Origin of the sequence: Cryptosporangium phraense, from assembly GCF_006912135.1 — a bacterium.
Lineage (GTDB): Bacteria > Actinomycetota > Actinomycetes > Mycobacteriales > Cryptosporangiaceae > Cryptosporangium > Cryptosporangium phraense.
Map to the genome: position 1 here is coordinate 168981 of NZ_VIRS01000007.1, position 56461 is coordinate 225441.

57 protein-coding genes (2 of these 57 only partly in view) are annotated in these 56461 nt (G+C 71.7%); 41 read left to right on the top strand and 16 right to left on the bottom strand.

From position 1 onward, the window contains the following. The 7 genes in view from FL583_RS12520 to FL583_RS12550 are tightly spaced (at most 4 nt apart) and all read left to right on the top strand, a layout consistent with a single transcriptional unit that may run on beyond the window. On the top strand, positions 1 to 424 hold the 3' end of the coding sequence (locus FL583_RS12520) for a M24 family metallopeptidase (protein ID WP_205752070.1). Its footprint begins 833 nt before the window's first position; 424 of the gene's 1257 nt are visible here — the last part of the coding sequence; the start codon falls outside the window, past its left edge; the stop codon is at positions 422 to 424. Next, complete coding sequence (locus FL583_RS12525; RefSeq protein ID WP_142704862.1) at positions 421 to 1524, top strand: ABC transporter ATP-binding protein; 1104 nt, start codon at positions 421 to 423, stop codon at positions 1522 to 1524. Before FL583_RS12520 ends, FL583_RS12525 begins: the two co-directional genes overlap by 4 nt. After that, positions 1517 to 2656: a polyamine ABC transporter substrate-binding protein gene (locus FL583_RS12530; RefSeq protein ID WP_142704764.1), complete on the top strand. Its 1140-nt coding sequence runs from the start codon at positions 1517 to 1519 to the stop codon at positions 2654 to 2656. The genes FL583_RS12525 and FL583_RS12530 overlap by 8 nt, the downstream gene beginning before the upstream one ends. 4 nt (positions 2657 to 2660) lie before the next feature. Continuing rightward, on the top strand, positions 2661 to 3506 hold the full coding sequence (locus FL583_RS12535; protein WP_142704765.1) for an ABC transporter permease: 846 nt from the start codon (positions 2661 to 2663) through the stop codon (positions 3504 to 3506). Further along, positions 3499 to 4344 carry an ABC transporter permease gene (locus FL583_RS12540; protein ID WP_205752072.1) on the top strand — a complete coding sequence of 282 codons (846 nt, stop codon included), beginning with the start codon at positions 3499 to 3501 and terminating at the stop codon, positions 4342 to 4344. The genes FL583_RS12535 and FL583_RS12540 overlap by 8 nt, the downstream gene beginning before the upstream one ends. After that, on the top strand, positions 4341 to 5951 hold the full coding sequence (locus tag FL583_RS12545; protein WP_142704766.1) for an amidohydrolase: 1611 nt from the start codon (positions 4341 to 4343) through the stop codon (positions 5949 to 5951). Before FL583_RS12540 ends, FL583_RS12545 begins: the two co-directional genes overlap by 4 nt. After that, the gene (locus FL583_RS12550) at positions 5952 to 7370 is read left to right on the top strand and encodes an NAD(P)/FAD-dependent oxidoreductase (RefSeq protein WP_142704767.1); all 1419 of its coding nucleotides are present in this window, start codon (positions 5952 to 5954) and stop codon (positions 7368 to 7370) included. A 67-nt stretch (positions 7371 to 7437) separates the two neighbouring features. Here the strand turns inward: FL583_RS12550 and FL583_RS12555 are convergent, their stop codons facing one another. Beyond that, entirely contained in the window at positions 7438 to 8160 is a 723-nt protein-coding gene (locus FL583_RS12555; RefSeq protein ID WP_142704768.1) for an alpha/beta fold hydrolase, read from the bottom strand. A 54-nt stretch (positions 8161 to 8214) separates the two neighbouring features. Between FL583_RS12555 and FL583_RS12560 the strand changes: the two genes are divergently transcribed. Continuing rightward, entirely contained in the window at positions 8215 to 8634 is a 420-nt protein-coding gene (locus FL583_RS12560; protein ID WP_142704769.1) for a MarR family winged helix-turn-helix transcriptional regulator, read from the top strand. A 3-nt stretch (positions 8635 to 8637) separates the two neighbouring features. Here the strand turns inward: FL583_RS12560 and FL583_RS40880 are convergent, their stop codons facing one another. After that, a complete protein-coding gene (locus FL583_RS40880; RefSeq protein ID WP_205752073.1) occupies positions 8638 to 11169 on the bottom strand; it encodes an MMPL family transporter in 2532 nt (843 codons plus the stop codon). Positions 11170 to 11832: 663 nt separating this feature from the next. Beyond that, positions 11833 to 12714 carry a helix-turn-helix domain-containing protein gene (locus FL583_RS12570; RefSeq protein WP_142704770.1) on the bottom strand — a complete coding sequence of 294 codons (882 nt, stop codon included), beginning with the start codon at positions 12712 to 12714 and terminating at the stop codon, positions 11833 to 11835. Between the two features lie 104 nt (positions 12715 to 12818). On the opposite strand from FL583_RS12570, the gene FL583_RS12575 reads away from it, so the two are divergent. From FL583_RS12575 to FL583_RS12585, 3 genes are all read left to right on the top strand, one after another. Next, a complete protein-coding gene (locus FL583_RS12575; RefSeq protein ID WP_142704771.1) occupies positions 12819 to 13613 on the top strand; it encodes an SAM-dependent methyltransferase in 795 nt (264 codons plus the stop codon). A 97-nt stretch (positions 13614 to 13710) separates the two neighbouring features. Then, entirely contained in the window at positions 13711 to 14097 is a 387-nt protein-coding gene (locus FL583_RS12580; protein WP_142704772.1) for a hypothetical protein, read from the top strand. A 45-nt stretch (positions 14098 to 14142) separates the two neighbouring features. Beyond that, positions 14143 to 15225 (top strand): aldo/keto reductase, encoded by a 1083-nt coding sequence (locus FL583_RS12585; protein WP_142704773.1) that lies wholly within the window; start codon positions 14143 to 14145, stop codon positions 15223 to 15225. On the opposite strand, the gene FL583_RS12590 is transcribed toward FL583_RS12585, so the two are convergent. From FL583_RS12590 to FL583_RS12625, 7 genes are all read right to left on the bottom strand, one after another. Then, on the bottom strand, positions 15219 to 16445 hold the full coding sequence (locus tag FL583_RS12590; RefSeq protein WP_142704774.1) for an ABC transporter substrate-binding protein: 1227 nt from the start codon (positions 16443 to 16445) through the stop codon (positions 15219 to 15221). The two genes, FL583_RS12585 and FL583_RS12590, sit on opposite strands and share 7 nt — an antisense overlap. After that, on the bottom strand, positions 16442 to 17584 hold the full coding sequence (locus FL583_RS12595) for a branched-chain amino acid ABC transporter permease (RefSeq protein ID WP_142704775.1): 1143 nt from the start codon (positions 17582 to 17584) through the stop codon (positions 16442 to 16444). The genes FL583_RS12590 and FL583_RS12595 overlap by 4 nt, the downstream gene beginning before the upstream one ends. Beyond that, positions 17577 to 18467, bottom strand: a complete 891-nt coding sequence (locus tag FL583_RS12600) for a branched-chain amino acid ABC transporter permease (protein WP_142704776.1) — start codon at positions 18465 to 18467, stop codon at positions 17577 to 17579. Before FL583_RS12600 ends, FL583_RS12595 begins: the two co-directional genes overlap by 8 nt. Beyond that, positions 18464 to 19327, bottom strand: coding sequence for an ABC transporter ATP-binding protein (locus FL583_RS12605; protein ID WP_142704866.1), 864 nt, complete (start codon positions 19325 to 19327; stop codon positions 18464 to 18466). Before FL583_RS12605 ends, FL583_RS12600 begins: the two co-directional genes overlap by 4 nt. Then, on the bottom strand, positions 19324 to 20163 hold the full coding sequence (locus FL583_RS12610) for an ABC transporter ATP-binding protein (protein ID WP_142704777.1): 840 nt from the start codon (positions 20161 to 20163) through the stop codon (positions 19324 to 19326). Before FL583_RS12610 ends, FL583_RS12605 begins: the two co-directional genes overlap by 4 nt. Before the next feature lie 570 nt (positions 20164 to 20733). Continuing rightward, complete coding sequence (locus tag FL583_RS12620; RefSeq protein WP_142704778.1) at positions 20734 to 21168, bottom strand: ferritin-like domain-containing protein; 435 nt, start codon at positions 21166 to 21168, stop codon at positions 20734 to 20736. Continuing rightward, a complete protein-coding gene (locus tag FL583_RS12625; RefSeq protein ID WP_142704779.1) occupies positions 21165 to 21680 on the bottom strand; it encodes a hypothetical protein in 516 nt (171 codons plus the stop codon). The genes FL583_RS12620 and FL583_RS12625 overlap by 4 nt, the downstream gene beginning before the upstream one ends. A 223-nt stretch (positions 21681 to 21903) precedes the next feature. Here FL583_RS12625 and rimP point away from each other — a divergent pair, with 223 nt between their 5' ends. The 15 genes from rimP (at position 21904) to FL583_RS12700 (ending at position 36762) form a co-directional block, all read left to right on the top strand. Beyond that, on the top strand, positions 21904 to 22404 hold the full coding sequence (gene rimP / locus FL583_RS12630) for a ribosome maturation factor RimP (RefSeq protein WP_205752077.1): 501 nt from the start codon (positions 21904 to 21906) through the stop codon (positions 22402 to 22404). Beyond that, positions 22401 to 23465, top strand: a complete 1065-nt coding sequence (gene nusA / locus FL583_RS12635) for a transcription termination factor NusA (RefSeq protein WP_142704780.1) — start codon at positions 22401 to 22403, stop codon at positions 23463 to 23465. Before rimP ends, nusA begins: the two co-directional genes overlap by 4 nt. Before the next feature lie 20 nt (positions 23466 to 23485). Beyond that, a complete protein-coding gene (locus FL583_RS12640) occupies positions 23486 to 23812 on the top strand; it encodes a YlxR family protein (protein ID WP_170323627.1) in 327 nt (108 codons plus the stop codon). Positions 23813 to 24164: 352 nt separating this feature from the next. After that, entirely contained in the window at positions 24165 to 27035 is a 2871-nt protein-coding gene (gene infB, locus FL583_RS12645) for a translation initiation factor IF-2 (RefSeq protein ID WP_420843135.1), read from the top strand. Positions 27036 to 27095: 60 nt separating this feature from the next. Next, positions 27096 to 27389, top strand: a complete 294-nt coding sequence (locus tag FL583_RS12650) for a DUF503 domain-containing protein (protein WP_142704783.1) — start codon at positions 27096 to 27098, stop codon at positions 27387 to 27389. Positions 27390 to 27404: 15 nt separating this feature from the next. Then, positions 27405 to 27869, top strand: a complete 465-nt coding sequence (gene rbfA, locus FL583_RS12655) for a 30S ribosome-binding factor RbfA (RefSeq protein ID WP_142704784.1) — start codon at positions 27405 to 27407, stop codon at positions 27867 to 27869. A 140-nt stretch (positions 27870 to 28009) separates the two neighbouring features. Beyond that, a complete protein-coding gene (locus FL583_RS40885) occupies positions 28010 to 29002 on the top strand; it encodes a DHH family phosphoesterase (RefSeq protein ID WP_420843136.1) in 993 nt (330 codons plus the stop codon). Further along, positions 28999 to 29880, top strand: coding sequence for a tRNA pseudouridine(55) synthase TruB (gene truB, locus FL583_RS12665; protein WP_240746665.1), 882 nt, complete (start codon positions 28999 to 29001; stop codon positions 29878 to 29880). Before FL583_RS40885 ends, truB begins: the two co-directional genes overlap by 4 nt. 69 nt (positions 29881 to 29949) lie before the next feature. Then, on the top strand, positions 29950 to 30960 hold the full coding sequence (locus tag FL583_RS12670; protein ID WP_142704787.1) for a bifunctional riboflavin kinase/FAD synthetase: 1011 nt from the start codon (positions 29950 to 29952) through the stop codon (positions 30958 to 30960). Between the two features lie 117 nt (positions 30961 to 31077). Continuing rightward, positions 31078 to 31347, top strand: a complete 270-nt coding sequence (gene rpsO / locus FL583_RS12675) for a 30S ribosomal protein S15 (protein WP_073251069.1) — start codon at positions 31078 to 31080, stop codon at positions 31345 to 31347. A gap of 205 nt (positions 31348 to 31552) precedes the next feature. Then, on the top strand, positions 31553 to 33778 hold the full coding sequence (locus FL583_RS12680; RefSeq protein WP_142704788.1) for a polyribonucleotide nucleotidyltransferase: 2226 nt from the start codon (positions 31553 to 31555) through the stop codon (positions 33776 to 33778). Continuing rightward, positions 33775 to 35133 carry a M16 family metallopeptidase gene (locus FL583_RS12685; RefSeq protein ID WP_142704789.1) on the top strand — a complete coding sequence of 453 codons (1359 nt, stop codon included), beginning with the start codon at positions 33775 to 33777 and terminating at the stop codon, positions 35131 to 35133. The genes FL583_RS12680 and FL583_RS12685 overlap by 4 nt, the downstream gene beginning before the upstream one ends. Before the next feature lie 2 nt (positions 35134 to 35135). Beyond that, the gene (gene dapB, locus FL583_RS12690; RefSeq protein ID WP_142704790.1) at positions 35136 to 35885 is read left to right on the top strand and encodes a 4-hydroxy-tetrahydrodipicolinate reductase; all 750 of its coding nucleotides are present in this window, start codon (positions 35136 to 35138) and stop codon (positions 35883 to 35885) included. Continuing rightward, complete coding sequence (locus FL583_RS12695) at positions 35882 to 36340, top strand: tetratricopeptide repeat protein (RefSeq protein ID WP_142704791.1); 459 nt, start codon at positions 35882 to 35884, stop codon at positions 36338 to 36340. Before dapB ends, FL583_RS12695 begins: the two co-directional genes overlap by 4 nt. 59 nt (positions 36341 to 36399) lie before the next feature. Further along, entirely contained in the window at positions 36400 to 36762 is a 363-nt protein-coding gene (locus tag FL583_RS12700) for a TFIIB-type zinc ribbon-containing protein (protein WP_142704868.1), read from the top strand. On the opposite strand, the gene FL583_RS12705 is transcribed toward FL583_RS12700, so the two are convergent. After that, positions 36759 to 37328: a GNAT family N-acetyltransferase gene (locus tag FL583_RS12705; RefSeq protein ID WP_142704792.1), complete on the bottom strand. Its 570-nt coding sequence runs from the start codon at positions 37326 to 37328 to the stop codon at positions 36759 to 36761. The two genes, FL583_RS12700 and FL583_RS12705, sit on opposite strands and share 4 nt — an antisense overlap. Positions 37329 to 37384: 56 nt before the next feature. On the opposite strand from FL583_RS12705, the gene FL583_RS12710 reads away from it, so the two are divergent. The 5 genes from FL583_RS12710 (at position 37385) to FL583_RS12730 (ending at position 43240) form a co-directional block, all read left to right on the top strand. Beyond that, complete coding sequence (locus FL583_RS12710) at positions 37385 to 38623, top strand: winged helix-turn-helix domain-containing protein (RefSeq protein WP_142704869.1); 1239 nt, start codon at positions 37385 to 37387, stop codon at positions 38621 to 38623. Between the two features lie 581 nt (positions 38624 to 39204). Beyond that, positions 39205 to 39783, top strand: a complete 579-nt coding sequence (locus FL583_RS12715; protein ID WP_142704793.1) for a DUF2752 domain-containing protein — start codon at positions 39205 to 39207, stop codon at positions 39781 to 39783. A gap of 51 nt (positions 39784 to 39834) precedes the next feature. Continuing rightward, a complete protein-coding gene (thyX, locus tag FL583_RS12720; protein WP_142704794.1) occupies positions 39835 to 40593 on the top strand; it encodes an FAD-dependent thymidylate synthase in 759 nt (252 codons plus the stop codon). A gap of 44 nt (positions 40594 to 40637) precedes the next feature. Continuing rightward, positions 40638 to 41552, top strand: a complete 915-nt coding sequence (dapA, locus tag FL583_RS12725; RefSeq protein WP_142704795.1) for a 4-hydroxy-tetrahydrodipicolinate synthase — start codon at positions 40638 to 40640, stop codon at positions 41550 to 41552. Beyond that, positions 41549 to 43240, top strand: coding sequence for a ribonuclease J (locus tag FL583_RS12730; protein WP_142704796.1), 1692 nt, complete (start codon positions 41549 to 41551; stop codon positions 43238 to 43240). The genes dapA and FL583_RS12730 overlap by 4 nt, the downstream gene beginning before the upstream one ends. Here the strand turns inward: FL583_RS12730 and FL583_RS40070 are convergent. Then, complete coding sequence (locus tag FL583_RS40070; protein WP_170323618.1) at positions 43237 to 43386, bottom strand: hypothetical protein; 150 nt, start codon at positions 43384 to 43386, stop codon at positions 43237 to 43239. The two genes, FL583_RS12730 and FL583_RS40070, sit on opposite strands and share 4 nt — an antisense overlap. A 124-nt stretch (positions 43387 to 43510) precedes the next feature. Between FL583_RS40070 and FL583_RS12735 the strand changes: the two genes are divergently transcribed. Then, positions 43511 to 46069 carry a DNA translocase FtsK gene (locus FL583_RS12735; protein ID WP_142704797.1) on the top strand — a complete coding sequence of 853 codons (2559 nt, stop codon included), beginning with the start codon at positions 43511 to 43513 and terminating at the stop codon, positions 46067 to 46069. Between the two features lie 3 nt (positions 46070 to 46072). Here the strand turns inward: FL583_RS12735 and FL583_RS12740 are convergent, their stop codons facing one another. Then, positions 46073 to 46606: a hypothetical protein gene (locus tag FL583_RS12740; protein WP_142704798.1), complete on the bottom strand. Its 534-nt coding sequence runs from the start codon at positions 46604 to 46606 to the stop codon at positions 46073 to 46075. Between the two features lie 573 nt (positions 46607 to 47179). On the opposite strand from FL583_RS12740, the gene FL583_RS40075 reads away from it, so the two are divergent. After that, positions 47180 to 47959 (top strand): nucleoside-diphosphate kinase, encoded by a 780-nt coding sequence (locus tag FL583_RS40075; protein WP_170323619.1) that lies wholly within the window; start codon positions 47180 to 47182, stop codon positions 47957 to 47959. On the opposite strand, the gene FL583_RS12750 is transcribed toward FL583_RS40075, so the two are convergent. Continuing rightward, a complete protein-coding gene (locus FL583_RS12750; protein WP_142704800.1) occupies positions 47910 to 48449 on the bottom strand; it encodes a peptide deformylase in 540 nt (179 codons plus the stop codon). The two genes, FL583_RS40075 and FL583_RS12750, sit on opposite strands and share 50 nt — an antisense overlap. A gap of 287 nt (positions 48450 to 48736) precedes the next feature. Here FL583_RS12750 and FL583_RS12755 point away from each other — a divergent pair, with 287 nt between their 5' ends. Then, entirely contained in the window at positions 48737 to 49384 is a 648-nt protein-coding gene (locus FL583_RS12755) for an HAD family hydrolase (RefSeq protein ID WP_420843131.1), read from the top strand. Here the strand turns inward: FL583_RS12755 and FL583_RS12760 are convergent. After that, positions 49346 to 50389 (bottom strand): helix-turn-helix domain-containing protein, encoded by a 1044-nt coding sequence (locus FL583_RS12760; protein ID WP_142704802.1) that lies wholly within the window; start codon positions 50387 to 50389, stop codon positions 49346 to 49348. The genes FL583_RS12755 and FL583_RS12760 overlap by 39 nt on opposite strands. Before the next feature lie 218 nt (positions 50390 to 50607). Here FL583_RS12760 and rimO point away from each other — a divergent pair, with 218 nt between their 5' ends. The 7 genes from rimO to pspM all read left to right on the top strand — a co-directional run bounded on the left by rimO (position 50608) and on the right by pspM (position 56241). After that, a complete protein-coding gene (gene rimO / locus FL583_RS12765; RefSeq protein ID WP_142704803.1) occupies positions 50608 to 52092 on the top strand; it encodes a 30S ribosomal protein S12 methylthiotransferase RimO in 1485 nt (494 codons plus the stop codon). Next, on the top strand, positions 52089 to 52721 hold the full coding sequence (pgsA, locus tag FL583_RS12770) for a CDP-diacylglycerol--glycerol-3-phosphate 3-phosphatidyltransferase (RefSeq protein ID WP_142704804.1): 633 nt from the start codon (positions 52089 to 52091) through the stop codon (positions 52719 to 52721). Before rimO ends, pgsA begins: the two co-directional genes overlap by 4 nt. Then, on the top strand, positions 52714 to 53217 hold the full coding sequence (locus FL583_RS12775; protein WP_205752082.1) for a CinA family protein: 504 nt from the start codon (positions 52714 to 52716) through the stop codon (positions 53215 to 53217). Before pgsA ends, FL583_RS12775 begins: the two co-directional genes overlap by 8 nt. Before the next feature lie 165 nt (positions 53218 to 53382). After that, the gene (locus tag FL583_RS42420; RefSeq protein ID WP_205752083.1) at positions 53383 to 53838 is read left to right on the top strand and encodes a helix-turn-helix domain-containing protein; all 456 of its coding nucleotides are present in this window, start codon (positions 53383 to 53385) and stop codon (positions 53836 to 53838) included. Then, positions 53835 to 54407: a TetR/AcrR family transcriptional regulator gene (locus tag FL583_RS12785; RefSeq protein ID WP_142704806.1), complete on the top strand. Its 573-nt coding sequence runs from the start codon at positions 53835 to 53837 to the stop codon at positions 54405 to 54407. The genes FL583_RS42420 and FL583_RS12785 overlap by 4 nt, the downstream gene beginning before the upstream one ends. Positions 54408 to 54591: 184 nt before the next feature. Further along, positions 54592 to 55470: a PspA/IM30 family protein gene (locus tag FL583_RS12790; RefSeq protein WP_142704807.1), complete on the top strand. Its 879-nt coding sequence runs from the start codon at positions 54592 to 54594 to the stop codon at positions 55468 to 55470. Between the two features lie 3 nt (positions 55471 to 55473). Then, positions 55474 to 56241 carry a phage shock envelope stress response protein PspM gene (gene pspM / locus FL583_RS12795; RefSeq protein WP_142704808.1) on the top strand — a complete coding sequence of 256 codons (768 nt, stop codon included), beginning with the start codon at positions 55474 to 55476 and terminating at the stop codon, positions 56239 to 56241. Here pspM and FL583_RS12800 read toward each other — a convergent pair. Further along, positions 56219 to 56461, bottom strand: the 3' end of a protein-coding gene (locus FL583_RS12800; RefSeq protein WP_142704809.1) for an Fpg/Nei family DNA glycosylase. The gene runs 555 nt beyond the window's last position; the window shows 243 of its 798 coding nt (coding positions 556-798); its start codon lies off the right edge, out of view; it ends in the stop codon at positions 56219 to 56221. The two genes, pspM and FL583_RS12800, sit on opposite strands and share 23 nt — an antisense overlap.

The window sequence follows — 56461 nt, forward strand, 5'->3', positions numbered from 1 at the left end:
CCACTACCACGCGAACCGGAACGCGTTCTATTACCTGGGTGAGCCGCCGGAGATCGCGGTCGAGCTGATGACGTTCCTCGGCGGCGCGTACGACGTCCTCACCGGCACCGCGAAGGTCGGGACGCCGGTGCGTGAGGTGGCCCGGGCGCTGCGCGAGTACTACCAGGACGCCGGGGTCTGGGAGCTGAACAGCCAGTACTGGGTCGGCGGCTACGAGCTCGGGATCAGCTTCCCGCCCGACTGGGTCGGCGAGTGGCTGTTCACGGTGAACTCCGACGAGGACCAGGGCGTCATCGAGGACGGCCTGGTGACGAACTACGAGAGCATCATCGGGCTCGGGCTGCTCGACACGATCGTCTACCAGACGTCGGGCACGCGGACGCTCTCGACGATCCCTTACGAGATCCTCAGCGTGCCGTGCTGAGTCCGGCCATCGAGCTCGTGGGCGTCGAGAAATCGTTCGGGAAGACCGACGCGGTGGCCGCCGTCCGGGGCGTCGACCTGACGATCGCCGACGGCGAGTTCTTCTCGCTGCTCGGGCCGTCGGGCTGCGGGAAGTCGACGACGCTGCGGATGATCGCCGGGTTCGAGGACCCGACCGCCGGGCAGATCCGCCTGCACGGCGCCGACGTCACCGACGTGCCGCCGCACAAGCGGGACGTCAACATGGTCTTCCAGAACTACGCGCTGTTCCCGCACCTCAACGTGCGCGACAACATCGCGTTCGGGCTCCGTCGCAAGAAGGTACGGCGGGCCGAGCTCGACCGCCGGGTCGGCGAGATCATCGACGTCGTCCAGCTGACGGGGCGGGAGCGGCGGATGCCGCGGGAGCTCTCCGGCGGGCAGCAGCAGCGGGTCGCGCTGGCCCGCGCGCTGGTCAACCGGCCCCGGGCGCTGCTGCTGGACGAGCCGCTCGGCGCGCTCGACCTGCAGCTGCGCCAGAACATGCAGATCGAGCTCAAGCGCATCCAGCGCGAGGTCGGGGTGACGTTCGTCTACGTCACCCACGACCAGTCCGAGGCGCTGACGATGTCCGACCGGGTCGCGGTGATGAACAACGGGCTGGTCGAGCAGTGCGCCGACCCGAAGTCGGTGTACGAGAGCCCGGACACGCCGTTCGTCGCGCAGTTCATCGGGACGTCGAACCTCTTCTCGGCGCCCTCGACGGCGCTGGCCGGTGACGAGCTCGTGCTCGACCTGAACGCCGACGAGCGGCTGCTGGTGCCGGCCCCGGCCGGTCACGCGGTCGGCTCTCCGGTGACGTTCACCGTGCGGCCGGAGAAGATCACGGTCCTCAAGGACGCGCCGGTCGTCGGGTCGCGGCTGCGCGGAACCGTCGAGGAGATCGTCTACCTCGGGGTCTCGACCAGCTATGTCGTGCGCACTGCCCTTCTCGAGAACGTCGTCGTGTTCGAGAAGAACGGACCTGACTCCTCTCTCCTGAGCCGCGGTGACGCGGTCTGGCTGACCTGGCCCACCGAGAACGCCCACACGTTCAACCCCCCGGAGACCCGCCATGCGTAAGACACTCAGACCCGGACCCACCGGTTTCATCGACCGCCGCGCGTTTCTCGGCGGCTCGCTCAGCCTGGCCGCGCTCGCCGCGCTGGCCGCTTGCGGCGACGACTCGTCGTCCTCGTCGACCAAGGCCGCTCCGGCCCTGAAGGCGGCCAAGGACGGCGACACGCTCAACCTCTACGCCTGGGACGGGTACTTCGCTCCCGAGGTCATCGACGGGTTCGAGAAGAAGTACGGGATCACGGTCAAGCAGACCGCGACTGCCTCGATGAACGACATGATCCAGAAGATCACCGCGAAGCAGCCGTTCGACATCGCGATCCAGAACTCGACGTTCCTGCAGCAGGTGACGTCGGTCGGGCTGCTGCACCAGATCAACCATGACGCCCTGACCAACTGGGGCGAGGTCATCGAGTACTTCAACGACCCGTACTTCGACCCGGGCGCGAAGTACTCGGTCGGCTACGCGATGGCCCCGGTCGGCCTGGCCTACCGGAAGAGCAAGTACACGAACCTGACGAAGTCCTGGAAGGACCTCTGGACCAACGTCGACACCGACCCGAAGCACGTCTACCTGATCGACGACTACCAGATCAGCCTGTCGGTCGCGCTGATGTACCTGGGCCTGGACGCCAACTCCGACAAGCAGGACGACCTCGATAAGGCCGTCGACGCGATCCGGAGCATCAAGGGCAAGCTCGGCGGCTTCAACTCGACGAACACCGTGCAGGCGCTCTCGTCCGGCCAGGCCACGCTGCTGCCGTCGTACACCGGCAACGTCTACACCGCGCTCAGCCAGGCCAAGGACGCCGCCGACCTGGACTTCCAGCTGTGCAAAGAGGGCCAGCTGTTCAACGACGACGTGATGACGATCCCGATCAACGCGCCGCACACCGGCAACGCGATGCTGTTCCTCGACTGGGTGCTGGCCCCGGAGCAGATGGCCGCGAACGTCAAGTACATCGGCTACCCGGTGCCCACCAAGACCGGCATGGCGACGTACGACACGCTGGTCAAGGGGCACGACTTCCTCACGTTCGGCACGTCGCTGCTCAGCGACACGAAGGCCTGGCAGAAGGGCCTCACCGCCACCCAGCGGACGATGTGGAACGCGGCCTGGCTGAAGGTCCAGGCCTGATCCGGTGAAGCAGAAGACCCTCGCGCGGCTCTCGCTGCTGCCGGGGTCGGCCTGGCTGATCGCGCTGTTCGTCGCCCCGTTCGGGGTGGTGCTCGCCGTTTCCCTGGCGACGACGGACATCATCGGCCGGCCGATCTACGGCTGGCACACCGACGCGTACCGGCTGGTGGTCGACGGCGGGTTCCTCACCGTCTTCGCCCGCTCGCTCGGCTACGCGGCGGCGACGACCGCGATCTGCCTGGTGTTCGGGTACCTGGCCGCCTACACCGTCGCCCGGTACGGCGGCCGGTACCGCAACGCGCTGCTGCTCCTGGTGCTGGTGCCGTGGTTCGTCGACTACCTGATCCGGATCTACTCGTGGATCCAGCTGGTCGGCAACGGCGGGGTGCTCTCGTCGGTGCTGGGACGCAACGCCGATCTGCTCGGGCACTCGTACACGGTGATCGGCGGGCTGGTCTACAACTTCCTGCCGTACATGATCCTGGCCCTGTACGTGTCGATCGACCAGCTCGACGCGTCGGTCATCGAGGCCGGCCGGGATCTGTACGGCGGGCCGGTGGCGACGATGTTCCGGGTGACGATCCCGTGCACGCTGCCGGGCATCGGCTCCGGCTGCCTGCTGGTGTTCCTGCCGGCGATGGGCGACTTCGCGACGTCGCAGCTGCTCGGGTCACCGGACCAGTACATGATCGGCAACATCATTGCCGGGCAGGCCCAGACCGCGGGCGCGTTGCCGGTCGGGGCGGCGCTGACCGTGCTGCTGGTCGGGCTGCTGGCGCTGATCGCGCTGCTCGGGGCCGCGGTCTCGATCCCGTGGCGGCGGCGTCTGCTCGGGGGTGCCCGTGGCTGACGTCCTGACCCGGCCCGCGCCGGTCCCCCGGCGGCGCCGTCGGCGGTTTCCGGCCGGCAAGACCGCGCTGTGGGCGGTCACCGCGCTCGTCGGGGTCTTCCTGCTGCTGCCGATCGCCGTCGTCGTGCTGTTCTCGTTCAACTCGAAGAAGTCGCTGAACTCGTTCGAGCAACCGAGCCTGCACTGGTACGCGGCCCTGTTCGACAACTCCGACCTGCTCGCCTCGGTGCGGGTGAGCCTGGAGATCGCGGCGGTCACGTCGGTCGTCGCGACCGTGCTCGGCACGATCTTCGCGTTCGGCCTGGCCCGCTCGCGGACGCGATGGTCGCGACCGCCGCAGACCGTGCTGATCGCGACGCTGGTGACCCCGGAGATCGCGACCGCGGTCGCGCTGTTCCTGGTCTTCACCAGCGGCCTGCACTGGAACCTCTCCACGACGACCGTGATCCTCGGCCACATCACGTTCTCGCTGGTGTACGTGACGCTCGTCGTCCGGACCCGGCTGGCCGGCCTGCGGCCGGAGGTCGAGGAGGCGGCCAAGGACCTCGGCTGCACCGAGTGGCAGGCGATCCGGCTCGTCATGCTCCCCCAGCTCGCCCCGGCGATCGTCGGCGCGGCCCTGCTGGTGTTCGTGCTCTCGTTCGACGACTTCGTCACCTCGACGTTCACCACCGGGGCGGGCACCTCGCCGCTCCCGGTCTACATCTACGGCGCGATCAAGTTCGGGCTGTCCCCAGAGATCAATGCGGTGGGTTCGCTCATGCTCCTCGTCACCCTCGTTCTCGGCACGGCCGGGATCGTCCTCACCCGCGCCTCGTCGCGCCGGAGTCGCTCATGACCACCCTTCTGGTCAACGGCCAGTTCTACCTGGATGACGGCGACGCGAACTGGGCGTCGGCCGTCGCCGTCACCGGAACCACGATCAGCGCGGTCGGGGACGCGGCGGTCGCCGGCTCGCACACCCGGGTCGTGGACCTCGACGGTGCGACCGTGCTGCCCGGGTTCGTCGACGCCCACGTGCACCCGATCATGGGCGGCGCCGAGCTGCTCGAGTGCGCGCTGGCCGACTACACCGAACGGTCGGAGTACCTCGCGGCGGTCGCCGCCTACGGGGGCAGCGGCTGGATCACCGGCGGGGGCTGGTCGATGACCGCGTTCCCCGGCGGCGTGCCGGACGCGGCCTCGCTGGACACCGTCACCGACGGCCGCCCGGCGTTCCTCTACAACCGGGACCACCACTCGGCCTGGGTGAACACCGCCGCGCTGCGGGCCGCGGGCATCGACGAGTCGACCCCCGATCCGGAGGGCGGCCGGATCGAGCGGGACGCGTCCGGTGCGCCGACCGGCGCCTTGCACGAGTCGGCGATGGACCTGGTCACCCGTCTGCTGCCCGCGCCGGGGCCGTCGCACACGGTCGACGCCCTGCGGGCCGGGCTGCGGTACCTCAACTCGCTCGGCATCACCGGCTGGCAGGACGCGAAGGTGCGCGTCGACCCCGACGACATCTCCGCCTACCTGGCGCTGCAGTCGGCCGGTGAGCTGACCGCGCGGGTGGTCGGGGCCTACTGGCTCGATCCGCAGCTGGACGTCTCGCAGGTCGACACGATCGTCGCGGCCCGGGCCGCGCTGCCGCCCGGCCTGTTCACGCTGGGCGCGGTCAAGATCATGCTCGACGGGGTGTGCGAGACCCACACCGCGTCGATGTCGTCGCCGTACCTGGACGGGCACGGCCACTCGACCGGCAACACCGGGATCTCGTTCTTCGAGCGGGACATGCTCCTGGAGTGCGCCCGCCGGCTGGACCGGGCCGGGTTCCAGCTGCACTTCCACGCGGTCGGCGACGCCGCGGTGACCGAGGCGCTCGACGTCGTCGAGGCGATCGGGGCCCGGCACCGGCCGCACGTCGCGCACGTCCAGGTCGTGCACCCGCGGGACGTCCACCGGTTCCGGGCGCTGGGCGTCTCGGTGAACGCGCAGCCGCTCTGGGCCCGGCTGGAGCCGCAGATGACCGAGCTCACGCTGCCGTTCCTGGGGACTGAGCGCGGCGGCTGGCAGTACCCGTTCGGCGAGTTCGAGAACGCCGGGGCGACGCTCGCGTTCGGCAGCGACTGGCCCGTGTCGACGCCCGATCCGATCCGTCAGCTGCACGTGGCCGTCAACCGGACCCCGGTGCCGGACAAGACCCGGTGGACCCCGCAGGACGGTGCGTTCCTGCCCGATCAGCGGCTCTCGCTGCCGGTCGCGCTGCGCGCGTTCACCCGCGGCAGCGCCTGGATCAACCACCAGGAGGACGTCGCCGGAGCGATCGCCGTCGGTCGGTCCGCGGACTTCGCGATTCTCGACGCGAACCCGTTCGACCGTCCGCGTTCGGAGATCTGGCGGACGAAGGTCGTCGGGACGTGGTTCCGGGGACAGAGCGTGCACTCGACCGTCGGGGTGGCCTGAATGGCGGGCGACCGGAGGGGCCGAGCGGGCGGCCACCGGGGCCGGGTGGGCGACCGCAGGGCGCACAAAGCCTGGCAGGACGCGTCGCACACGCCGTTCTGGCTGGACAACCCGGACCGGCCGGCCCCCCGGGCGGCGCTGGCCGGCGCGGACACCGCCGACCTGGCCGTCGTCGGGGCCGGGTTCGCCGGGCTCTGGACCGCGCTGCTGGCCAAGGAGCGCGACCCGGCCCGGGACGTCGTCGTGCTGGAGGGCGCGCGCGTCGGCTGGGCCGCGTCCGGACGCAACGGCGGGTTCTGCTCGGCCAGCCTCACCCACGGCCGCGAGAACGGCCTGCGTCACTTCCCGGACGAGATCGACGAGCTCACCGCGATGGGCCTGGAGAACCTCGACGAGATCGAGGCGGCGATCGCCCGGTACGGCATCGACTGCGGCTGGGAACGGAACGGGACGCTGTCGGTCGCGACCGAGCCGTGGCAGCTCGGCCCGCATTCCGGGGACGGCGTGCTGCTCGACCGGGACGGGGTCCGGGCCGAGATCGACTCGCCGCGCTACGTCGGCGGGGTCTGGGAGAAGCACGGTTCGGCCACGCTCGACCCGGCCGCCCTGGCCTGGGGTCTGGCCCGGGCCTGCGAGGCGGCCGGGGTGCGGATCTACGAGCGCTCGCCGGTCACCGGCCTGCACCGCCTGGCTGACGGGGTGCGCCTGACCACCGCCCGGGGTGTCGTGCGGGCCGGCCAGGTCGCGCTGGCCACGAACGCGTTCCCGGCCCTGCTTCGCCGGGTTCGGCTCTACACCGTGCCGGTCTACGACTACGTGCTGGTCACCGAGCCGCTCAGCGACGGCCAGCTCGCGGCGATCGGCTGGGCCAACCGGCAGGGTTTGTCGGAACGGGCCAACCAGTTCCACTACAGCCGCCTGACCCGCGACAACCGCATCCTCTGGGGCGGCTACGACGCGATCTACCACTACGGCCGCGCGCTGCGCCGGTCGTACGACACCCGCCCGGAGACGTTCGACCGGCTCGCCGAGCAGTTCTTCGACACGTTCCCGCAGCTCGACGGGCTCCGCTTCACCCACGCCTGGGGCGGCGCGATCGACACCTGCACCCGGTTCTTCGCGCTCTACGGCACGGCCTGGGACCGGCGGGTCACGTACGCGCTGGGCTTCACCGGCCTGGGCGTCGCCGCAACCCGCTTCGCCGGCAACGTGATGCTCGACCTCCTCGACGATGCCGACACCGAGCGGACCCGGCTCGGCCTGGTGCGCCACAAACCGATCCCGTTCCCCCCGGAGCCGCTGGCCTACGCGGGCATCCAGGCGACCCGCGCGTCGCTGATCCGGGCCGACGAGACCGCCGGCCGCCGGAACCTCTGGCTACGCTCCCTGGACCGCCTGGGCCTGGGCTTCGACAGCTGACCCGCCACTCCGGACGGAGGGCCGAACCTCGTAGCGAGGCCCGAAGTCCCGGATCGCGGCGACGGGCTCAGCTTGCGAGGAGGGCCGTGAGCAGGTCGGGGCTCTCGAGCTGGGGCAGGTGGCCGGTCTTCGGCAGCAACTCGAACCGCGCGCCGGGGATCGCGTCGGCGTAGGCCCGGCCGTACTCCGGGGTGACGATCCGGTCGGAGTCACCCCACACCACCAGCGTCGGGCGGTCGATCGCCGCCAGCCGGTCCCGCAGCGTCGGGTCCTCCATCGGAGCGGCGTAGACCGCCAGCGCCTCGCGGTTACCGGCCAGCGCGGCCCGGGCCGCGGGCGGCAGGGCGTCCGGGTCGATGCGGAACGCGTCCGGATCGTAGTAGCTCAATTCCGCCACCTGCGGAAACGTCAGATTGAAGAAGTCGGCCACCGGCCGGCCGGGCACCTGCAGACCGACCGCGTCGACGAGGACCAGCCGGTCGACGCGGGGTGAGCGCCGCAGGCCGATCTCGGCGGCGATCCAGCCGCCGATCGAATTCCCGACGACCGTCACGCCGGTCAGGTCGAGCGCGTCGAGGAAGTCGACGTACACGTCGGCGAGCCCGCCGATCGTCGTCAGGTCGTCCGGGCGCGGGGTCCCGTCGAATCCCGGGTGGGTCGGGGTGATCACCCGGGCCGGCAGCTCGGCCGCGAGCCGCTCGGCGTACCCGGTCACCGAGAACGGCCCGGCTCCGCCGTGCAGCAGCAGGATCGGGCGCCCGGCGCCCCGTTCGGTGTAGTGAGGAGTCATATCAGGGAGCTTAGATAAGCATGTTGATATAAGCAACCTGATACGCTGCCGACCATGACTCGTTCGCTGGCCGAGATCGGACTGTCGGTGAAGCGGCTGCAGATGGCCCACCATCGCGCGGCCAACGTCGCGCTGGCGCCGCTGGGCCTCTCGATCGTGCAGTGGGACGCCCTGCGCCACCTGCGCCAGAACCCGGACGCGTCGCTGCACGACCTGGCCGTGCTGACGTTCCAGACCGATCAGTCGTTCGGCACGCTGGCCGCCCGCCTGATCGACCGCGGCCTGATCGAGCGCGTCCCCGGACCGGGCCGGGCGGTGAAGCACCGCTTGACCCCGCACGGCCTGGCCGTCCAGGAGGAGGGCCAGGCCGTGCTGAACGACGTGCTGGGCCGCACGTTCGGCGCGCTCGCCCCGGACGAGCTGGCCGCCTTCGACGGCCTGCTCACCCGGCTGCTCGCGAGCGCGTCCGGCTGACCCTCAGACCGAGACCGTCTCCCGCTCCGCGGGTTCCTGCTCGAGCTGCCGGTGCAGCTTCTCACCTTCGATGTCGACGTTCGGCAGCGCGCGATCCAGCCACCGCGGGAGCCACCAGGCCGCCCGCCCGAACAGCGAGATCACCGCGGGCACGATCGTCATCCGGACGACGAACGCGTCCACGGCGACGCCGAGCGCCAGCGCGAAGCCGACCGCCTTGATCGTCGCGTCGTCGATCAGCACGAAGCCGGCGAACACGCTGGTCATGATCAGCGCCGCGGCCGTGACGACCCGGGCGCCGTGGCCCATGCCGGAGACGACCGCCTGTTGGGCGTCGGCGCCGTGGACGAAGTCCTCCCGCATGCGGGAGACCAGGAAGACCTCGTAGTCCATCGCCAGACCGAACAGGATGCCGATCAGGATGATCGGCAGGAAGCTCACCAGCGGGCCCGGCGTCTGCACGCCGACCAGCCCGGCCAGGTGGCCCTCCTGGAAGATCCAGACCGTGATGCCGAACGTCGTCCCGACCGTGAGCAGGAAGCCGAGCGCGGCCTTGAGCGGCACCAGGATCGACCGGAACACGAGCATCAGCAGCAGGACCGACAGCCCGACGACCAGCGCGAGGTAGATCGGCAGCGCGTCGGACAGCCGCTCCGAGACGTCGATGCCGACGGCGGTCTGGCCGGTCAGCGAGACGTCGGCGTCGCGGATGCCGGCCACCTTGTCGCGCACGTCGTGCACCAGGGTCTCGGTGCTCGGCGCGGTCGGTCCGTCCTTCGGGATGATCGCCAGCAGCGCGGTGCGCTTGTCCTGGCTGAAGTTCGGCGGGGTGATCGAGACCAGGTTCGGGGTGCCGGTCAGGCGCTGGGTCGCCTCCTGGACGGCGGCCGCGGTCTGCTGCGGCGAGTCGCTGGAGACGACCATCGCCAGGCGTCCGTTGGCGCCCTGACCGAAGCCCTCGGTGATCAGGTCGGCGGCCGCGCGCTCCGGGGTGCCCGGGGAGGCGTGGGTGGCGTCCGGGAGGGAGAGGCGCATGTTCGCGGCGGGCAGGGCCAGGAGGCCCAGGCCGAGGATGCCGACGATGAGGACCGGGATCCGGGCCTTGATGATCCAGCGGGCCCAGCGGAACCCGAAGGGTTCCTTGCCGCTGCCGAACAGCCCGCCGACGAGGGGCGCGTCGGCCGTCGCGGCTTCGGTTTCGCGGCCGGCCGAGGCGGCTACGGTCTCGCGGCCGGCCGAGGCGGCTACGGTCTCGCGGCCGGCCGCGGCGGCGCTGTGGCCGGCCGTGGGGGCGGCGTTGCGGTTGTTCGCGGCGGCGGGGGCGGCGTTGCGGCCGTTCGCGGCGGCGGCGGTGGGGTCGCCGATGGTGCTATCGGCGGCGGCGGGGTCGGCGGCGGCGGGGTCGGCGGCGGCGGGCGAGCCGGTCGGGAGCGGGGCCTCGTGCTTGCCCGGACCGGCGCTGTCGGACGCCGCCACCACGGACGACGCGTGCTTGGGAGCGGCCCCGCGGGCGGCCGCGACCGCACGGCGCGCCTTCCGCGGGAGCACCCGCAGGCCGGCGAAGCCGAGCAACGCGGGCAGCAGCGTGATCGCGACCAGCACCGCGACCGCGACCGTCCCGGCCGCGGCCAGCCCCATCGCCGACAGGAACGGAATGTCGACGACCGTGAGCCCGGCCAGCGCGATGATCACCGTGATCCCGGCGAACAACACCGCCGAACCCGCGGTGCCGACCGACCGCGCGGCCGACTCCTCCGGGTCGAGCCCCTCGGCCAGGTGCTGCCGGTGCCGCGAGGTGATGAACAGCGAGTAGTCGATGCCGACAGCCAGGCCGAGCATCAGCGCCAGGATCGGCGCCGTGCTGTTCAGCGAGATGACCCCGGACAGCGCGTACAGACCCGCCATCCCGGCCCCGACGCCGATCAGCGCGTTGAGCATCGTCATGCCCGCGGCGACCAGCGACCCGAACGTCACCAGCAGGACGACCAGCGCCACCGCGACGCCGATCCCCTCCTGACCACCGATCTCCGGCGGCGACGTCATGACCTCGCCGCCGTGCTCCACCTGCAGGACGTCCCGCTGCGACTCACCGGCCTGCTCGTAGGCCTCGCGCTGCGCGTCGGTGATGTCGTCGACCGGGTCGCGGAACTGGACCTGGATCAGCGCGTACCGCCCGTCGCGGGAGAGCGACTTCGCGATGAACGGGTCGACCGCCCCGAGGACGCCCGGCACCTGCGAGGCTTCCTGGACGACCTGCTTCACGGCGGCCGCCATGTTCGGATCGGCCAGCGTGTCCCCGTCCGGGGCCGCGACGACGATCGTCCCGGTGGCGCCGCTGGCCTCCGGGAACTCCTGTTTCAACGCGTCGAGGGCGCGCTGGGATTCGGTGCCCGGTAACTTGAAGTCGCTGGTCGTCGGGCCCTTGAAGGCCACTGCCGCGCTGCCGAGTGCGACCAGGAGTATCAGCCAGAGGATCACGACCAGCCGTCGGCGGCGGAACGAGCCGCGGCCGAGGCGGTAGAGCAGCGTTGCCAATGTCTGTCCTTGTGCAGATGAGCATTGTGCGCGCTCGGGATCTCCGGACACGCTCCCGTCCACCGCTCATCCTGCCTTGCCGATCGGCAAGCAGCTAGCCGGGCGGCTAGTGGGATGCCTTACAGCATTCAGTCTTTCGTTCCCGCCCCCGGCGCCCGCACCCGACCGCCCCGGCCCGCCCGGCCCCTGGCGGATCCGGGACCGCCGGGCCGAGTCCCGCGATCCGGAGCCGCCAGGCGGAGGCCGCCCGGCGGAGCCGGGCTCGCTGAGGCCGCGTGGCTCAGCCCAGCCCACGAAGGCCGCGTGGCTGAGGTCGGCCCGCTGAGGCCAGCGGGTTGGATCCCGCTGGGTGACGCAGGTCGGGGATGCCTGGCGGAGGCCGGCGGGCGCAGGCCGGGGGTGAGGCCTGAGGCCGGCTCGCTGAAGCTGGCGGGCTGGGGCCAGCCAGCAGAAGCAGACCGGCAACGGCCGGGTGCGGAGGCCGGCTTGCTGAGGTGGCACGCCGAGCAGGACACGTCTCGCTTCACCCAGCTTCACCCCGGGGATGGCACGCCGGCGGTTGCACCCCGGCCGCGACAGCCCGCCCCCGGTGCCCCACTCACTGCGCCACCAGTCGCTCCAGCCCCAATCGCGGCCGCTCCCGGGCAGAACCGGCCCCCGCGCCTACTCGTCCAACGCCCGCAACGCCTCACGCAAGATGTCAGGAGTCCTCTGCGGCTGCTCCGCCTCGATGAACAACTGCGACACCATCGCCGAATAGAAGTCGATATCGTCCTGCTTATCCAGATACTGCGCGTTGATCAAATGCTCCAGATACACCACATCCGGCAGATCCTGGTCCGGAAACCGCAAAATGCTGAAAGCCCCACCAGCCGCCGTATGCCCCCCAGCCCCGAACGGGATCACCTGGAGCTGAACATTCGGCAGATCGGTCGCGGCCAGCAGCGCCTCGATCTGCTCGCGCAGCGCGGCCCGCCCACCGATCGGCCGGTGCAGCACCGCCTCGTCGATCACCGCCCAGAGCTTCGGCGGGTTCGGCCGGTGCAGGATCCGCGCCCGGGCGAGCCGCAGGTTCACCCGGCGCTCGATGTCGGCCGGCGGCGTCGACCCGTGAGCGAGCGTGATCACCGCCCGGGCGTAGTCGGCGGTCTGCAGCAGGCCCGGTGCGAACTGCACCTCGTACGTCCGGATCAGCTCGGCGGCCTGCTCCAGGTCGAGGTACTGCACGAACCACGGGGCGATGACGTCGCTGTACTCGTGCCACCAGCCGTGCGCGTTGGCCTCGCGCATCAGCGCGAGCAGGTCCTCGCGCTCCCGGCCGTCGATCTCGTAGAGGCTGAGCAGGTCGGTGACGTCCCGCTCCTTGAAGCCGACGCGGCCGAGCTCGAGGCGGCTGATCTTCGACTCCGAGCTCCGGATCGCCTCACCGGCCTGGGCCCGGGTGAGACCGCGAGCCTCACGGAGCGCCCGCAGCCGAGCACCGAGCTGCAACCTGCGTGCAGTCGGGCCGCCTATTGGTACCGATGAGCTCACCGGCGCGAGCATAGACCCCCGCCCAGGTAGGAACATCGTTCCCCCACTGTGGACAGCGGTGTTGCGTCCCGGTCCATAATCTCTGAAGAACGCACCGCGAAGCAGAAGGCGTCCTGATGACCGAGGAACCGACCGACAGCAAGATCGACGTCAGCGTCCCGCAGTCCGCCCGCATCTGGAACTACTGGCTCGGCGGCAAGGACAACTTCGCGATCGACCGGGCCGCCGGCGACGAGGTGCTGGCGAAGATCCCCGACATCGCGCTGGGCGCCCGCGGCGAGCGCGCGTTCCTCAAACGGGTCGTGCGCTACCTGGTGCGGGACGCCGGCATCACCCAGTTCCTCGACGTCGGCACCGGGCTGCCGACCGCCGACAACACGCACGAGGTCGCGCAGGCCCTCGACCCCCGCAGCCGGGTGGTCTACGTCGACAACGACCCGCTGGTCATGGTGCACGCCCGGGCGTTGCTGGTCAGCACCCCGGAGGGCGCCAGCGACTACGTCGAGGCCGACCTCCGCGACACGAAGGCGGTCCTCGCCGCGGCCCACGAGACCCTCGACTTCGGACGTCCGATCGGCCTGATGCTCCTCGGCGTCGTCAACCACCTGATGGACGACGACGAGGCCCACGCCGCCGTCGCACGCCTGGTCGCCGCGCTGCCGCCGGGTAGCCACCTGGTGCTCACCCACTCCACCGCGGAGCTCCACGGGGAGCCGATGCTGCAGGTCATGCGCGAGACGACCGAGCGCGGCGGTACCCCTATCCGGGCCCGCACCCGGGACGAGCTCACCCGGTTCTTCGACGGTACCGAGCTGCTCGAGCCGGGCGTCGTCACCTGTTCCCGCTGGCGCCCGGACGTCGACGGCGAGCCCGACGTCTACCTGTTCGGCGGCGTGGGCCGCATCGGTTGAGCCGATGGCCCGACGTCGCGGTCGTCCGTCCGCGGGTGCGCGGACCGCGGCCGCAGTGCTTCTCGCCGCGGCCGGCTGCACCTCCGGACCTCAGCCCGTGCCGACGCCGACGGCCGTCGCGGACCGGTGCCCGCCCGACGCCCGGATCGACGGCCTGCAGCAGCGCACCGGGGCCGGCGACGGAGCGGCGCTGGCCGCGATGTTCTTCCCCACCGCTCCGGAGCTGCACGCGGGCACCGAGATCAAGATCGTCTGGCGGATGACCGGCCGGGGCGCGCTGACGATGTCGGCCACCGGCCCGGATCAGGGTCGCACCACCCCGGCCTGGGGCCCGGAACCGCACGGCGGCAGCAACTTCGACGCGCCGGGCGACGAGTGGGGCACCGGCTGGGTCTTCCCGACGCCCGGCTGCTGGACCGTCCACGCCCGCCGCACCGAGGGAACGGCCCGCCTCACCGTCCGGGTGGCGCCCCGCGCCCGGTGAAAACTGTACTTGCGGGTCCATTTCTGCCGAGACACCGTCGCCCCTATGAACGACTACTACCTGCTCGGCCGGTCCGGGCTCCGGGTCAGCCGGCTCGCGCTCGGCACGATGAACTTCGGCCTCGACGGGTTCCACGCCCCCTACGGCAAGACCGAGGACGAGTCCGCCGCGATCTTCCACCGCTACCTCGAGTCCGGCGGCAACTTCGTCGACACCGCCGACTTCTACACGGCCGGCGAGAGCGAACGGATCCTCGGCCGCCTGATCGCCAAGGCCGGCGTCCGCGACCGGATCGTCCTGACCAGCAAGTTCACCAACACCACCGACCCGGGCAACCCCAACGCCGGCGGCAACGGACGCAAGCACCTCATCCGCGCGCTCGACGACACCCTGCGCCGCCTCGACACCGACTACCTCGACCTGTACCTGCTGCACACCTGGGACCGGATCACCCCGGCCGAGGAGGTCGTGCAGACCCTCGACGAGCTCGTCCGCAAGGGCACGATCCGCTACGCCGGGCTCTCGGACGTCCCGGCCTGGTACGCGGCCCGCGCCCAGAGCTACGCCGAGGCGCACGGGCTGGCCCCGATGGTCACCGTCCAGCTGCCGTACTCACTCGTCGACCGGGGCATCGAGGCCGAGTTCCCGGCGATGGCCCAGTCGCTCGGGATGGGCCTCACCGCCTGGAGCCCGATCGGCGGCGGCCTCCTCACCGGCAAGTACCGGCGCGGGGCCGATGGCGCCGAGGGCGAGGGCCGGTTCAGTACGTCCGCCGGCGCCCGGCCGGTGTCCGACCGGCAGTGGGCGGTCGTCGACGCGCTCCGGGACGTCGCCGCCGGCCTCGACCGGAGCATGGCCCAGGTGGCGGTCAACTGGGTCGCGACCCGACCGGCGGTGGCCTCGGTGATCGTCGGTGCGAGCAGCCCGGCGCAGCTCGATACGACGCTCGCCTCGCTCGACTTCGTCCTCCCGGACGACGCCCGGCAGCGCCTGGACGAGGCCGGCGCGCCCGATCACGGCGGCCCGTACGCGATGTTCACCCCGCGGTACCAGTCGTGGATCGTCAGCCCGGGTCTGAAGGTCGGCGACAAGCCCGCGAGCTACTCGCCGCCGACCCTCAACTACTGACCCGCCAGTTCCTTGGCGAACTCGCCCTCGAAGGCGTCCTGGACGACCTCGGCCCCGCCCTTCACGTCGGCCGGGCGGAAGATGTAGCTCTGCGTGCTCGGCGACCGGTGCAGCGTGAACCCGTCGATCGGGACGATCAGCCCGTCCGTGTCGACGGACTTGAGCGCGTTGAACGCGTCCAGGACGCCCTGGCGGGTCAGGTCGCCCTTCTGGCAGGCCGCGTCCAGGACCTGGCGCATGATCTCGGAGATGCCGTAGCCGAGGATCACGCCCGCGCTCGGGTTCTTGGCGTCCGGATAGGTCTTCGTGTAGGCGTCGTAGACGTCCGGGTGCTTGTCGAACGTCGAGACCGGCGCGGCCACGTACAGGTGGGCCTTGAGCCAGGCGCCGCTCGGGCCCTGCAGCAGGGCCGGGGCGAACACCGGGTTGCTGCCGAGGATCGGGACGTCGAGCCCGAGGGCCTGCGCGGCGGCGGCGACCGACGCGGTCTGTCCCGGCGCCACCGTGAGCACGATCGCGTCGACGCCCCGCGCCTTGAACTGGCTCACCTGGGCACTCATGTCCTGGTCGGTGGCCTTGATCTGGGCCTCGACGACCTTCAGGCCCTTCTTCTGGGCGACGAACTTCGTGCCGGCCAGGCCGGTCTCGCCGTACTCGCCCTCGAAGTAGATGTGGCCCACGGTGGCGCCCGGCTTGAGCAGGCCCTTCTTGAACAGGTAGTCGTAGCCGTTGGAGATCTCGACGTCGTAGGTCGCGCCCGGGACGCCGGTGCCCGGGATGTCGGTGAGCGACTCGCCCCAGGCCGACGGGAAGTTCACGATCTTGTCGTTCTCGTAGTCCTTGGCCAGCGCGGCGTTGATCGGGGAGCCGATCGTCTGCTGCATGGCCAGCACGTCGGACTTGATCGAGCTGTAGAGCTGGACGCCCTGCTGGGGGACGTACCCGGTGTCCTGGACGTCGAGCTTGACCGCGTATTTGTCGCAGACCTTGTGGCTCTTCCAGTAGAGCGAGTTCGCGTTCGTGATGTCCTTGCCGAGCGCGGCGAAGACGCCGGTCAGGTCGGTGAGGACGCCGAGCGTGATCGTATTCCCGGAGACGCCGACGTCGGTGGAGACACCACCGTCGCCGGACCCGTTCCCGGCCTTGCTGCTGCAGGCCGCGGCGCCGAGGACGAGCGCGGTCACGGCCGCGGTGACCCGGAGGAGGGCGGAGCGCTTCATCGGGCGGTACCCCCTTGCATAGGACTGTCGGCGGATTCGGTGCGGACGTCTGGATCGGTGCCGGCCGCCGGGACCTCCGGCGACGGCGCGCCGCGGGAGCGGGTCAGCCGCCCGGCCAGGCCGGCCAGCCCGGTGGGCTGGAACAGGACGACCAGGACGATGGCCAGGCCGTACAGGTACCGGGCGGCCTCACCGGCGGCCAGCCCGTCGCCGCCGGCGTCCGACACGAGCGGGAGCCCGTCGGCGTACCGCTGCAGCACCAGCGGCAACGCGGTCACGAACGCGGCCCCGGCGATCGCGCCGCCGAGCGATCCGAGCCCGCCGAGCACGATCATCGCCAGGTACTGGATCGACACGAACAACCCGAACGACTCCGGCGCGATGCTCCCGATCGACAGCGCGTACATCACGCCCGACAACCCGGCGTAGGCCGAGCTGAGCAGGAAGATCCCGGCCTTGTACCGCTGCACGTCGACGCCCGCGACCGAGGCCGCCACCTCCGAGTCGCGCAGCGTCTGCAACGCGAACCCGGGACGGCTCCGCAGCAGGTTGCGCCCGAACAGATACGCGCCGACCAGCAGCAACAACCCGAGGTACCAGAGCTTCTCGGCCTCCCGGAACGGGATCCCGAGCACGTTCAGCGCGGGCGTGTCGGAGAACGACAGCCCGAACACCGCGAAGTCCGGCACCGACCGCCCGTTGAATCCCCCGGTCACCGACGTCCAGCTGTTCAGCACGTGCTGCCCGATGAACACCAGCGCCAGCGACGCCACCCCGAGGTAGATCCCGCGCAGCCGCGCCGCGATCGGGCTGAACGCCAGCCCGGCCACCCCGGCCAGCGCCACCCCGACCACCAGGCCCAGCAGCGGCGGCCAGTGCAGCCCCGTCAGTTCCCCGGCCCGCACGGTGCTCCGCGAGTCGGTCACCACGGTGTACCCGATCGCCCCGACGGCCAGGAAGAACGAGTGCGCCAGCGACAGCTGCCCGGCCGTCCCGACCAGCAGCGTCAGCCCGAGCGCCCCGATCGCCGCGCCGAAGATCGCGAACCCGGTACGCAGCCAGAACTCGTCCACGTAGAACGGCAGGATCAGCAGGACCAGTAACCCGGCCGCGAGGAGGAGAGCCCGGGCCCTAGACACGGGACAGCTCCCGGGTGCCGAACAGCCCCGACGGCCGGACCAGCAGCACGACGATCATCACCAGGTACGGCACGACCGCGCCGAACCCGCGCCCGAGGAACAGCAGCTGGTCCTGGTACCCGGCCGCGAGCGCCTCGGCCACGCCGATCAGCAGGCCCCCGACCAGCGCGCCGCCGGTGGAGTCCAGACCGCCGAGGATCGCCGCCGGGATCGCGCCCAGCGCCACCCCGTACACGGCCGGGCTCACGCCCGGCGTCGGCGCGCCCACCAGGAACAGCGCCGCGACCGCGGCCAGCACCCCGGCGATCAGCCAGGCGATCAGCGAGACCCGCCCCTGCCGGATCCCCATCAGCGCGGCCGCCTCGCCGTCCTCGGCCGCCGCGCGCATCGCGACGCCCCAGTCCGACCAGGTGAACGCCACGAAGAACAGACTCAGGAGGACGACGGCCACCGCGATGGCCAGGGCCCGGTTCAAGCTGATTCCGACGTCACCGAGCCGCACCACTCTCGCGCCCCAGGGGTGCGGCACGTTGAGGATGTCCGAGCCGATCCGGCGCACCATGTCGGTGAGCAGGATGATGTCGACGCCGATCGTCACGACCGCGAGGCTGATGTCGGCCGCCCCGCGCAGCCGGTTGATGATCAGCCGTTCGATCAGCACCGCGACCAGCCCGGTGGCCGCGATCCCGGCCAGCGTGCCGAGCCAGAACCCCAGCGGGTCGCAGAACCGGACGATCGCGTACGCGCCGAGCAGCAGCAGCGAGCCGTGGGTGAAGCTGACGACGCCGCTGGCCTTGAAGATGATCACGAAACCCAGCGCGATCAGCCCGTACATCGTGCCGAGGGAGATCCCGTTGAGGACGAGCGAGAGGAACTGGCTCATGTCCCTGCCCCCAGGTAGGCCTTGATGACGTCCGGATCGGACTGGACCTCCGCCGGGGTGCCGTCGGCGATACGCCGGCCGAAGTCGAGCACGGTGACCCGGTCGGCCAGCGACATCACCATCCCCATGTCGTGCTCGACCAGCACGATCGAGATACCGAGCGCGGCCCGGATGTCACCGATCGTCTGGGCCATCCGGCGGGTCTCATCGGCGTTCATGCCCGCCACCGGTTCGTCGAGCAGCAGGATCTTCGGTTCGGTGCACAGCGCCCGGGCCGTCTCGACGCGTTTGCGGTCGCCGTAGGAGAGGCCCTCGACCGGGCGGTGGAGCTGGTCGCCGAGGTCGAGGAACTCGGCGATCTCGGCGACCCGGGCGGCGTGCCGCCGGTACTCCCGGGTGGCCGAGGGGAGCCGGAGACCGGCCGACACGAACCCGGTGCGGGTGAGGTGGTGGCGGCCGATCATCAGGTTGTCGGCGACCGACTGGCGGCCGGAGAGCGCGAGGTTCTGGAACGTCCGGGCCACGCCGACGCCGGCGATCCGGAACGGGCGCATCCGGTCGAGCCGGACGTCGCCGAACCGGACCTCGCCCGCGGCCGCCCGGTACACCCCGGACAGCACGTTGAAGAGCGTCGACTTGCCGGCGCCGTTGGGGCCGATCACCGCGTGCAGGGATCCCGGCGCGACCGTGAACGACACGTCCGACAGAGCGGTCACCGCCCCGAACCGCACGGTCACCCCGTCGACCTCGAGCGGCGGGATGTCGCGGCGGACCCCGTCGGGCTCGGCGGGACCGGCGTCGTCGTCCGGCGCGCGGTGCGCACCCGCGCCCCGGCCGCCCTCCGCTCCGGCCGCGGTCATCCCGCCCACCGCGAGAGTGTGCGCCGAGGGCGGGCCGCCGGTGCGCCGTCGCGCTCTTCCGGCCGCCCGCTCCCGGCGGCGTGGCGGCCGGCCGGGTCGGCGGCGGCACCGCTGGCGCCGCCGAGGTACAGGTGCCGGACCTCGTCGGTGCGGGCCAGCGCGGCGGCCTCGCCGTCGAGCGACACCTTCCCGACGTCGAGGACGTACGCCCGGTCGGCGACCTGCAGGGCCATCGTCGCGTTCTGCTCGATCAGCAGCACCGACGTCCCCTGCCGGTTGATCTCGGTGATCACCTCGCCGATCTGCCCGATCACCTTCGGCGCCAGCCCGAGCGACGGCTCGTCGAGCAGCAGCACCTTCGGTGCCGCCATCAGCGCCCGTCCGATCGCGAGCATCTGCTGCTCCCCGCCCGAGAGCAGCGCGCCGCGCTGCGTCCGCCTCTCCTCGAGGACCGGGAACAGGTCGTGCACCCGCTCGCGCGCCGCCGCCTTCGCGGCGCGGTTCTTGTTACCGAGGCCTCCGGCCCGGAGGTTCTCGTCGACGGTGAGCCGTCCGAAGATTCGTCGGCCTTCGGGCACGTGGACGACGCCGAGCCGGACGATCGCGGCCGGGTCGGCGCCGCCGATGTCGCGGTCGTCGAGTCGAACGCGACCGGCGTCGATCCGGCCGTGCTGGCGGCGCAGCGTGCCGGAGATCGCGCGGAGCAGCGTCGTCTTGCCGGCGCCGTTGCTGCCGAGGACCGCCACCACGGCGCCGTCCGGGACTTCGATCGACACACCGCGGAGGGCCTGGACCGCACCGCCGTAGGACACCTGCACGTCGTCGACGGTCAACAAGAGCGGTCCTCCCTGCACTGGAAGGTGGAGCTCAGCGTGAGCGGGGCCAGTGTGTGCGGGTCCGACTCCCGCGGTCGGCGAATGCGTCGCAATCGGTGTCAACAGCACCCTTTGGTCCCGTACCGGGTGTGCGGACTGCACACCGCGAGCCCGGTGTGACCGAGGGGAAGCTCGGTTTCACTGAGTGGAGCCGGGAGCTGGGCCGAACCGGGACGATCCCGTACGCTCCGCCGTCATGGCCGCCGCTGACCTGCCGCCCGGGCCGGGCGCGCCGCCCTGGCCGGGCGGGCCGGCCGGGGCTGGGGTGCCGCCCGGGCCGGGCGGGCCGGGGGGGCCGGGGGCCGGCGGGGCCGGGGGCCGGCGGGGCCGGGGGCCGGGGCGGGCCGGTGGCGCGGGTGGGTAGTTGGGAAGCATTGGCGGGCGGGCGGGCGGGCGGGCGCGCTCGCTAGTGGTGGGTTGAGGTCGTGCCGCTCGCTTAGGTCGTGCCTGGCTGGGGTCGTGTCGTTCGATTCGGGGGTACCGGGCCTTAGCGCAACCAGCGAGCGGGCGCCGAGCCCCGGCGGAGCCGGGCTACTTCGAGCCGCCCGGCCACGGGACGGTCGGCGGACTGTCCGGTGTGGCCACGGTGCGCCACTGGGCGGCCCGGACCGCGGCTCCGGTCAGAGCGGCCAGCGCCACCCCCCTCGCGTCACCGGTGAGCGACCCCAAAGCCGAGCGCCAGACCGCGGCGCTGCGTGTCTCCACCTCCACGGCCAGCGTCAGGGCGCCGGCCCGATCCGTCACGGGTTTCGGGAGCTGATAGGCAGGCGCCGCCACGGCCGGCGTCGCGTTCTCGGCGGTGATCAGGTCGGCGGTGGCGTCCCGCTGCTGACGGTGAGCCAGGTCAGCGTCGTGCGCCCACACCAGTTCGTCGTCCTCCAGGTGGGAGCCGATCACGCCGTAGGCGTAGATCGCGGCGTGCTCGGCGGCGAGCGCGACCTGTAGCCGATCGCCGGCCGCGCTCACGCGAGCGCCACCGCGAGCGCCACTGCGTGGGAGGCCTCGGCGGCGCTGATGCAGCCGAGGACCGTCACGCGCTCGGGGGCGCCGGCCGAGTCGCCGGTGCCGGTGGTGGCGGCGAGGCAGGCCGTCCGGGAGCGGGCCGTCGCGGTCTTCTCGGCCGCGCGCAGAGCGACCAGCGCTCCGTCCGGGTCCTGACTGACCGCGGGTGGCTTCGCCGGTTTCTCCGGGCCCGGCACCGGCGACGCCGCCCGGGCCAGCGCGCCGCGCCGCCGGGCGTCCAAGAGTTCGAGCAGGGCGTCGCGGTGTTCGCGGTGGGCGTCGCGGAGGGGACCGAGCCGGTCGGCCAGGTCGGTGTGGGTCGTCAGCGTCGCCTGGTACAGGTCCAGCAGGGCCTGCTTCTGCGTCACCAGGGTCTCCAGCGGATCGGCCGCGACGGCCGGCACGGCCGGGCCGGGATCGACGATCCCGCACGCGCTCACCGACCCGGCCGCGCCCGCAGCCAACAGTCCCAACACACCCCGCCGGCTCCAGGGCCGTCTCGCCGCGTCCGGCAGGAGATCAGCGGAGGACCGTGAGGGACGGCGCGCGGCGGTGGGCACACGGACAGTTTCCCAGTCCGCCCGGCGCGTGCCGGATGGAGGGCCGCTCGTCGCGAACCGTTAGGCTGTGAACAGGTTCGTCGGCGCGTCGTTGCAGCGCGCCCACAACTGCACAGTGACCACCGTTCGGAGGTGTCGGATGCCAGCCCCGCAGGCGATGCGCTCCCGGATCGTCGCGTTGGTCGAACCCGTGGTCAACGCGGCCGGCTACGACCTCGAGGAAGTGTCGGTCAACCAGGCCGGCCGCCGCACCGTGGTGCGGGTGGTGGTCGACGCCGACGGCGGCATCACGCTGGACGACATCGCCGAGGTCTCGCGGAGCGTCTCGGCCGCGCTGGATGACGACGACGACTCGTTCGGGTCCAGCCCGTACACGCTCGAGGTGACGTCACCCGGCGTCGACCGGCCGCTGACCGAGCCGCGGCACTGGCGGCGGAACGTCGGCCGGCTCGTCAAGGTGAGCCTGGGCGGGCGCAGCCTGACCGCGCGCATCACCGCGGTCGACGAGAACGGCGTTCACCTCACCGACGACAAGGGCGTGCAGACCGCCTCCTTCGCGGAGGTCGGCCCGGGCAAGGTCCAGGTCGAGTTCGCCCGCCCCAAGGAAGACCAACCAGAGACAAAAGGAGGAGACCAGTGAATATCGACATCGCAGCCCTGCGCGCGGTCGAGCGGGAGCGTGAGATCTCCTTCGACACGATCATCGAAGCGATCGAGACCGCGCTGCTCACCGCGTACAAGCACACCGGCCACACGCACGCCGACGCGCGGGTCGAGGTCAACCGCAAGACCGGCGCCGCCACCGTCTGGGCGGCCGAGCGCGACGACGAGGGCACGATCCTCCGCGAGTACGACGACACCCCCGACGACTTCGGCCGGATCGCGACGATGACCGCGAAGCAGGTCATCCTGCAGCGGCTCCGCGACGCCCAGGACGAGATGACGTTCGGCGAGTTCGCCAGCCGCGAGGGCGAGGTCGTCGCCGGCGTGATCCAGGCCCACGAGTCCCGGGCCGAGCGCGGCATCGTGTCGGTGAGCCTGGGCAAGATCGAGGCGACGCTTCCGCCGGCCGAGCAGGTCCCGGGCGAGAACTACCAGCACGGCGCCCGCATCAAGGCGCTCGTCGTCCACGTCGCCAAGGGCATGCGCGGGCCGCAGGTCACGCTGAGCCGCACCCACCCCAACCTGGTCCGGAAGCTCTTCGCTCTCGAGGTGCCCGAGATCGCCGACGGCACGGTCGAGATTGCCGCGGTCGCCCGCGAGGCCGGGCACCGCTCGAAGATCGCCGTGCGCGCGACGATCCCCGGCGTCAACCCGAAGGGCGCCTGCATCGGGCCGCTCGGGGCCCGCGTCCGGGCGGTGATGAGCGAGCTGCACGGCGAGAAGATCGACATCGTCGACTGGGCCGACGACCCGGCCCGGTTCGTCGCCAACGCGCTCTCGCCCGCCCAGGTGAAGTCGGTCGAGGTCGTCGACCTCGAGAACCGGTCGGCGCGGGTGACGGTGCCCGACTTCCAGCTGTCGCTGGCGATCGGCAAGGAAGGGCAGAACGCCCGGCTCGCCGCCCGGCTCACCGGCTGGCGCATCGACATCCACAGCGACGCCGAAGGAGCCGCGCCGGCGGTGACCGGTGAGCCCGATGAGGCTCCTGCGTCAACAGTGGGGGAACCGGACGCTTCGGTCCCAGGCAGCGCGGGGTAGACTGGCCTGTGGTTCGCCGCATCCGTCCGGCGCCGTCCCCGCATGACCGCCAACCGACGCGGACGTGCGTGGGATGTCGACAGCGAGCGGCGGCCGCCGAGTTGTTGCGCGTCGTCGCGGTCCAGCGTGGGGAGTCCCGCGTCACGGTCCCCGATCCGGCGCGGCGGCTCCCGGGCCGGGGAGCGTGGCTGCATCCCGACCCAGCTTGTTTTGTGCTAGCGGAACGGCGTCGCGCCTTCGGGCGTGCGCTCCGGGTCCCCGGCGTCCTCGACGCCGAGGAGGTCCGCGAGTATGTGGCAAGAACCGAAGGACCGGGCAACCCGCCTGGATCCACGGACGAAAAGTAGGTCTCCCGGTATGAGCGTGCGATGAAGTCTCTGCGATGAGCAAGCTTCGTGAGTAACTAGTAGGTCGAGCGGGTGTGCCGCCCGGCCTCGGAAGAGGAGAGCAGTGGCAGGCAAGGCCCGCGTACACGAACTCGCCAAGGAACTGGGCATCCCCAGCAAAGATGTGCTGAACAAGCTCAAAGAGCTCGGGGAGTTCGTGAAGTCAGCCTCATCCACGATCGAGGCGCCGGTGGCGCGTCGGTTGCGGGAGGCGTACACGTCGCCGTCCTCCGGCGGTAGCAACGGCGGAGGTCGCAAGCCGGGTCCCCCGAGTGGACCCCGGCCGCCCCGGAACATTCCGTCCCCGGCGTCGATGGCCCGCCCGCAGGGCACGGCCAGCGCCCAGGACATCGAGGTCAAGGCCGAGCAGGCCCGTGCGGCCGAGCTCCAGGCGCAGCAGCAGGCGCAGGCCGCGGCCGCGCGTGCGGCGGCGGCCACCGGACGACCGACCCCGGGCCCGCGCCCCGGTCCGCGTCCGGCTCCGGCGGCTCCCGCCGCGTCGGCCGCTCCGGCGCCCGCGCCCACCCAGCAGCCGAGCCCCGGCCAGTCCGGTCCGCGTCCGGGTCCTGGTGGCCCGCGTCCGGGTGGCCCCGGCCAGCAGCGGTCGGCGCCGCGTCCCGGCAACAACCCGTTCGGTGTCGGCCCCGGCACGCCCACCCAGCCGTCCCCGCGTCCCGGCCCCCGGCCGGCTCCGGCGGCCGGTCAGGGTGGTCAGGCTCCGGCCGGCCCCGGCCAGTCCGGTCCCCGTCCGGGCCCCGGCGGCCCGCGTCCGGGTCCGCGTCCCGGCCCGCAGCAGGGTGGCGACCGTCCCGGTGGCCCGCGTCCGGGTCCTGGCGGCCCGCGTCCCGGCCCGGGTGGTGCCCGTCCCGAGCGTTCTGACCGTGGCCCCGGTGGCCCGCGTCCGGGCGGCTCGTCCGGCGGTGGGCCCGGTGGCCCCCGTCCCAACCCCGGCATGATGCCGCCGCGGCCGAACCCGGGCATGATGCCCGGTCGTCCGTCCGGTGGTGGCCCCGGCCGTGGTGGCCCCGGTGGCGGTCGTCCGGCCGGCCCCGGTGGCGGCGGTCGTCCCGGTGGTGGCGGCGGCTTCGGCGGTCGTCCCGGCGGCGGCGGTGGCGGCGGTGGCCGTCCCGGTGGTGGCGGCGGCTTCGGCGGTCGTCCCGGTGGTGGCGGTGGCGGCACCGGCGCGCCCGGTGGCGGTTTCCGTCCCGGTGGCGGCGGCGGTGGCGGTCGTCCCGGTGGTGGCGGTCGTGGCCGCGGCGGTGCCGCGGGTGCGTTCGGACGTCCCGGTGGCCGTGGCCCGGTTCGCGGACGGAAGTCCAAGAAGCAGAGGCGTCAGGAGTTCGACAACCTCTCCGCGCCGACGATGGGCTCGGGTGCCCCGCGCGGTAACGGCGAGGTCATCCGGCTCCCGCGCGGTGCGTCGCTGTCCGACTTCGCCGACCGCATCAACGCGAACCCCGGTTCGCTGGTGCAGGAGGCCTTCGGTCTCGGCGAGATGGTGACCGCGACCCAGTCGTGCACCGACGAGACGCTGCAGCTGCTCGGCGTCCACCTCGGCTACGACGTGCAGATCGTCAGCCCCGAGGACGAGGACCGCGCGCTGCTGGCCCGGTTCGACATCGACCTGGACCAGGAGTACGAAGACGAGGCGCTGGTCACGCGGCCGCCGGTGGTCACCGTCATGGGCCACGTCGACCACGGTAAGACGAAGCTCCTCGACGCCATCCGGCACACGAAGGTGGCCGAGGGCGAGGCCGGTGGCATCACCCAGCACATCGGTGCCTACCAGGTCGACGCCACGGTCAACGGCGAAGACCGGCTGATCACCTTCATCGACACCCCGGGTCACGAGGCGTTCACCGCCATGCGTGCTCGCGGTGCGAAGTCGACGGACATCGCGATCCTCGTGGTCGCGGCGGACGACGGCGTGAAGCCGCAGACGATCGAGGCGCTGAACCACGCCCAGGCGGCCGAGGTGCCGATCGTGGTCGCGGTGAACAAGATCGACAAGGAAGGCGCGAACCCGGCGAAGGTGCGTCAGCAGCTCACCGAGTACGGCCTGGTCGCCGAGGAGTACGGCGGCGACACGATGTTCGTCGACATCTCGGCCAAGGCCCGGATCAACATCGACGGGCTGCTCGAGGCCGTCTGCCTGACCGCGGACGCGTCGCTGGACCTGCGGGCTCCGGTCGACGTGCCGGCCCAGGGTGTCGCGATCGAGGGTCACCTCGACCGTGGCCGCGGTCCGATCGCGACCGTCCTGGTCCAGCGGGGCACGCTCCGCGTCGGTGACTCGATCGTCGCCGGTGAGGCGCACGGTCGCGTCCGGGCGATGCTCGACGACAGCGGGGCCCAGGTCGCCGAGGCGGGTCCGTCCCGTCCGGTGCAGGTGCTCGGCTTCACCGCGGTCCCCGGCGCCGGCGACACGTTCCTGGAGGTCGCGGAAGACCGGGTGGCCCGGCAGATCGCCGAGCAGCGGCAGGCGCGCGAGCGCAATGCTCAGCTCGCGGCGAGCCGTGGACGCCCGACGCTGGAGACGCTGCTCGAGCGGATGAAGGAGGGCGAGAAGACCCAGCTCAACCTCATCCTCAAGGGCGATGGCTCCGGTGCGGTCGAGGCCCTGGAAGACGCGCTGGCGAAGATCGAGGTCGCCGACGAGGTGTCCCTGCGGATCATCGACCGCGGTGTCGGTGCGATCACCGAGACCAACGTCATGCTGGCGTCGGCCTCCGACGCGGTCATCATCGGCTTCAACGTCCGGCCCCAGGGCAAGGCGAGCGAGCTGGCCGACCGCGAAGGCGTCGACATCCGCTACTACTCGGTCATCTACGCGGCGATCGAGGACATCGAGAATGCCCTCAAGGGCATGCTCAAGCCGGAGTACGAAGAGGTCCAGCTGGGCACGGCGGAGATCCGCGAGGTCTTCCGCTCCAGCAAGTTCGGCAACATCGCCGGTGTGCTCGTCCGCAGTGGCGACATCCGGCGCAACTCCAAGGCCCGCCTCATCCGCGACGGCGCCGTGGTGGCCGACAACCTCCAGGTCCACTCGCTCAAGAGGTTCAAGGACGACGTCACCGAGGTCCGCGAGGGCTACGAGGCCGGTATCGGTCTCGGCTCCTTCAACGACATCAAGATCGACGACGTCATCGAGACCTTCGAGATGCGCGAGAAGCCTCGGGCGTAGTTGATACAGGCGGTCGGCCGGGCACAGTCCCGGCCGATCGTCTGTTTCGGGAGGATCTACTTGTTCACCGGCACGCTCGAGTTCGACGTCGTGCTGCCCGGCGACAGCCGCAGCCTCAAAGCCAAGCGGGCCTACGTCCGCCCGGTGGTGGCTGCGCTGCGCCGGCTCGAAGTGTCCGCGGCCGAGGTGGGTCTGCAGGACCTGCACGGGCGTGCGGCGATCGGCGTGGCGGCGGTGGCCGGGACCGCCTCGCACGTCGGCGAGGTACTGGACGCCTGCGAGCGGTTGGTCGCCGGGCGTCCGGAATTGGAACTGCTCTCGGTGCGCCGTCGGCTGCACGGCGACGATGATTGACCCTGGAGTCTCACAATGGCTGACGCAGCACGGGCGAGGAAGCTCGCCGTCCGGATCCGCGAGATCGTCGCGGAGACGCTCCGGACGCAGGTGAAGGACCCCCGGCTGGGCATGGTGACGGTCACCGACGCGAAGGTCACCGCCGACCTGCACGACGCGACGGTCTTCTACACCGTCTACGGCGACGACACGGAGCGTGCCGCCACCGCGGAGGCGCTGGAGAGCGCCCGCGGGGTGCTGCGCAGCGCGGTCGGCCGGCAGACCGGGGTGAAGTTCACCCCGACGCTGGCGTTCAGCCTCGACGAGGTCCCGGACACCGCCAAGCACATCGACGACCTGCTGGCCGAGGCCCGCGCGGCCGACGCCGAGGTGCAGCGGAAGGCCGCGGCGGCCGAATACGCCGGCGAGGCCGACCCCTACAAGCACGAGGACGAGTCGGACGACACGGAAGAGGCGTCGCCGGTCGAGGGCAGCCGATGACCGTCCTGTCGCCCGCCCGAAGTCGGCGAGGGACGCCGGGGCCTCGCCCGGTGTACGGTCCGGACGTGCACGGAAGCCGTGGTTCGGCCGGAGAGTCCGGTCCGCCGGCAGCCCGAACGGGCTCGCCGGAGGGCGGGGCGATCTCCGAGGAAGCCTGGTCGGACGCGCTGTCGCTGCTCCGCGGCGGCTCCGGCGGGATCGTGCTGGCCTGCCACATCAACCCCGACGGGGACGCGCTGGGCAGCATGCTGGCGGCCGGGCTGGGCCTGCGTCAGCTGGGCATCAGCGTGCAGGCGTCGTTCAGCAACCCGTTCCGGCTGGCCCAGTCGCTGACCGCGATCGCCGGTCGTGAGCTGCTGGTGCCGCCGGAGGAGGTCAACGCCCGGCCGGACGTGCTGGTCACGTTCGACACCGGCAGCGTCGACCGGCTCGGCGATCTGGCCCCGCTGGTCTCGGCAGCCCGCGAGGTGATCGTCGTCGACCACCACGTCACGAACGCCGGGTTCGGCACCCGCAACCTGATCGACCCGCGGGCCGCGGCCACCGCGGTCGTCGTCGACGAGCTGCTCCGGCGGCTGGGCGTCACGCTCGACGCGGAGATGGCCGAGTGCCTGTACATCGGGCTCTCCACCGACACCGCGTCGTTCCGGGGCTCGGCCACGACCCCGTCGACGCACGAGCTCGCGGCCCGGCTGCTGGAGACCGGCATCCGCCCGGACGAGATCAGCCGCCGCCTCTACGACGCCCGCCCGATGCGGTCGCTGCACCTGCTGGCCGACGTCCTGGCCCGGGTGACGCTCGACCCGGCGGCGGCCGGCGGCGAGGGGCTGAGCTGGACCTACGTCCGCCAGGACGACCTGGCCCGGCACGGGCTCGGGATGGAGTGGGTCGAGGCCGTCGCGGACATGGTGCGCGGGTCCGAAGAGAGCACGGTCGCGATGGTCGTCAAGGAGATCGGCCCGGACGAGTGGTCGGTCTCGCTGCGCTCCCGCGGCCCGGTCGACGTCGGGGCGCTGTCGGTCCGGCTCGGCGGGGGCGGGCACCGGCTGGCCGCCGGGTTCACCGGCCACGGCCCGCTGGAGAGCGTCGTCGCCGAGGTCGTCGCCGCGCTGGCTCCGGTGCCGGTGACGTGACCAGCGGACTGGTCGTCGTCGACAAGCCGTCCGGAATGACCTCGCACGACGTCGTCAGCAAGGCGCGCAAGATCTTCCGCACGCGCAAGATCGGGCACGCGGGGACGCTCGACCCGATGGCGACCGGCGTCCTCGTGCTGGGCGTCGAACGCGCGACGAAGCTGCTCGGGCACCTGACGCTGACCGACAAGACCTACGTCGCCACGATCCGCCTCGGGTACGCGACGGTGACCGACGACGCGGAGGGCTCCCGCCTCGAGGGACCGGGCGCCTCGAACATCGGTCCGGACGACGTCCGGACCGCGATGAAGGACCTGACCGGGACGATCGACCAGGTGCCGTCCGCGGTCTCGGCGGTCAAGGTCGCCGGACGCCGGGCCTACGACCGGGTGCGGTCCGGCGAGGAGGTCGAGCTGGCCGCCCGCACGGTCACCGTCACCCGCTTCGACCTGCTGGCCGACCGGCGGCCGGAACCGGACCTGCTCGACCTCGACGTGATCGTCGAGTGCTCGTCCGGCACCTACGTCCGGGCGCTCGCCCGCGACCTCGGCCGGGCTCTGGGCACCGGCGGGCACCTCACCGCGCTGCGGCGCACCCGCGTCGGCCCGTTCACGATCGCCGAGGCCCGGACGCTGGAGCAACTGGCCGAGGCCGAGGAACCGGTCACACTCGACCTGGACGCGGCGGTGGCCACCGCGTTCCCGCGCCGGGACGTCGACGAGGGCGAAGCCACCGTGCTGGGCCACGGCGGCCGGCTCCCGACCACCGGCCTGACCGGCGTCTACGGCGTCTTCGGGCCGGACGGCCGGGTCGTCGCGCTGGTGCGCGAACGCGACGGCGCGACCCGTTCCGAGGTGGTGCTGCGCCCCTCCGGGTGAGCGCAGGCCGTTCCTATCGACGAACTAGGCTGGACGCAGACCGGGCTGGGCTAGGGAAGGCGGGCAAGCGTGCTGCGGTGGCGCGGGCTGGCGGAAAGCGCGCCGGACTGGAACCGGACCGTCGTGACGATCGGCGTCTTCGACGGGGTGCACCGGGGCCATCGGGCCCTGATCGAGGCGACCGTGCACGAGGCGGCCGCGCTCCTGCCGGTACCCCGGCCGGCCGGCGGTGAGCCCGCCGAGGCTCCGCCGGTCGTCGTCGTGACGTTCGACCCGCACCCGGAGGCGGTGCTCCACCCGGGCAAGGCGCCCGACCGGCTCACCACGCTCGACCACCGGGCCGTGCTGATCGAGGGCCTGGCCGCCGACGGGCTGGTCGTCGACGGGCTCTGCACGCTGCCGTTCACCGAGGAGCTGGCCGCGCTGGCCCCGGCCGACTTCGTCCGCACGGTTCTCGTCGAGCACCTGCGCGCGGCCGCGGTCGTCGTCGGGGAGGGCTTCCGGTTCGGGTACCGGGCGGCCGGCGACGTCGATCTGCTGCGCTCGCTCGGGGCCGAGTTCGGCTTCACGGTGCGTGCGGTCCCGCTGCTCACCGACGCCGAGGGCGTCGTCTCGAGCACCCGGATCCGCGCCGACGTGGAGACCGGCGACGTCGACCGGGCCGCCGCCGCGCTCGGCCGTCCGCATCGCGTCGAAGGGGTCGTCGTCCGCGGCGACCAGCGCGGACGGGAGCTCGGCTTCCCGACCGCGAACCTCTCGTCGCCGGCCTTCACCTCGGTGCCGGCCGACGGCGTCTACGCCGGCTGGCTGATCCGGGACCCGGCCCGGAGGGCCGGAGACCGGGAGACGCCGCTGCCCGCGGCGATCAGCATCGGGACGAACCCGACGTTCGCCGGCGAGCGGGCCCGCCGGGTCGAGGCCTACATCCTCGACTTCGACGAGGACATCTACGATGAGGCCGTCGCGGTCGACTTCGCGGCCAACCTCCGGCCGACGATCGCGTTCTCGTCCGTCGACGCGCTGATCACCCAGATGAACGCCGACGTCTCCCGAGTGCGTGAACTCCTGCTGGGTGCCTGATTCGTCGCTGAACATCATGGCTGGTAGCGTGGAGCTAACGCCGGGTGTACCCGGCGGTGTGCAGGCTGCCTCCGTGACAACGACCGGAGGCCACACCGAAGAGATTCAGGAGAGTCAGTGGCGCTCGCCGCAGACGTGAAGAAGCAGATCATCGCCGAGTACTCGACGGTGGACAACGACACCGGCTCCCCCGAGGTCCAGGTTGCGCTGCTGTCCCGGCGCATCAACGACCTGACCGAGCACATGAAGGCGCACAAGCACGACCACCACAGCCGCCGTGGGCTGCTGCTGCTGGTCGGCCGTCGTCGCCGGCTGTTGAACTACCTCGCCAAGACCGACATCAACCGCTACCGGTCGCTGATCGAGCGACTCGGCCTGCGTCGCTGACGTCAGAACGGGGAGCGACCCACCAGGGTCGCTCCCCGAAGCCGTACTAGGAGTACCGGACGAGTCGCGGATTCCCGCGCGTGCCGGCCGGTCCTCGGTAGTGCTTGCTTGTGACTCACGAGCCAGCTCGATCGAAGACCGGCACAGATGATGCCGCTCGGGTCCTCCGTATCGCCTGGTACGCAAACCAGGAGGATCCAACTACATGTCAGAACACACCGTGACCGAGGTCGTCGCGACCATCGACAACGGAAACCACCCGTCGCGCGAGATCCGGTTCAGCACCGGCCGTCTCGCCCGGCAGGCCGCCGGCTCGGCGACCGCGCAGCTCGGCGACACGCTCGTGCTGTCCGCGACGACCGCCTCGAAGAGCCCGAAGGAGCACTTCGACTTCTTCCCGCTCACGGTCGACGTCGAGGAGCGGATGTACGCCGCGGGCCGCATCCCCGGCTCGTTCTTCCGCCGCGAGGGTCGTCCCAGCGAGGACGCCATCCTCACCTGCCGTCTGATCGACCGCCCGCTGCGCCCGACGTTCGTCAAGGGCCTCCGCAACGAGGTCCAGGTCGTCGTGACGGTCATGTCGCTCGACCCGACGACGCTCTACGACGTCGTCGCGATCAACGCGGCCTCGCTCTCCACCCAGCTCGCCGGGCTGCCGTTCAACGGCCCGATCGGCGCTACCCGGGTGGCGTTCGTCGGCGGTGACTGGATCGCGTTCCCGACCCACGAGGAGCTCGCGACCGCGACCTTCGACATGGTCGTCGCCGGTCGGGTCACCGACGCCGGTGAGGTCGCGATCATGATGGTCGAGGCCGAGGCCACCGAGGGCACGATCGCGCTGGTCGCCGGCGGTGCTCCGGCGCCGACCGAGGACGTCGTCGCGGCCGGCCTCGAGGCCGCCAAGCCGGCCATCCGCAGCCTCGTCGAGGCCCAGGCCGAGCTCGCGGCCAAGGCCGCGAAGCCGACCGCGGACTACCCGGTCTTCCTCGACTACCAGGACGACGTCTACGACGCCGTCTCGGCCGCCGTCACCTCCGAGCTGGACGCCGCCCTGCGGATCGCCGGCAAGCAGGAGCGCGAGGCCGAGCTCGACCGGGTCAAGCTGGTCGCGGTCGAGCGGGTCGGCTCGCAGTTCGAGGGTCGCGAGAAGGAGATCGGCGGCGCGCTCAAGGCGCTCACCAAGAAGCTGATCCGCCAGCGCGTCCTGCGCGACAAGGTCCGCATCGACGGCCGTGGCCTCACCGACATCCGGACGCTGTCCGCCGAGGTCGAGGTCCTGCCGCGGGTGCACGGCTCGGCGCTGTTCGAGCGGGGCGAGACCCAGATCCTGGGCGTCACCACGCTGAACATGCTCCGGATGGAGCAGCAGCTCGACACGCTCTCGCCGGAGACGCGCAAGCGGTACATGCACAACTACAACTTCCCGCCGTACTCGACCGGTGAGACCGGCCGGGTGGGCTCGCCGAAGCGTCGCGAGATCGGTCACGGCGCGCTGGCCGAGCGGGCGCTGGTGCCGGTGCTGCCCTCGCGTGAGGAGTTCCCCTACGCGATCCGGCAGGTCTCCGAGGCGCTGGGCTCCAACGGCTCGACGTCGATGGGGTCGGTCTGCGCCTCAACCATGTCGCTGCTCAACGCGGGCGTGCCGCTGAAGGCGCCGGTCGCGGGCATCGCGATGGGCCTGATCAGCGACACCGTCGACGGCAAGACCGAGTACGTCGCGCTGACCGACATCCTCGGGGCGGAAGACGCCTACGGCGACATGGACTTCAAGGTCGCCGGCACCAAGGACTTCGTGACCGCGCTGCAGCTCGACACGAAGCTCGACGGCATCCCGTCCGAGGTGCTCGCGGGCGCGCTCACCCAGGCCAAGGAAGCCCGGCTGACGATCCTCGAGGTCATGGCCGAGGCGATCGACGGCCCGGACGAGATGAGCCCGTACGCGCCGCGCGTCACCACGGTGACGATCCCGGTCGACAAGATCGGCGCGGTCATCGGCCCCAAGGGCCAGATGATCAACTCGATCCAGGACGACACCGGCGCCGACATCACGATCGAGGACGACGGCACGATCTACGTCGGTGCCTCCGACGGTCCGTCGGCCCAGGCCGCGGTCGACCGCATCAACGCGATCGCCAACCCGACCATGCCGAAGATCGGCGAGCGCTACCTGGGCACGGTCGTGAAGACCGCGGCTTTCGGAGCTTTCGTCTCGTTGGTACCTGGCAAGGACGGCCTGGTCCACATCTCGAAGCTCGGCAACGGGAAGCGGATCGGCAAGGTGGAAGACGTCGTCAAGGTCGGCGACAAGATCCAGGTCGAGATCACCGACATCGACGCCCGCGGCAAGATCAGCCTGGTGCCGGTGAAGGACGAAGCGGCCGCGCCGGCTGCTCCGGCCGCGGACGCCGCGCCCGCTGAGACGCCTGCGTGACGTCTGGCTCCGGCGACGAACGGTACGGCGGCACCGTCCGCCGTACCGTCCTGCCGAACGGCCTGCGGGTCGTGACCGAGGCGCTGCCCACCGTGCGCAGCGTCTCGTTCGGCATCTGGGTGGGCATCGGCAGCCGGGACGAGACGCCCCGGCTGGCCGGTGCCTCGCACTTTCTCGAACACCTGCTGTTCAAGGGGACGCGCCGGCGAAGCGCCTGGGACATCTCGGCCGAGATCGAGGCCGTCGGCGGGGACACCAACGCGTTCACCGCGAAGGAATACACCTGCTACTACGCCCGGGTGCTCGACACCGACCTCCCGCTGGCCGTGGACGTCGTCTGCGACATGCTCTCGTCGTCGATCGTGAGCGGAGCGGACCTCGAGGTCGAGCGGCAGGTGATCCTCGAAGAGATCGCCATGCACGACGACGAGCCGTCCGACGTGGTGCACGACCTGTTCACGACCGCGCTCTACGGCGACCATCCGCTCGGGCGGCCGGTGATCGGCACGACCGAGTCGATCACCGCGATGAACCGCGACCAGGTGGCCGGGTTCTACCGGCGCCGGTACACGCCGCCGCAGCTGGTGGTGTCGGTGGCGGGCAACCTCGATCACGACGAGGTCGTGCGTCTGGTCTCGGCCGCGTTCCCCGACGGGCCTTCCTCGTCGCCGGCTCCACCGCGGCGGGGGCCGGCCGTGCGGCCGGCCGGAGGGACGCTGGCTGTGCGTCCCAAGGACACCGAGCAGGCCCACCTCGTGCTCGGCGTCCCCGCGCTCGACCGGCACGACGACCGCCGGTTCGCGCTCGGCGTGCTCGACCAGGCGCTCGGCGGCGGGATGAGCAGCCGGCTGTTCCAGGAGATCCGGGAGCGGCGCGGGCTCGCGTACTCGGTCGGCTCGTACGACACCCAGTACGCCGACGCCGGCCTGTTCGGCATCTACGCCGGGTGCACGCCGGCGCGGGCCCAGGACGTCCTCGAACTGATGCGGATCGAACTCGACAAGGTGGCCGCGGACGGCCTCACCGACGAGGAGATCCGGCGTGGTAAGGGCATGTGGCGCGGCGGGACCGTGCTGGGCCTGGAAGACACGTACTCGCGGATGAGCCGCAACGGCAAGGCCCAGCTCGTCTACGGCGACGTCCTGCCGATCGACGACGTGCTGGCCCGGATCGACGCGGTGACCGCCGCCGAGGTGCACGAGATCGCGGCCGAGCTGTTCTCGGGCCCGGCCACGCTGAGCGTCGTCGGGCCGTTCGGCGAGGGCGACTTCGCCGGGTTCGATCTGCGCGGCCCGGGCGGTAGCGTGGCCGAGGCCGCGCGGCGGGTGCAGCCACCCTCGGAAGGACGGTCGTAGACGTGGGAGCGACACGGGTCGGCGTGATCGGGGCGCAGGGGCGGATGGGCGCCGAGACGGTGCGCGCACTGTCCGAGGCGACCGACCTCGAGCTGGTGGCCGCGGTCGGGTCGGGAGATTCGCTGTCGCTGCTGGCCGAGTCCCAGGCCCAGGTGGCCGTCGAGTTCACCCGGCCGGACGTCGTGATGGACAACATCCGCTGGTGCGTCGAGCACGGCGTCCACGTGGTGACCGGCACGACGGGGTTCACGGCCGAGCGTCTGGACACCGTGCGCGGCTGGCTGGCGACGGCGCCGTCGGTGGGCGTCGCCGTCGTGCCGAACTTCGCGCTCGGCGCGGTGCTCATGATGCGGTTCGCGGAGATGGCGGCCCGCTACTTCGAGTCCGTCGAGATCGTCGAGATGCACCACCCGCAGAAGGTCGACGCGCCGAGCGGGACCGCGCGGCTGACCGCGGAGCGGATCGCCGCGGCCCGGGCCGACGCGGGCCTGGGCCCGATCCCGGACGCGACGGCCTCGGCCGTCGAGGGCGCGCGGGGCGCGTCGATCGACGGGATCCCGGTGCACTCGATCCGGGCCCGTGGCCTGGTCGCGCACCAGGAGGTGCTGTTCGGCGCGGCGGGGGAGACGCTGACGATCCGGCACGACTCGTTCGACCGCGCGTCATTCATGCCCGGCGTGCTGCTGTCGGTGCGCCGGGTGGTCGACCGGCCGGGGCTGACCGTCGGGCTCGATCCGCTCCTGGACTCATGAGGGCGCGGTTGACCGTCGCCGTTCTGGTGGCGGTGCTGGCCGTGTACCTGCTGCTGGCGGTGGACCGGGCGCTGATCATGCTGCGGACCGGCGACGTGGTGCTGGTCGTGCTGGGAGTGGCCATGCTGGCGCTGCCGGTGCTGGGCGGCTGGCTGGTCTGGCTGGAGATCCTGTTCGGACGCAACGCCCAGCGGCTGGCCGACGAACTGGCCGAGGAGGGTGGTCTGCCGGTCGACGACCTGCCCCGCCGTCCGTCCGGGCGGCCGGTGCGTTCGGCGGCCGACTCCCGCTTCGCGCAGCGTCGGGCCGAGGTGGAGGAAGACCCGGACGACTGGCGTCGCTGGTTCCGGCTGGGCCTGGCCTACGACGACGCCGGTGATCGGCGCCGGGCCCGGGGCGCGCTGCGAAAAGCGATCGCTTTGCACGGAACGGGAGAATCTGTAGGGAACCTGTGAGCGGTGCTCGGCCGTTGACGGGGGAACAGACGACCGACCAGGAGGTTTCCGCGGTGGCCATGATCTGTCCGAAGTGCCAAGCGCCGATGCGACAGTACGAACGGGCCGGCGTCACCATCGATCAGTGCAGTGAGTGCCGGGGCATCTTCCTCGACCGGGGCGAGCTGGAGCGGCTCGTCGACGCGGAAGACAAGTACGGGCGCGGGGCGCCTCAGCCGCCTACGCCCGGGTATCCGTCGCAGCAGTACCCGTCGCACGGGGCGCCGGGGTACGGGGCTCCGGGGTACGGGCAGCCGGCGTATCCGTCACACGGGTCGTCGCACGGGTCGCACGGGGGCTATGGGGCCTATGGGCACCACGGGCACCGGCGCCACCGGGGGCACCGTCGGCACAAGTCGCTGTTCGACGATCTGTTCGGTTAGAGCTCGACGATCAGGCGCAGTTCGGGGACCTCGGTGCCGTCCATGTCGAGCACCCGGCCCACGCCGTCGGGGGCCCACCCGGCGGACTGGAGGAACGAGCGCGTCGCCTGATCGGCGTCGAGGGCCCAGGCCACGGCCTTGGTGAACCCGTCCGCTCGGGCGATGTCGGCCACGGCAGCCAGCAAGCGGCTGCCGTGGCCGCGCCGTCCCCAGCGCGGCTCGACCAGCAGAGCGCCGATGACCAGCGCGTTCGCGTCCCACTCGCCGGCCGCGGTCGCGCTCTCGGACGCGTACCCCGGGCCGACCAGATCTTCGCCGGTGGCCGGGCCGGTGGCGGTGAACCCGACCGTGGCATCGCCCTCGTAGGCGATCAGCACGTGGTGGCGCGGGGTCGGCGGCTCGACGATCGCCGAACGCCACTGCGCGGCCACCTCGTCCTCGTCCAAGGAATCGAGGACGGAGGCCGGGATCACCTGAGCGTACGCAGTACGCCAGGTGGAGAGCTGGATCCGGGCCACGGCGGGGGCGTCGTCCGGCCGGGCCGGACGAACGAAGGCATCGACCACGACGGAGAGCCTATTCTGTCGGTGGGGGCGGGCAGACTGGGCGCGTGACCGAGACGATGCAGACGCTGTCGGCGGCGGAGGCGCGGAGGGCCGCGCTGGCCGCGCAGGGGTTCGCCGATCCGCGGCCGAGCGGGGTGCCCGGGGGCCGGGCGGTCCGGCGCGTGCTCGACCGGGTGGGGCTGTTCCAGATCGACTCGGTGAACGTGCTCGTCCGCTCGCACTACCTGCCGCTGTTCGCCCGCCTCGGCGCGTACCCGCCGCTCCAGCTGGAGAAGCTCGCCTACCAGCCGCCCCGCCGCGTGTTCGAGTACTGGGCCCACGAGGCGTCGTTGCTGCCGGTCGAGGTGCAGCCGCTGTTCCGCTGGCGGATGGCCGAGGCGCACGAGAAGGCCTGGGGCGGCATGCGCCGGATCGCGGCCGAGAAACCCGAGCTGGTGGCCAAGGTGCGCACGACGCTCGAGGAGCGCGGCCCGATGACCGCGGGCGAGCTGGAGGCCGAGAACGGTCCGCGGGCGCCCCGCTCCGGTCCGTGGTGGGACTGGCGAGACAGCAAGCTCGCGCTGGAGTACCTGTTCTGGGCCGGCGAGGTCAGCACCGTAGACCGGCGCAACTTCGAGCGTCGGTACGACATCACCGAGCGCGTCCTCCCGTCCGAGGTACTCGCGACGCCGACGCCCGACCGCCCCACCGCGTTCCGCGAGCTGATCCGGCTGGCCGCTCGCTCCCTGGGCGTGGCCACCGAGCCCGACCTGCGCGACTACTACCGGCTCAAGCCCGACCAGTCCAAGCCGGCGGTGGCCGAGCTGGTGGAGGAGGGAGCGCTCGTCCCGGTCCGCGTCGAGGGCTGGCGAGACGTCGCGTACCTGGCCGCCGACGCCCGGGTGCCCCGCCGGGTGAGCGCCACGGCGCTGCTGTCGCCGTTCGATTCGCTGGTGTGGTTCCGGCCGCGTACCGAGCGGATGTTCGGGTTCCGGTACCGGCTGGAGATCTACACGCCGGCGGCCCAGCGGGTGCACGGGTACTACGTCCTGCCGTTCCTGTACCGGGGGCAGCTGGTGGGCCGGGTGGATCTGAAGGCCGACCGGGCCGCGGGGGTTCTGCGGGTGCCGGGAGCGTTCGGCGAGCCGGCGTTGCAGGGGATGGGGGTTCGTCGGCGGCAGCTCGCGGGGGAGGCGGTGGAGGGGTTGGCGGGGGAGTTGAAGGGGTTGGCGGGGTGGTTGGGGCTCGAGGGGGTTGAGGTTGTTCCGAACGGGGATTTGGCTGGGCCGTTGATGGGGGCGTTGCTGGCGCGGTGAGGCTCAGGCCCGGGGGCCCGGGGGCCCGGGGGCCCGGGGGCCCGGGGCCTGGGGCGGGGGCCCGGGGCGGGGGGCGGCTGGGGCGGGGGCCGCCGGGGCGGGTGCTGCGGCCTTGCGGGGTGGTGATCCGGGTCGGGCCGGCGGTCCCTCCTTTCGGGCGGCTCCGCTTTCGCGGAGGATTCCCGCGCCTGATGGTCCTCGGTCTGTGCACCTGCTGGGCTGCACCTCCTGCGCCGCACCTGCTCCGCGACCCCTGCTGGCTGCGCCGGCTGGGCTGCGCCGGCTGGGCTGCGCCGGCTGGGCTGCGCCCGCTCCGCGGGCGCGTCTGCTGGGCCGCTCGCTTGGCCGCGCCGATTTCGGCGCACCCAGTCGGCCGGGCCGCGTCCCTCCGGCGGGCCCGCCCCGGCGGAGGGACCCCTCGGCCGGGCTCCGGCTCGGAGGAGTTGCACCTCGGCGGGTCGGCACCTCCGCTGCGGACGCCGGCCGGCACGCCCCAGCCCCGGGTGTCCGGAGCCGGACGACCGAGGTCGGGGCTCGCTGTGCGCGTGTATCGTCGCCACAGAGCGATCGGAGGAGAACGGATGCTCGAGCAGGCGGGAGCCCCCGGGCCGCTGGCCGCGGCCGGCGGCCCGAACGCACCGACCGCACCCAACGCCCCCACCCCACACCCCGAGAGCCACCCCTACCAAGACCAGACCTGGTCCTACGTCCCCGCGAGCCGCTTCGAGCGCATCCTGCACGCGGCCTGGACGAAACCCTCCTGGCTGGCCCCGCTCGCGATCCTCGGCTGCGTCGGCGCCGCCTGCACCTACGTGCTGCAGAACGACCCGACCGACACGCAGCTCGATCCGCTCGGGCCGTGCGCGTTCAAGCTGCTCACCGGGCTCGACTGCCCGGGCTGCGGCGGCACCCGGATGGTCTGGTACCTGCTGCACGGCAACGTCGCGCAGGCGGCGCGCTACCACATCGTCGCTCTGGTGGCGGTGCCGATCCTGGCCTACGCGTACGTCGCGTTCGCCGCGAAGCGGCTGGCCGGGATCAAGCTACCGACGAAGCGGATCCCACTCATCGCGGTCTTCGGCTACCTCGTCTTCTGGATGGTTTTCGCCGTGTTGCGCAACCTTCCTTGGGCCCCGTTCGACTGGTTCTTCGTATCCTGACCTGCGAACCCGAGAGAACGCCCCAGAAAACACGCAGCTAGGAGACCCCCCTTGCCCGAGATCGTGCCCCTGTCTGTCCGCGCGATCGCCTGGACGCACTTCGAACCCCCGGCCGACGTCCCCTGGGAGACCGACGCCGACGGGGGCGAAGCTCTCGCCGAGTTCGCCGGCCGGGCGTGCTACCAGTCGTGGAGCAAGCCGAACCCGGCGACGGCGACCAACGCGGGCTACCTGCGCCACATCCTCGACGTCGGCCACCTGTCGGTGCTCGAGCACGGCAGCGTCACGTTCTACCTCACCGGCATCTCGCGGTCGCTCACGCATGAGCTGATCCGGCACCGGCACTTCAGCTACAGCCAGCTCTCCCAGCGGTACGTCCCCGAGCGCGACGCAAACATGGTCGAGCCGGACATCATCAAGGACGACCCCGAGCTGCACGAGGCGTTCACCCAGGCCGCCGAGGCCAGCGTCGCCGCATATACGACCCTGCTCGAGGGGCTGGAGAAGAAGTTCGCCGAGGAGGGCGCCACCAACCGGACCCTGGCCCGCAAGCAGGCCCGCCAGGCCGCCCGGGCCGTGCTCCCGAACGCCACCGAGACCCGCATCGTCGTCACCGGTAACTACCGGGCCTGGCGCCACTTCATCGCGATGCGCGCCACCGAGCACGCCGACGTCGAGATCCGTGCCCTGGCCGTCGCGTGCCTGCGCGAACTGCAGCGGATCGCGGCGAACGCGTTCGCCGACTTCACGATCACCGCTCTCCCCGACGGCACAGAAGTTGCAACCAGCCCACTGGTCACCGAGGGCTGAGTCCCCCGACGCGGTACGGCCGCCGGGACGGTAGCGTGAGCAGCATGAGCGCCGATCCACGGCGGCCGTTCGGCCGCGTTCTCACCGCCATGGTCACGCCCTTCGGGGCCGACGGGTCGCTCGATCTGAAAGGCGCCCAGAAGGTCGCCGAGCACCTGGTCGACGTAGGCGGCAACGACGGCCTGATCGTCAACGGCACCACCGGCGAAGCCCCGACGATGAGCGACGCCGAGAAGGAGTCGGTACTCCGGGCCGTCATCGAGGCCGTGGGCGACCGCGCGACGATCGTGGCGGGTGCGGGCAACAACGACACCCACCACTCGATCGACCTCGTCCGCACCGCCGAGAAGGCCGGCGCCGACGGCGTCCTCATCGTTTCTCCGTACTACAACAAGCCACCGCAGGCGGGTCTGGTCCGGCACGTCCGGACGCTCGCCGACGCGAGCGACCTGCCGGTGATGCTGTACGACATCCCGCACCGCACCGGGGTCGCGTTCGCGACCGAGACGCTGATCGAGCTGGCCGAGCACCCGCGGGTCCTCGCGGTCAAGGACGCCAAGGGCGACCTCGCCGCGAGCGCCGAGGTGCTGGCCAACACCGACCTCGCCTACTACAGCGGCGACGACGTCCTGACGCTGCCGCTGCTGTCGGTCGGCGCGGTCGGGGTCGTCAGCGTCACCGGCCACCTGGTGGCCCCGCGCATCCGGCAGATGATCGAGGCGTTCGAGCGCGGGGACGTCGCCGCGGCGACGGCCCTGCACCACGGCATGCTGCCGGTCGACGTCGGGATCTTCCGCACCCAGGCCGCGATCCTCACCAAGGCCGCGTACAACATCCTCGGCCTGCCCGGCGGGTCGGTCCGATCGCCGCTGGTGGACGCCACCCCCGAGCAAATCGAAACGCTCCGGGCCGACCTCGCCCGCGGGGGCGTCGAGCTCGGCGACAAGGAGGTTGCATGACCGTCGAACCAGCCGCGGAGCTAGGTCCGCCACCGCCGCTCCCGGCCGGAGGGCTGCGTGTCCTGCCGCTCGGCGGCCTGGGCGCGATCGGCCGCAACATGACGGTGTTCGAGGCCGACGGACGGCTGCTGGTCGTCGACTGCGGCGTGCTGTTTCCCGAGGCCGACCAGCCCGGCGTCGATCTGATCCTGCCCGACTTCACGCCGATCGCCGACCGGCTCGACGACATCGAGGCGATCGTCCTCACGCACGGGCACGAGGACCACATCGGTGGCGTCCCGTACCTGCTGCGGCTCAAGCCCGACATCCCGCTGGTCGGCTCCCGGTTCACGCTGGCGCTGATCGAAGCGAAGCTGCGTGAGCACCGGATCGAGCCCTACAGCCTCACCGTGCGCGAGGGCCAGGCCGAGCAGCTCGGCCCGTTCGGCTGCGAGTTCTTCGCGGTCAACCACTCGATTCCGGACGCGCTCGCGGTCGCGATCCGCACCCAGGCCGGCACCGTGTTGCACACCGGCGACTTCAAGATGGACCAGCTTCCGCTGGACGGTCGGCTCACCGACCTCGGTGGCTTCTTCCGGCTCGGACGCGAGGGCGTCGACCTCCTGCTCGCCGACTCGACGAACGCCGAGGTGCCGGGCTTCGTGACGTCGGAGCGCGAGATCGGCCCGGTGCTCGACGACCTGTTCCGGGGCGCTACCAAGCGGATCATCGTGGCGAGCTTCGCGTCGCACGTCCACCGCGTCCAACAGGTACTGGACGCGGCGCAGGCACACGGCCGGCGGGTCGCGTTCGTCGGACGTTCGATGGTGCGGAACATGGGCGTAGCCCGTGATCTCAAGCTGCTGCGCATCCCGGAGGGGCTGGTCGTGTCGCTCGACGACGCGTCCAACCTCCCGCCCGAGAAAGTCGTGTTCATGTCGACCGGCTCCCAGGGGGAGCCGATGAGCGCCCTCGGCCGGATGGCCTCCCGCGACCACCGGCACATCACGATCGAGCCCGGCGACACGATCATCCTGGCGTCGTCGCTGGTGCCCGGCAACGAGAGTGCCGTCTACCGGGTCATCAACGGGCTGGCCCGGTGGGGCGCGAACGTCATCCACAAGGAGGTCGCGAAGGTCCACGTGAGTGGCCACGCGCCCGCCGGCGAGCTGCTGTACCTGCTCAACGCGGTCAAGCCGCGGAACTTCATGCCGGTGCACGGCGAGTGGAGGCACCTCCAGGCCCACGCCCGGCTCGCGGGCCAGACCGGCGTGAAGCCCAACCGCATCGTGCTCTGTGCCGACGGCGACGTCGTCGACCTGGTGAACGGCGTCGCGAAGATCACCGGGCACGTCGACAACCACTACGTCTACGTCGACGGTCTGGCCGTCGGTGACGTGGGGGAGACCGCGCTCACCGAGCGCCGGATCCTCGGCGACGAGGGCTTCATCGCGGTGACTGTCGTCGTCGACGAGGCGACCGGCAAGGTCGTGGGTGGCCCGTTCGTCGCGGCCCGCGGCTTCGCCGACGACCCGTCCGCGTTCGACCCGGTGCTTCCGCTGATCGAGCAGGCTCTGGACGCTGCCGCGGCCGACGGGGTCATCGAACCGCGGCAGCTCCAGCAGACCGTGCGACGCACCGTGGGCCGCTGGGTCAGCGACACCTACCGGCGCCGCCCCATGATCGTGCCCACCGTGCTCGAGGTCTAGTAGCGGCGGCCCTTCAGCCGGCTGGAGAGCTTGCGCAGCTTCTGCTGGTTGGAGGGCTTGGACAGTTCCTGCTGGGCCCGTGCGGCCAGACGCTGACCCTGCGGGCTGCGCGCGAACGCGCGGAGACGGTTCATGATGGACGCCATCGGTCGTACCTTCCTGGTGGCGAGCATTGCCGTTCGAAAGGAACAACGGCTGTACAACCGGTAATCGTTCCGAGCCCGGCGCGCCCATCCGGGTGGACGAGTGTCGGCACGATACGGTTGTTACATGGCTGGTGGTGGTTCTCGCGTGTCTGGAAACAGGAACGGACCCGCGAAGAAGGCTGCCCCCCGCAAAGCCACGGCCAAGGCCGCGCCTCGAAAGACGACGGCCGCCCGCAAGACGACAGGCAAGCGGGCGCCGGCCAAGGCCGCACCCTCCCGCGTTCCCGGGCCGGGCCAGTTCCTGGTGAGCACCTGGCTCCTGCTGGCCCGGGGCGTCGGCGGTGGCGTCCGGGCCGCCGGTCGGCACGCGTCCTCCGCCCGCGACCTGCCGCCGGAGCACCGGCGCGACGGCGCCGGCCTGCTGGTGCTGGCCCTCGGCATCGTCTCGGCCGCCGCGCTCTGGTTCGACGCCGGCGGCCCCACCGGTGAGCTGACCCGGATGGCGGTCCGCTGGCTGTTCGGCTCGGCCGCGGTCGCGCTCCCGCTCCTGTTCGGAGCGGCCGCGGTCCGTATGATGCGGACGCCGGCCGACCCCGAGCACCGCGGCCGGATGGTCGTCGGCTGGTCGGCGCTGATTCTCGGTTTACTGGGCCTGTTCCACCTCGGAGCCGGTGACGCCAAGAACCCCGACACCTGGACGCACGCCGGCGGGGTCATCGGCCGGTTCGCCGCCGGTCCGCTGGTCGCCGCGGTCACCGCCTGGGTCGCGATCCCGATCCTGGTGCTGGTCGTGCTGTTCGGCGTCCTGGTCGTCACCGCGACGCCGATCGCGGCGATCCCGGCGCGGCTCGACCAGCTCTGGGGCCTCACCCAGGGCCGCGTCCGCATCGTCGACGAGGACGAGGGCGACGACGCCGGCATGGACGTCGTCGACGACGCGGTCGCCGCGACACCGCGACCCCGGCGGCGCCGTCGTCCCGCGGAAGGCGTCGGGCCCGACACCGGCCCGATCGGCGACCCGGAGGAGACCGGCGCGATCCGGCGCTCCGGCCCCGACAGCGTGCCCGCCGCGGGTGCCGTCCCCGGCCCGCGCCCCGGCGAGAAGCGGAAACCGTCCGACATCCCCGCCACCCCGCCCAAGGCTCCGCCCGAGCACACCCCGGCGCCCACCCGCGCCGAGCAGCTGGCGCTCACCGCGACCGAGGGCGACTACAAGCTGCCGCCGCCCAACCTGCTGGCCTCGGGCCCGCCGGCCAAGACCCGCAGCCGCGCGAACGACACGGTCATCGCCGCGCTGACCGGCGTGTTCGAACAGTTCGACGTGGACGCCGCGGTCACCGGCTTCACCCGCGGCCCGACCGTCACGCGGTACGAGATCGAGCTCGGCCCGGCGGTCAAGGTCGAGCGGATCACGCAGCTGTCGCGCAACATCGCCTACGCGGTGAAGTCGCCGGACGTCCGGATCATCTCGCCGATCCCCGGCAAGTCCGCGGTCGGCGTCGAGATCCCGAACACCGACCGCGAGAACGTGTCGCTCGGCGACGTCCTGCGCTCGCACGCGGCGACGTCCGACGAGCACCCGATGCTCGTCGGCCTGGGCAAGGACATCGAGGGCGGGTTCGTCGTCGCGAACCTGGCCAAGATGCCGCACATCCTGGTGGCCGGGGCCACCGGGGCCGGTAAGTCCAGCTGTATCAACACGCTGCTGGTGAGCATCCTGTCCCGGTCCACCCCGGACGAGGTGCGGCTGGTGCTGATCGACCCGAAGCGCGTCGAGCTGACGCTCTACGAGGGCATCCCGCACCTGGTGACGCCGATCATCACCAACGCGAAGAAGGCCGCCGACGCGCTCCAGTGGGTCGTCCGCGAGATGGACATGCGGTACGAGGACCTGGCCGCGTCCGGCGTCCGGCACATCGACGACTTCAACAAGCGGGTCAAGAGCGGCAAGATCGTCGCCCCGCCCGGTTCCGAGCGGGTCTACCGGCCGTATCCGTACCTGCTGGTGATCGTCGACGAGCTCGCGGACCTGATGATGGTGGCCCCCCGGGACGTCGAAGACGCGATCGTCCGCATCACGCAGTTGGCCCGGGCCGCCGGTATCCACCTGGTGCTGGCCACCCAGCGGCCGTCCGTCGACGTCGTCACCGGCCTGATCAAGGCCAACGTGCCGTCGAGGCTGGCGTTCTCGACCTCGAGCCTGGCCGACTCCCGGGTCATCATCGACCAGCCGGGTGCGGAGAAGCTCGTCGGACGCGGTGACGGTTTGTTCCTGCCGATGGGCGCGAGCAAGCCGATCCGCATCCAGGGCGCCTGGGTGTCGGAGAACGAGATCGCGTCGGTCGTGAAGTTCTGCAAGGACCAGCGCGATCCCGAGTTCCGCGAGGACGTCACCGCGCCGACCGCGGCCAAGAAGGACATCGACGAGGACATCGGCGACGACCTCGAGCTGCTCTGCCAGGCGGTGGAGCTGGTGGTGACGAGTCAGTTCGGCTCGACCAGCATGCTCCAGCGCAAGCTGCGCGTCGGGTTCGCCAAGGCGGGCCGGCTGATGGACCTGATGGAGACCCGAGGGGTCGTCGGGCCGTCCGAGGGCTCGAAGGCCCGGGACGTCCTGGTGAAGCCGGACGAGCTCGACTCGGTGCTGATCGTCCTCCGCGGGGGAGCCCCCGCGGAGGAGTGACCGTCACAACCGGGCGGCCAGCGCGGCGGCGCGCCGCCCGGCTTCCTGCGGCGTCAGTACCTCGCCGCCGACGACGACGGCCTCGAACCGGTCGAGCGGGATCCGTTCGAACAGCGGCGAGCCGAGCGTCGCGAAGACGTCCGGCGGCACCAGCCGGTCGGGCGTCGTGACGATCACCGTGGGCAGGCGTTCGGCCAGCTCACGGGTGCCGACGATGTTGAGGATCTCGCCCGGCCCGACCGCGTCGGCGCCGGACAGCCCGGTCCGCCCGTCCGGCGAGACGGCCGCCGACGAGGCGATCTCGGCCGCGCCGACCCGGGCCAGCAGCCGCTTGGTGATGCCGCTGCTCGGAGCGGCCAGGAACCCACCGGTACGCCCGGACAGCAGCTCGTACGCCGTCTCCACGGCGGCCGACGCGTCCCGTTCGAGCTGGGCCGCGAACCGCGCCAGTTCCACTCGCGGATCGCCCGACCGCAGCAGCCGCTCCAGGTGCCACAGCGACGCGTAGCCGGAGAGTTCGCGCCGCAGAAACTGCATGCTCTGCGTTACGAGTTCTGTTTGATCCGCGATTTCTTCGAGTTCGGAAATGGCGCGCAAAGTGACTCCGGTACATCCGACGTCGCGTACCGACGTCAGTGCGACGAGCTTTGCGGGGATATTTTGCTCGGTCACCGCATGCGACCTTTCCAATCGGTATCTCGTTACCGGGGAACTAAGCTACCGTGGAGGGGTAGCGGCACTTCATCCGCGGTCGCATACAAACGATGCTGCCCGAATTCTTGGACGCATCGCTCCGGTATGACTCCCCGGTGCTACGTGCGAGCAAGGTATGACCGCACGCTGTACTGGGACGATGACGACGGTAACGTCGGCGACCGCCGAGTGCGTCTGGAGGGGACGGTGCCTGCGCCGGACCAATTCGTCCGCCGAACCGAGCCGAATACCGTTCATCTGGACACCGCTGCAATTCCCCTCCCGGTGGATGCCCGATTAGCGCGATCGGCCGTCAAGCGCGAGCTCTATTCGGTCGATTCGTATTTTCGGGATTCCTGGGAAGACCTTTTTTCCCGAACCGGATCCCGGAGTTTCGATATCGCCAGAAAGCACGCGTTGCTGCTGCTCAAACCCGATGCCGTGGTGCGCCGGAAACTCCGCACGGCATTGTCGTGGCTCTCGGGGCAGGGCTGGCGGGTCGTCTACGCGCAGCGATTCCGCGTCAACCGGTGGGCGGTCCGGGCGTTCTGGCAGTACCAGTGGAACACCGCGACCCGCGACCGGCGCGAGATGGCCGATCTCTACATGTCGGCGACCGACTCGCTGGTGCTGCTGCTCCGCGCCCCCGGCGACGCCGACGCCTGCTCCGCGCTCACCCGGGTCAAGGGCTCGTCGGACCCGGCCCGCTGCCGTCCGGGCCAGCTCCGCCACGAACTCGGGACGCTGAACCAGCAGCTGAACCTCGTCCACAGCGCCGACGAGCCGGCCGATCTGGTCCGCGAGATCGGGATCTGCTGCACGGCCGGCGAGCGCGCCGCGGTGTATCGGGCGCTGGACCGGGACGACCGGGCCGAGGACGTGGCCCGCGAGCTCGCCGCGCGCCTGGAGTCCGAACAGGAACCGCTGGACCTGACGTTCGCGGCCACCGTCGACGGCATCCGGGCCCGCGCTCACGATCACCCCGGCCTCACCGGCCTGCTCGACGGGCGCACCCCGGCCTGGCGGGAGATCGTCCGGCAGGCCGACCGGGCCGGGCTGCCGCTGACCCGCTGGGAGCGGGTCGTCCTCGGCACCTCGCTGCTGGTGCCGACCCTGCCGCACGTCGTCCCGCTGGTGCCGGATGCGTCTAGTACTGCCAGCCCACCCCGGTACCCCGGTAGTCCTCTACCGAGATGAGCCCCTCGCCGGGCTCCAGCCAGTGCGAGTACAGGATCCCGTCCAGGTGGTCGATCTCGTGTGCCACCAGCCGTCCGACGCTGCCGCCGAACGTGGTGAGTTCCACTGTGCCGTCCTCGCGCTGGTGCTCGACCGTGATCGCCAGCGGCCGGCGCACCCGTCCCCGGACGTCGAAAAAACTCAGGCAGCCTTCGAAGCGGGGGACGTCCATCGTCGGCGACCGGTCGACGATCCGCGGGTTCACCAGAGTGATCGCCTCGTCCGAGCCGGCCGGGAACACGATCGCGGCCCGGCGCGCGATCCCGATCTGCGGGGCGGCGAGCCCCATCCCCTTACTGAACGTGTGCACCTGGCGGATCCGCCGGACGGCTTCACGCAGTTGATTCATGGTGTCCACCGCGAGGGCGGCGTCGAACGGGTACGCGAATCCGTCGACCGGGCAGAGGAGTCCCGGATCGTCCTCGACCTGCGAGATCCCCAGCTCACGCATCTCTTTGCTGGAAGCGGAGCGTGCGGAACCGACCGGTGTGAACGGTGTGACGGAAGTTGCTAGAGAGGCCACGGAAGCGCAGATTAGCCCCTGGACCCCGCTTCCCGCTGACACCCCACCGCGGTGAAACCGCCCTGAAACCGCTCTACCGGCGCGAATACTCATCCATTCTCACGCCGATGGGGCATCTGAGCGATTGCCTCCGGCAAGCCTGCGAATCACTCTGGGGTGTGTCGCACTTGCCGGGAAGTGAGGAAAGCCCACAGGATGACGTCGCGTTACGCGCCGTGTTGTTCGATATGGACGGCACCCTGGTCGCGAGCGACGACGTGTGGGACCAGGCCATGGCCGAATTGGCCGCCACCCATGGCGCTCAGTTACCGCCGGAGTTCTTCGTCCGCAGTGTCGGGTTGGCCACAGCCGAGGCGATGATGATCGCCCAGCAGGTGCTCGGCCTCCCGGACGACCACCTCGACCGCAATCTCGCCTGGCTCCAGGAGCGAGCCCTCATCCTGTTGGCCGAAGAGCCTCCACCCTGGTTCGACGGGGCCCGCGAACTCGTCCGGACCGTCCGGGCCGCGGGTCTGCTCACCGGCCTCGTGACCTCGTCCGGGCGCGAGCACGTCGAGGTCGCGATCGCGGCTCCCGACCGCGGACGCTTCGACGTCATCGTCTGCGGTGACGACGTGGTGACGCCCAAGCCCCACCCCGAGCCGTACCTGCGGGCCGCCCGCCTGCTGGGCGTCGACCCGGCGGAGTGCGCGGTCGTGGAGGACTCGGCGACCGGCGTCGCCAGCGCGGTGGCGGCCGGGTGCCGGGTCGTCGTCGTCGCACCCGTGACCGACGAGTGCATCAACGTGGACGGGATCGGGCAGGTCGACCTCGACCTGCTCCGGTCACTGCACCACGGCCGGCCGTCTCCGGTTCAGGGCTGACCGGCGAACCCCTGATCGCCCACCGTGGTCACCCCGTTCGGTGGGCTCGGTCCGGTCCGGACGGTCTACCGCCCGTCCGGACCGTGGCTCGGGTTCTCCGCGGCCCTGGAACTGCCAGTGCAGCCGGTAGCGCGCGTTGAGCTGCGGCTGCGGCACCTCCCAGAGCCACTCGACCTCACCCTCGGACGAGTGGGTCACCCGCGGGTTCGCGGCCAGCGGAGCACCGTCGGCCGTCATCGACGTCTCGGTGCCCCAGACCCGGGGTTCCAGGTGGGCCGGGAACCGCAGCCGGATCGAGAGATAGCGGGTGGGTAGCCGGATCGCGCGCTGGAACCAGTGACCCCAGGTGCCCTCGGCGACCGTGTAGGAGTACTCGATCCAGGTGCGCTCGCCCGGGTAGAGCGGGAACTCGTAGTCGCCGTTGCGGAACATCAGCCAGACCTGCTTGACCGTCGGCTGGTCCTGGGCGATGCGCCAGTCCATCGGCTCGCCGTTGCAGGATGCCTGCAGGTCGATCATGTCCCAGGTCAGCTCCGACTTCGACTCGTCGTCGCTGGAGATCTTGATCCAGTACAGCGTCACCGGCTTGCTGCCCACGTTGTGCAGGTGGCGACGGATCGTCATGACGTAGTTCCGCCCGTCGAACCGCATGGACGCCTCCTCGCGCTCGACCACGAGGTCGGAGTGCGGGTCGGCCGCGGTGGCCGACGTCGGCGCGGCCGGGCCGGTGGCGGCCTCGTGCCGTGAGCGGTCGTATTCACGCCAGAGCAGCCACAGCCGGCCACCCGACCCGAGCACGTCGTCCGCGCGGCGCGCGAAGTCCTCGGTCGGGCGGTGCCGGCCACTTTCGATGTGGCTGACATAGGACGGGTCGAACGCCATCCGGCGCGCGAGGGCCTTCTTGGATAAGCCGGCCTCGACACGACGGCGCGTCAACTCCGTGCGAAACGCGTCCATCGTCGCTGTCACCTGCGTCACCGGGGTAGTCGTGACGTTCTGGTCCATGTGCGCACCTCACTGAGTGCGTGGACATACTCCACACACTGTAAGCCGTACGAGCGTCACCCGGCGTCGTGTACGCAGACCTCGCCCATTTTGCGGGGATTCAAGGCTGAATCTGCCTGTGGCTTCTGTCACGGTAGATGCCTATCGGTTCCTCTGGCTACACGTCGCGGACTGTCGGTCCGGTAAGTAAACCAACGATCTGCCGGTAGGCTCGCCGCATGCCTCGGAATGCCGGCGACCGACGAGTCGCCCTCGTCACGCTGGGCTGCGCGCGCAACGAGGTCGACTCCGAAGAGCTCGCCGGCCGGCTCGCCGGCGACGGCTGGGAACTGGTCGACGCCTCGGACGCGGACGTCGTCCTCGTGAACACCTGTGGGTTCGTCGAGCAAGCCAAGAAGGACTCGGTCGACACCCTGCTGGCCGCCTCCGACAGCGGCGCGAAAGTCGTCGCGGCCGGCTGCATGGCCGAGCGGTACGGCAACGAGCTGGCCACCGCGCTGCCGGAGGCCGACGCGGTGCTGGGCTTCGACGACTACACGAACATCTCCGACCGGCTGAACCGCGTGCTGGCCGGCGAGGAGCTGGAAGCGCACACCCCGCGCGACCGCCGCACGCTCCTGCCGATCTCGCCGGTCGAGCGGTCCACCGCCAACGTCGTGGTGCCCGGGCACCTCCCGGACGGTGTCGGTCCCGCCTCCGGCCCCCGCGTCCTGCGTCGCCGGCTCGAGGGCGGCCCGGTCGCTCCGCTCAAGCTGGCCAGCGGCTGCGACCGGCGGTGCGCGTTCTGCGCGATCCCGTCGTTCCGCGGCGCGTTCGTCTCCCGGCGCCCCACCGAGCTCCTCGACGAGGCCCGCTGGCTCGCCGAGCAGGGCGTCCGTGAGCTCGTGCTGGTCAGCGAGAACTCGTCGTCGTACGGCAAGGACCTGGGCGACCCGCGGCTGCTCGAGGCCCTGCTGCCGGAGCTCGCCGCGATCCCCGGCGTCGTCCGGGTGCGGGTCTCCTACCTGCAGCCGGCTGAGACCCGGCCGTCGCTGGTGAAGGTCATCGCCGAGACGCCCGGCGTCGCCGCGTACTTCGACCTCTCGTTCCAGCACTCCAGCGAGCCGGTGCTGCGCCGGATGCGCCGCTTCGGCTCCACCGAGCGCTTCCTGGAACTGCTGGCCACGGCGCGGGAGCTCGCCCCCGAGGCCGGCGTCCGCTCGAACTTCATCGTCGGGTTCCCCGGCGAGACCAAGGCCGACGTCGCCGAGCTGGCCCGGTTCCTGACCGAGGGCCGGCTCGACGTCGTCGGCGTCTTCGGGTACTCCGACGAGGACGGCACCGAGGCCGCGACGCTACCCGACAAGATCCGGCGCGACACGATCGACCGCCGGTTCGACCGGATCTCCCGGCTCGCCGAGGAGCTCACCGCCCAGCGGGCCGAGGAGCGCATCGGCACCACCGTCGAGGTCCTCGTCGAGGCCGTCGCCGACGACGGCACGGCTGAGGGCCGCGCCGAGCACCAGGCGCCCGAGGTCGACGGTTCGGTCACGCTCCGCGGCGACTGTCCGGTGCTGGGCCGCCTCGCCGTCGGCGATCTCGTCCGGGCCCGGGTGACCGGCAGCCTGGGTGTCGATCTGGACGCCGACGTGCTCGCCGTCGTCGACCGGGCCGGTGTCGGGCCGGTAGCGGATGCCCGGGTGCCCGTCGGCACTGGCGGATGAGCGACGTGGCGACCGGCGCGACGCCGTCCGGAGCCGCGCCCAAGCGGCAGGCGCCGCTGCTGAACATCGCGAACGTCCTCACCGCGCTGCGCATCGTGCTGGTGCCGGTCTTCGTGGCCGCGCTCGTCGTCTCGGACGGCACGCACCGGGGCTGGCTGCTCGCCAGCGCCGCGCTGTTCCTGATCGCGTCGATCACCGACTACTGGGACGGCTGGATCGCCCGGGCCCGCGACCTCGTGACGCCGTTCGGCGCGATCGCCGACCCGATCGCCGACAAGGCGCTCACCGGGGCCGCGCTGATCGGGCTCTCGGCGTACGACCTGCTGCCGTGGTGGGTCACGGTCATCATCCTGATCCGCGAGTGGGGCATCACCGCGCTGCGGTTCGGCGTGCTGCGCCACGGCGTGATCCCGGCCAGCCGGGGCGGCAAGCTCAAGACGTTGCTGCAGGTGATCGCGATCATCTGGTACCTGTGCCCGATCACCGGCCCGATCGACTGGGTCGGGACGATCCTGATGGGCGCCGCGTTCGTTCTCACGGTCGTCACCGGCGCCGACTACGTCGTCCAGGCCCTGGCCCTGCGTCGGAAGGCCCGCGAAGCTGCCGCCCGAGGCGGCGCCGGTGACTGAGCCGACCGCGGCCGGTGTTCTCGCCGCCCTCCGGGCCCGCGGCGAGACCCTGGCCACCGCGGAGTCGCTCACCGGCGGGATGCTCGCCGCCCACCTCGTCGACGTGCCCGGCGCCTCCCGGGTGTTCCGCGGCGGCCTGGTGCCGTACGCCACCGACCTGAAAGCGACGCTCGTCGACGTCGAGAAGGGGCTGCTCGACCGCCTCGGACCGGTCGCCGCCGACGTCGCCATGGCCCTCGCCGAGGGCGCGCGACGGCGGTGCGGAGCCGACTGGGGGCTGGGCACGACCGGCGTGGCCGGGCCCGACCCGCAGGACGGGAAACCGGCCGGGACGGTCTTCGTGGGCGTGGCCGGGCCCGACGGGCCACCCGCCGTCCGGGCACTGCACCTGAGCGGGGACCGCGCGGCGATCCGCGCCGCGACCGTCGACGAAGCGCTGGCCCTGCTGGCCGGGAAGCTCGACGGCACGGCGGACGTTACGGACTCTGATGCTTGATGCAGACGAATTCCGACCGGTAACCGACCGACAGGTAAACCGCCAGCGGTTACGCCCTCGGCAAACGCCGACGCCCCGACGGCCCGTCACCGTGCCTCACGCTGGTCGCTCGGAGTACGGTGACGCCATGCCTGATCCCTGGCAGCTGCGCGAGAGGGGTGCCTGATGGTCCTGCTACGACGGATCCTCGGCGACACGCTGCGGTCGCAGCGGCTCGCCCAGCGACGCACTCTTCGCGAGGTCTCCTCGGCTGCCAAGGTCAGCCTCGGTTACCTCTCCGAGGTCGAACGCGGTCAGAAAGAAGCTTCCTCCGAGCTGCTCTCGTCGATCTGCGAGGCGCTCGGAGTTCCGCTCTCCGAGGTCCTGCGCGACGTGAGCGACACGCTCGAGGTCGCCGAGACGGCGCCCGCGGCGCTCAACGCGGTCAACTCCGTCAACGCGGTGGAGCCGGTCGCGGCGCTCGCCGGTGCGGCCGTCGGCGGCGACGGAGCCGAGCTCGAGGTCGTCGGGGCCGGTCCCAGCCGCCTCGAGGTCCACCTCGACCACGGCCACCACCTCGACAGCCACCTCGACAATCACTTGGACACGCGCGCCCGGCACCGGGTCGTCGCCGCCGCGTGAGCCTGCTCGACGAGGGCGAGACCCGCGGCACGCGGGTCCGGGCCGGGAACGCGATGGGGCGTACCCGGGCGTCGCTGCTCGACGCGGCCGTCCGGCTGGTCGCCGAGCGCGGCACCCGGCGGACGTCGATGACCGACATCGCCCAGGCCGCCGGCATCGCCAAGGGCACGCTCTACAACCACTTCCGCAACAAGGACGAGGTCTTCGCCGCGCTGGTCGAGGCCGAGATCGTGCTGATCGCCGACCAGTGCCGGGGCCTGCCGCTGGAGGACGCCCTGGCGGTGGCGGCCATCCGGCTCGACACCCACCCGGCGTTGCGTCGGGTTGCCGACGACGACCCGGCGTCGCTGGCCGGGCTGGCCGGGGCACCCCCGGAGGCGGCCGGCTGGCGCGCGGCCCGGGCCGCGGCCGCCGACGCGCTCACCGCGAGCGGGCGTGACCCGCGGGGCGCCGAGCTGGTCGTCCGCTGGCTGGCCAGCCACATCGGCGCGCCCGACCCGGGCGACGCCGAAGCGAGCGCGAGGTTGCTCTCCGCAGTCCTTCCGCTGCGAACCCTGGCAACGGTCTGACCCTGACGCCTACCCTGAGGTTGACCCTGAGCCTGGTCCCGGTCAGGTGACGATGGTGCGTGGGCCTGAGACGATAGGGGAAACGCACCGCATGTCGAGGGTCGAGCACGACTGGTGAACCGGCCGGCTCTGCCGCGGCCGGCTCCGGCCTGGTCGCACGCGCCACAGGGAGTTGAGGACACCGATGGCCAACCCGATCATCAAGGCCTGGAAGTACTTCATGGCGTCACTCGGCGCCAAGGTCGACGAGCACGCCGACCCGAAGGTACAGATCGAGCAGGCCATCGACGACGCGAAGAACCAGCACCGCGCACTCGTCGAGCAGGCCGCGAACGTGATCGGTAACCAGCGCCAGCTCGAGCTCAAGCTCTCCCGCCAGATGACCCAGGTGGAGAAGCTGCAGAGCTCGGCCCGTCAGGCGCTGGTGCTCGCCGACAAGGCCCGGGCCGAGGGCAACGAGCAGCAGGCCACGCAGTACGAGAGCACCGCGACCGCGTTCGCGACCCAGCTGGTCGCGGCCGAGCAGTCGCTGGAAGACCTCAAGACGCTGCACGACCAGGCACTCTCGGCCGCCCAGCAGGCGAAGCAGGCCGTCGACAGCAACGCGATGCTCCTCCAGCAGCGCCTGGCCGAGCGGGCCCAGCTGCTCAACCAGCTCGAGCAGGCGAAGATGCAGGAGCGGGTCGCCGACTCGCTGCAGGGCATGTCGCAGCTCACCGCCTCGGGCAACGTCCCGAGCCTGGACGAGGTCCGGGAGAAGATCGAGAGCCGGTACGCGACCGCGATGGGCCGCTCCGAGCTGGCCCAGAACTCGGTCGAGGGCCGGATGCTCGAGGTGCAGAAGTCCGCGCTCGACATGGCCGGTGCGTCCCGGCTCGAGCAGATCCGGGCGAGCATGGCCGGTGGCCAGCTCGGCCAGGGCCAGAAGGCACCCGCGGTGGGTCCGGCGGCGGCCGCCACTCCGCCGGCCGCGGCCACCAACGGCTCGCTGCCGCTCGCGGAGCAGCGTCTCAAGGAGCTCCGGGACGCCGACGCGGCCTCCGGCCCGCGGCCGCCGGCGTAGGCCATGAGGGGATCCCGGGGGCCGGACGCACGGGCGCTGCACCTCCGCGCCCTGCGGAAGGCCAAGAACAAGGCCCGCACGTGGACGGTGTGGGCGGCGACGCTGGGCGGCTCGGCGTTGGTCGCGGTGCCCTACGCCGGCCTGGGCCTGCCCGACATCTTCTGGGCGGGCGCGGCCGGTGGGGCCACCGCGATGGCGATCCTGCGCCGGCGTGACCATCACGAGCTGGCCGCGGCGCCGGTCCCGCTGCCCGAGCCACGTCGCGAGCTGACGATCGGGCAGCGGTTGACCCCGCTGCTCGGCCCGCGGATCGGCGCGCTGCTCGACTTCCCGCACCGGGTGGTGCTCCCGGCGAGTTCACCGGCCTTCGACGCCGCTCGGCGGCTGAACGAGGCCGCGCGGATCCTGCCCGAGATGCTCGACCGGCTCGGCCCCTACCGGGGTGACCTGCCGGCCGAGGCCGAGGCCGCCTACGCGACGTTGAAGGACCTGGGCACCCGCCTCGGGCTGATCGAGCGGACGCTCTCCTCGGCCGCGCCCGAGGCCCGGCCGCAGATCCTGGCCGCGCGTGACGAGCTGGTGGCCCGGTTCGTCGAGGGCGTCGACGCCTACGAGGCGCTGACGATCGCGGCCGCCGAGTGCGTCGCCGCAGTGGCCCGGGGTGGCGACGACAGCTTCTCGTCCCGTCTCACCGAGGCCGCCGACCGCCTGGCCGGACTCTCCTACGGCCTCAACACCGTGCACGACGTCAATCGCGAGGCTGGCATTTAGGGCACCAGAACACGGTTCTTTCGGCGTCGGTGCCCTCGGCGCCGGAGCCGAGCGGGCCGGCCTGGATCCGGGTGCCGCAGCGCAGGCACGGGCGGCCACGCCGTCCGTAGGCGTAGCGCTCCTGGCCGCGGATCAGCGAGCCGGTGGTCGACTGCTCGACCCGCTCGCGGTTCGCGTACAGCAGCCGGTGCGCGATCGTCATCATCGCCGGCAGGTCGGC

What these genes read in the sequence shown, in the direction of transcription:
- pgsA (WP_142704804.1), top strand. Translation starts at nt 52,089, where the DNA reads ATGAGCGACGTGGCGACCGGCGCGACGCCGTCCGGAGCCGCGCCCAAG.
- FL583_RS12550 (WP_142704767.1), top strand. Translation starts at nt 5,952, where the DNA reads ATGGCGGGCGACCGGAGGGGCCGAGCGGGCGGCCACCGGGGCCGGGTG.
- FL583_RS40070 (WP_170323618.1), bottom strand. Translation starts at nt 43,386, where the DNA reads ATGGCGTCCATCATGAACCGTCTCCGCGCGTTCGCGCGCAGCCCGCAG.
- FL583_RS12555 (WP_142704768.1), bottom strand. Translation starts at nt 8,160, where the DNA reads ATGACTCCTCACTACACCGAACGGGGCGCCGGGCGCCCGATCCTGCTG.
- FL583_RS12590 (WP_142704774.1), bottom strand. Translation starts at nt 16,445, where the DNA reads ATGAAGCGCTCCGCCCTCCTCCGGGTCACCGCGGCCGTGACCGCGCTC.
- rimP (WP_205752077.1), top strand. Translation starts at nt 21,904, where the DNA reads ATGCCAGCCCCGCAGGCGATGCGCTCCCGGATCGTCGCGTTGGTCGAA.
- rbfA (WP_142704784.1), top strand. Translation starts at nt 27,405, where the DNA reads ATGGCTGACGCAGCACGGGCGAGGAAGCTCGCCGTCCGGATCCGCGAG.
- FL583_RS12570 (WP_142704770.1), bottom strand. Translation starts at nt 12,714, where the DNA reads ATGCTCGCGCCGGTGAGCTCATCGGTACCAATAGGCGGCCCGACTGCA.
- pspM (WP_142704808.1), top strand. Translation starts at nt 55,474, where the DNA reads ATGAGGGGATCCCGGGGGCCGGACGCACGGGCGCTGCACCTCCGCGCC.
- FL583_RS12735 (WP_142704797.1), top strand. Translation starts at nt 43,511, where the DNA reads ATGGCTGGTGGTGGTTCTCGCGTGTCTGGAAACAGGAACGGACCCGCG.
- FL583_RS12680 (WP_142704788.1), top strand. Translation starts at nt 31,553, where the DNA reads ATGTCAGAACACACCGTGACCGAGGTCGTCGCGACCATCGACAACGGA.
- FL583_RS12715 (WP_142704793.1), top strand. Translation starts at nt 39,205, where the DNA reads ATGCTCGAGCAGGCGGGAGCCCCCGGGCCGCTGGCCGCGGCCGGCGGC.
- FL583_RS12585 (WP_142704773.1), top strand. Translation starts at nt 14,143, where the DNA reads ATGAACGACTACTACCTGCTCGGCCGGTCCGGGCTCCGGGTCAGCCGG.
- FL583_RS12575 (WP_142704771.1), top strand. Translation starts at nt 12,819, where the DNA reads ATGACCGAGGAACCGACCGACAGCAAGATCGACGTCAGCGTCCCGCAG.
- FL583_RS12600 (WP_142704776.1), bottom strand. Translation starts at nt 18,467, where the DNA reads ATGAGCCAGTTCCTCTCGCTCGTCCTCAACGGGATCTCCCTCGGCACG.
- FL583_RS12750 (WP_142704800.1), bottom strand. Translation starts at nt 48,449, where the DNA reads ATGCGTGAGCTGGGGATCTCGCAGGTCGAGGACGATCCGGGACTCCTC.
- FL583_RS12760 (WP_142704802.1), bottom strand. Translation starts at nt 50,389, where the DNA reads ATGGACCAGAACGTCACGACTACCCCGGTGACGCAGGTGACAGCGACG.
- dapA (WP_142704795.1), top strand. Translation starts at nt 40,638, where the DNA reads ATGAGCGCCGATCCACGGCGGCCGTTCGGCCGCGTTCTCACCGCCATG.
- FL583_RS12740 (WP_142704798.1), bottom strand. Translation starts at nt 46,606, where the DNA reads ATGCAGTTTCTGCGGCGCGAACTCTCCGGCTACGCGTCGCTGTGGCAC.
- FL583_RS12605 (WP_142704866.1), bottom strand. Translation starts at nt 19,327, where the DNA reads ATGACCGCGGCCGGAGCGGAGGGCGGCCGGGGCGCGGGTGCGCACCGC.
- FL583_RS12545 (WP_142704766.1), top strand. Translation starts at nt 4,341, where the DNA reads ATGACCACCCTTCTGGTCAACGGCCAGTTCTACCTGGATGACGGCGAC.
- infB (WP_420843135.1), top strand. Translation starts at nt 24,165, where the DNA reads ATGGCCCGCCCGCAGGGCACGGCCAGCGCCCAGGACATCGAGGTCAAG.
- FL583_RS12700 (WP_142704868.1), top strand. Translation starts at nt 36,400, where the DNA reads ATGATCTGTCCGAAGTGCCAAGCGCCGATGCGACAGTACGAACGGGCC.
- FL583_RS12790 (WP_142704807.1), top strand. Translation starts at nt 54,592, where the DNA reads ATGGCCAACCCGATCATCAAGGCCTGGAAGTACTTCATGGCGTCACTC.
- FL583_RS12710 (WP_142704869.1), top strand. Translation starts at nt 37,385, where the DNA reads ATGCAGACGCTGTCGGCGGCGGAGGCGCGGAGGGCCGCGCTGGCCGCG.
- FL583_RS12730 (WP_142704796.1), top strand. Translation starts at nt 41,549, where the DNA reads ATGACCGTCGAACCAGCCGCGGAGCTAGGTCCGCCACCGCCGCTCCCG.
- FL583_RS42420 (WP_205752083.1), top strand. Translation starts at nt 53,383, where the DNA reads ATGGTCCTGCTACGACGGATCCTCGGCGACACGCTGCGGTCGCAGCGG.
- FL583_RS12530 (WP_142704764.1), top strand. Translation starts at nt 1,517, where the DNA reads ATGCGTAAGACACTCAGACCCGGACCCACCGGTTTCATCGACCGCCGC.
- rimO (WP_142704803.1), top strand. Translation starts at nt 50,608, where the DNA reads ATGCCTCGGAATGCCGGCGACCGACGAGTCGCCCTCGTCACGCTGGGC.
- FL583_RS12695 (WP_142704791.1), top strand. Translation starts at nt 35,882, where the DNA reads ATGAGGGCGCGGTTGACCGTCGCCGTTCTGGTGGCGGTGCTGGCCGTG.
- FL583_RS12560 (WP_142704769.1), top strand. Translation starts at nt 8,215, where the DNA reads ATGACTCGTTCGCTGGCCGAGATCGGACTGTCGGTGAAGCGGCTGCAG.